Origin of the sequence: Mucilaginibacter sp., assembly GCF_965277465.1 — a bacterium.
GTDB lineage: Bacteria > Bacteroidota > Bacteroidia > Sphingobacteriales > Sphingobacteriaceae > Mucilaginibacter.
Map to the genome: position 1 here is coordinate 1,557,132 of NZ_CBDICW010000002.1, position 57,671 is coordinate 1,614,802.

A 57,671-nucleotide genomic window follows, 5' to 3' on the forward strand; every position below is an offset into this window, starting at 1 on the left:
TTACTTCCAGTAATTCCCTTGAAAGTGCCTGATGAAGTTTAAAATGAACAGAAAGTGAATTAATAAATGCTTTTACAAAATCGTCTTGCTCTATGGTAAAGTAGGCTTTTTGTGTATCCACACCTTTTATCGGCGGGCTGATCAATTCCTTTTTTAATAACAGGTTGGTGAGTTTCGCTTTGGAGAAAAAAATCAGGATACTCTTATAATCTTCAGAACCGTAGCCCTTTTCCGTCATAAGGTAATTACCCTGCGCTATCATAAGGGCTTTGGTATTATCCAGCTGGATGGCAGAATCGGCAAAATTAATAACCTTTTGCCCCTGTATCAAAAAACTAATCACGTATTGATTAATAGTCACCTTGCTGCGGTTCATGATATCTTTAATATCATAGTTGTATACCGAGAGGTCGCCGGCATCTTCACCGAATAGATTTTGTGGCAATTTCGTCATTGGACTAAATACGTAATTTGTACAAATATAGTAAACCACACTAATGGTTTATTTATATACTTCGGTTTGGCAGCCTACAGCAATTTTTAACTTGTCAATTTTTCACATGTGATTTTGATAAGGTAAAATTGATCAAAAATTCAAAAAAGGTTAAGGATCTTATAATCCCTCATTTTCTTGTTTTTTTTGATTTATCCATACTTTTTATGAGCGGCATAAAACCACTTGTATTATTTAAAATTAGCCAACACTTTTCTTTTGATCTGCATAAAGCGTATGGTAAAGTTTATTAGGCTTAAGATAAATTATATTTTTCTGAAAGTCCAGCACAGTATTAAATCGTTTTAAGACATCTGTTCCTAAAAAATGGATATTCGCACCCCGGAGCGGTTTGTTCTGCCCGATAAGTTGTGCCGGAATATTATACAGTTTAAATTTACCAAGTGTCAACTTTTCCAGGTTTGCAGTAACCACGGGAATTTCATTGCCTTTAGTCCCGTGCATAATCACTTTTTTGATAACTTTCATATCCGAAACCGGAAATTGTGATGCCTTCAGCAGGTCGTTATCTAACATGGCTGTTCTTTGATAACCCAAATCAAAAAGAAACCAATTCTTAACTTTGCTGTTGCTTTGCGATATTTCTCCCTGGATGAATGGTTTGTTTTTAATATACCGAATCTTGAATTTTGAATACGCATGGTCGTGTAATATCTGCTTAGGTATTTTAGAATGAATTATCATCCTGTTATGGTCGTAATCAAGTTCCACAATCATTCCATCAAAATTATCCCATCCTACCAGTCCGTCCGTTTCGTTCCCTGCAAGCCGGATGTCATAAATTTTGCTTTTATACATCCGGGCTCCGATCTTTAAATTATAAAAAGTGCTGTAGAGCTTGGGATTAGACTTGATTTTTTCCTTAAGCGCATCTTCTGTAAACGATACTTCTGTCGCTCCGGTATCAAAATTCATACTAAGTGTATCTGTATTGTTGAAAAAGACCGGAAAAAAGTTGGTGTTGTATTTATTAACAAAGAAAGGGATGGTATCATGTATTTTTGCTACCAAATGACTGAAGTTTTTTACCTCCGGGCTTTGGATACGTGTAAGGCAGGTGTCTTTGCCATTCAGTAAAACAATAAAATCTTTATGCTGTCCAGGTTTAAGTTTGAAGCTAATGGAATCAAGATTGGTTTTAAATTTTATTAATGAAGTTTTGACAAGTTTTTCTGTAATGTGAACATCCACTTTTATTTGGGGGTTTATCGTCCAATTGTACGCCGGATCTTCCTGTTCATAAATCTTTGCTTGTGTGGAGGAAGCATTGATAACAGGCATTTTGTTTTGGGCATTACTTTGTATTATATTTAAAATTAAAATTAGCGTGAATAAGCGTTTCATGTCAGGTGTTTCAAATCTGGATTTGTAAAGGTAATATCAAGAGTGCTTATTGTGCCATCTGTAGAAGATTGTTTTTAATCAAAAAGCTTAGGAGAAAAACATTTAGGTTAGGCTAACTTCTTCATAAATAAGGGCCTTGGATTTTCTGCACAAGTAATGCACAATGTCATCAAGAAAAAATGCAATTATTTAATATGGAATTTAATGCCTAATCAAACGGCTATCAAATACTATTATAACAAAAAAGCCTCATACATTTTGTACAAGGCTTTCGTTGCTTTTGGGTTGCGGAGAGCTAGGGATTCGAACCCCAGGAACCTTTCACAGTTCAACAGTTTTCAAGACTGCCGCAATCGACCACTCTGCCAGCTCTCCGGGGACAAAAGTACAAAAGCTGGCCTAATTGGCAAATTTGATGTTAAACTTTTTTTATTATTTAGTTAAGCAATTGATTGCTTGCTGATTGTAATTGATAAAACAAGCTTTTTTTAATAAAAATAGGTTGTTTTTGCTTCTTTTTACCTTGATTTGGTTAGTTGAGCAGCTAAAAATCTGCGTAAAAACGCAGATTTTTGTTAATTTATTGTGTTTTGGCGGAAGGAATTAAACATTGGCTTTACAATTTTGATATTCCTTTTTGAATAATCAATGCTTGCGTTAAGTTCAAAGCCTATCAGCAGGATTAGTGAGTTTAAATAAAGCCATAGCATTAATATAATAAGTGTGCCTATGGAGCCGTAAACTTTATTGTATGACGAAAAGTGATTAATATAATAGCTAAAGCCCATCGATGTTAAAATAGCAAGGATAGTTGCCATAATAGAACCGGTACTTAAAAAACTCCATTTTTGCTTGTTTGCAGGCCCGTAGCGGTATAATAAAGATATGGTTACAAAGAATATGGCAATTACAATTATCCAGCGCGAAAAGGCTATCATATAGATCCAGAAGTTACTCTTGCCATCAATATGTGATTTCAGGAAGCCGATCAGTGATTCACCGGCCGTCATGATGGTTAGTGCGATCAGTAAAGAGGTACTGATTACCAGGGTTAATATCAGCGCTATGCCGCGCCTTTTTAGCCAGGTTCTTTTTTCTATCACTAATGATGACCGGTTAAAGGCCTGCATCAGGTTGCTGATACCGTTTGTGGCAAAGTATAATGCCGATACAAATCCGATAGATAATAACTTACCGTTCTGGTGCCTTACTATATCCTCAATAGTAGCCTGGAAGGCCATATAAGCGTTGTAGGGTAATATGGTTGACAGTATGTTGAGCAATTGGCCCTGAAAGTTTTTTATGTGGATATAGGGGATAAGCGTAAATAAAAAAATAGTCCCCGGAAAAAAGGCCAGCATAAAATTAAATGCCAGCGATGAAGCCCTGTTTAACAATGTGCGCTGCTGAATTTCGTGCGCAAAAAAAGCGATGACGTTAAATAGCGGCAGGGGATCAAAACCCGGCAGGATATATGATTTTGACCAGGTAATAAAACTTTGGTAAAACTTAAAACGAAGTAAAAAACGATGTGTCCAGGTCATTTGAGTCAAAATTACTCAAAATATGGTTTTAATTTATCACGAAACTCTTGCGATGGCAGGCAGGGGCGGTTAGTTTTCATATTAATAAACACCAATAAGGTTTCCCCGGTGTTTATAAGTTCCTGTTTTTCATTGTAAAGCTCATACTTGAAATGGATCTTTATCCGCGGCATTTCTTCCATAATAACCCTGATAGTTATTTCCTCGTCGTAAAGTGCAGGTTTCAGGTATTTACAGTTCAGCTCCAAAACAGGCATCATAATACCTGATGCCTCCATGCCACTATAGGTAAGCCCAAGGCTCCGTAGCATCTCTACACGGCCAACCTCATAAAACTGGGCATAATTACCATAGTACATATAGCCCATTTGGTCGGTTTCACCATAGCGTACCCTTAACTTGGTGGAGTGCTCAAACATTATCTTTTAATGTTTCGTTCGTTAAGCGCCTGTTGAAATTTATGCGCATTTATTAAATGGTCGGCCATATTGGTAGCAAAAGCATGGTTTCCCGAAAAATCGGCTTTGGCACACATATATAGATAATCACTCTTTTGGTAATCCAATACGGCATTTACCGCGTTTACAGATGGCATCATGATTGGGCCCGGAGGCAAACCTGTATGCAGGTAAGTATTATACGGCGAATTGATAGAGAGATATTTATTCAATACCCTTTTTATGGTATAATCATTCTCAGCAAAAATAATAGTTGGGTCAGCTTCTAACTTCATACCTTTTTTTAGGCGGTTAAGATACAAGCCTGCAATTGCGGGCATCTCTTCATCATGCAGGGCTTCCGCATCAACTATTGATGCCAGGATAGATACTTTAATAGGATCAAGATTAAGAGCTTCTGCTTTTTGCTTACGCTCAGGCGTCCAGAATTTTTCGTAATTGGCATACATCCGCTTAAAAAGTTTTTCGGGCGATGTGTTCCAGTACATCTGGTAGGAGTTAGGCATAAACATGGTGTAAACATTGTCTGTTGTAAAACCATATTGCTGTACATAACTGGCAGAATCAAGCAGGCGGATAATGGAAGTTGAATCAGGCTCTAATTTTTTTGCAACAAAACCCGCAAACTGCTCCTTTAACCTTAAATTATGAAATGCAAGTGTAACTGGCGCCTGTGTACCTGATGCCAGCATGTTAATGAGCTTGCGGTTACTCATTCCTTCGTGCAGGTGATAACGCCCCGGTTTTACACGCGTGGTGTAATTCATATTTTGAGCGGCCCAATAAAATGTTGAAGTATCTTTTACTATACCCTCATCCTGAATGGTTTTATACACATCCTCAAACTTAGCGCCGGTGTGTATATATAAATATTCCTGCTTGCCGGTAACATTGGCACTGAAATATTTGAGGTAATAGTTTAAGCCTGTAAATCCAAGTGCTATAATAATTATGATCACCAGGGCTACTATAAACTTTTTTAAAGTTCCGCCTGATGATTTTTTCTCTGTTGTCATTTCTTATAATATTTTATCGTTTCAGTTTTTGCAGGGCCAATAGCCCGCCCTTTAAATTAAGCACTTGCTGGTATCCGTTTTCAATCAATAAGGTTTGCGCCGTTTCACTTCTTAATCCGGCTTTGCATACAACAATAATTTCGTCGGTTTTGTTATACCCTAATGCTGCAATGCTTTCCTTCAGTTTTGGTAATGGTATGTTTTTACCGCCAATGTTATAGGTATGATATTCTATCAGTTCCCTAACGTCCAGCAAATTTAAGTTTTCTCCATTATTTAAACGGGTTAATAATTCCTGGCCGTTAATTGTTGGGTACATCTGTTTTTTTACCTTGTGAAACCGTAAGGTTTATGCGTGTGCCATTGCTGGTTTTTGATAGCGAGTCGGTTTTCATGGGTGATTGTGCCACTACCACCATACTTGTTGAATCGGTAATTTGTCCCTGGTAAGTTATGGTACCCAAGGTGAGCCCGCCATTTTTAATCACGAATTTAGCAGCATCAAGATCCTGGTTAACCAGATCCGGAATTTCAACCTCGCTGGCACCTTCGCCATTTCCCAATACCAGATCAATACGTGATCCCTGCGGAATCTTGGTTCCGGCTTTAATAGGTTGCCCGGCAAAGCGCATTTCAAGTATGCGGTCGCGCGCTATATCTGATTTATAAGTAGTATCGCCAACCTTTAAGCCGAAGTTTGAAAGTGTTGCAACTGCTTCGCGGTAAGTATAAGGTTCAAGATCAGGAAGGGCAACGGGTGGCGCAAGCCGGGTAATTACTGTTAAATATATCGTCCTGTTTTCTTTTACATTAGTTCCGGCATCAGGATCCTGCTCAACTACCGAGCCCGGTGGCTGGTCAAGCACATAAACAGAATCAATTTTATATTCAAAGCCCTGATCTTTCAAAATACTCATGGCTTTTTCAACCGAAAGTCCTTTTAATTGCGGTACGGGGATACCTTCGCCGTGCCTGGTATAAAAACCTAAACTAAAAAAAACGATCAGCACAACAATAATAATTGAGCCGATGGCCAGTATTGCATTGAGGCGGAACTGTTTAGTTTTTAAATAAGCCCAAAATTTACTCATTTGTATTTATAAGGATATTCATAGTGAAATAGTAATCAAACATAGGGAAAATTTCGGATTTCATATATTATACCTGTCCCATTTAGCTCAACATTCAATAACGGTGTACAAACCCATTTATTTGATAAGTTGTTTTATCCGTACTCTTTCTGTACCTGTTTTTTATGTATCCCGGCATCATATTATAGCAACGAATATTTGATAAATGATAACCTTGCGTTAATAATTCAATCAATTATCATCGCCATAAAATTAAAATTGTTTGAATTTTACAAGTATTGGTTTGAAGTTTACAACCGCTTGCCTCCTTTTATGAAGCATCTTTGTATTACAAACCAATAAATGAAAAGCATGAAAAAAGTATGGTACGTAACCGGTGCATCAAAAGGCTTAGGCCTGGCACTGGTAAAAAAGTTACTGAGCGAGGGGTATAGGGTGGCAGCAACTTCACGATCTGCCGAAACATTGAAAAAACAAGTAGGGCCTTATAATGAAGACCTGTTTTTACCACTCGAGGTTGATCTGACAAGCAATGAATCTATTGAACGTTCAATACAGCAGGCCAACAGTGTATTTGGTGGTATTGATGTAGTGGTTAACAATGCAGGTTATGGTATAGGCGGCACTGTTGAAGAACTATCTGAAAAAGAAATTAATGATAGCTTTAATATCAACGTTTTTGCAACCATCAACGTGATCAGGAACGTTTTACCTTTAATGCGCGCAAAAAGATCAGGCTATATCATCAACATAGCATCTATTGCGGGTTTTGCTCCGGCTACCGGCTGGGCCATGTATGGTGCTACCAAGTTTGCAGTAGTAGGCCTTTCAGAAGTTTTGGCCGGGGATGTAAAGGATTTAGGTATTAAAGTAACGGTGGTTGCCCCGGGAGCTTTCCGTACTGAATTTTTATCTCACGATTCGCTGGTGCTGCCTGAGAATAAAATTGAAGATTATAAATCAGTAAGGGTATCACATGCCAGGTATTTAACCATGAACGGGCAGCAGGCCGGCGATCCGGAAAGGGCGGCAGAGATTTTTATCCATTTAGCTGAAATTCCTGAACCACCCGTGCGTTTATTTATGGGTACAGATGCTTACAACAGGGCAAAAGCAAAAATTGATGCACTTGATGATGAGTTAGAGAAGTGGAAGGACCTTTCGTTCATCACTGATTTTTCCGGATAATAAGCAGGCTTTAAAAGTTCAAGCTTGTATTATGCAGATGGGCTAAATTGTGGCTCCATCTTTACAATATAATAGTTATATGTTTTAATTTTACAATATGGCTGATATAGAATCGATAGAGGATTTTTATAAACAGAAGTTTAACTGGATGCCCAATGATCTGCAAAAGGATATTGGCCATTTTAATGTTTTTAATACCGAGGAGTATACCGTTACCGGTAAAGCACCTATTAAATACAGTAGGCGCGACTTTTACAAAGTATCATTGATACGCGGCGAGCATTTGCTTCATTATGCTGATAAAAGCTTTGAAATTTCGGGTACAACACTGTTGTTCTTTAACCCATTGGTGCCCTATAAATTTGAGCATGTTTGCGAAACACATTCGGGCTATTTCTGTATTTTTAAGGAAGCCTTTTTTACTGATCATATCCGTACCAATATCAGGGATCTGCCTATGTTCGGGGCTGGTGGAAAAGCTGCATTTCAGCTTGATGATGCTTCAGATAAGCAGGTTAGCGATATTTTTAAAAAAATGCAGCAGGAGATTGCAACTGATTATCCCTTTAAGTACGATCTGATCCGCAGTTACCTGATGGAAATTGTGCACCATGCGCTAAAAATGCAGCCATCAGAAAGTTTGTACCAGTATGCTGATGCCAACGCCCGCATAACAGCCGTATTTACTGATCTGCTGGAAAGGCAGTTTCCCATTGAATCAGTAAGCCAGCAATTTAAATTACGGTCTGCCAGGGATTTTGCCGATCGGCTGAGCGTGCATGTAAATCACCTCAACCGTGCTATCAGGCTAACTACAGGAAAAACAACCACCAGTTTAATATTTGAGCGCCTGGTAAGCGAAGCTAAAGCCTTGTTAAAGCATACCAACTGGAACATTGCCGAAATAAGTTATTGCCTTGGCTTTGAAGAGCCTGGTCACTTTAATCATTTCTTTAAAAAGCAAACTAATACCACGCCATCATCATTCAGGCTGCCAACAGGGGCAAGGTAGGCGCTGTGCCCTACATATTGTAACAAATTACGCAGCACGGTATCTAAACCAAAACCTTCCTGATGCTGCATTTTGTAGAATTTAAGAAATTTTATGGCGATTACCCGGCCGTAACAATTGATAACCTAACAGTTGAGCCTGGTATTTACTGGATAAAAGGTGTAAACGGATCGGGGAAAAGTACCTTGCTTAAATCCATAGCCGGGATATTGGCCTTTAAAGGCGATATTTTATTAAACGACACTATCAGCATAAAAAAACAACCGGTGGCCTACCGTAAGCTGGTTAATTTTGCCGAGGCTGAGCCGTTATTCCCTGAATTTTTAACCGGCAAGGAAATGATCAGCCTGTTTGCATCAGCCAAGGATGCCGGGTCAGGGCAGGAGCAGTACTTTATTGAAAGCATGAAAATGCAAAGCTTTGTGGATAGGCCTATAGGAACCTATTCGAGCGGGATGCTTAAAAAGCTTTCGCTGGTATTGGCTTTTATGGGTAACCCTAAACTGATCCTGCTTGATGAACCGCTGATCACAATTGATACTGAATCGCTCAAAATTTTATACAGCTGGATAAGACAGCAGCACAGCGAAAAAGGCGTAAGCTTTATGCTCTCATCCCACCAGTCGCTTGATCCCGACGAGATATTGGGCGCCGGCGAACTGTTGGTAGCTAACCAAACGCTTCAATTTAATAGTTAATGCAGCAAGCGCTGACCAATATATTGGTAAAGGTATTTGCCCGGGGCTTTTATAAAGTGCATTCGGGCTTGCTTATATTTCTGTTTGTGATACTTATCGGCTATTGTTTTTTTATCAATACCGCCGGGGATGTAAAACTTTTAGCGCCGGGTAAAGAAACCTATTTCCATTTTATTATCCTGCTTAATTTTGTGAGTAGCCCCGGTTTAATGATCCTGTTTTTTATAGCTTGGCTCATTTACACCATAAAAAGCTGGTACTACGTATCCGCACAGCTATCGATTGCCGATAACCAGTTTTTGTATTACAGCAGCACAGCATCGGGTAGGGCTAAACAGTTTAAAAGCTGGTTTTATATGCAGCTGATAATCAGCTTACCTTTTGTATGTTATGCTTTGCTGGCATCAGTAATCGGGTTGTTTTTTCAGCATTATATAATGATAACATGTATTTTGCTGTTTGCTTTGCTGCTGATAGCCATAAGCGCCCTGTTATATGTGAAACTGATCAATAACCTCGTGAAGAATAAGGGCAGAGGGTGGGTTTTAGTCATTAGCGCTTATTGGCGCAAACCTTATTTCAGCCTGTTTATTTATTACATGTTTGATAAGCTGAAGATCACTTACCTTTTATCTAAATTCTTGTCATATGTAATCATTATCGGGGTAGTGTTTTCTTTTGCAGATGTGCGTACCGACATAAGGGTTGCCGCGCTAACTGTTTTAGGAATAGTAATGGCCCACGCAATACTCATCTATCAGCAGCATAAATTTGAACTTACTTATTTGGGTATTTCGCGTAACCTACCTTATGGCATTGGGCGTATTTATAGGCAACATGTGCTTACTTATTTGTTATTATTACTTCCGGAGGGCATTTGGCTCTTTGCTGATTTTAATCCGCTAAAGGCTGCTGGCTTATTGATTTTGGCTTTAAGTATAATCATGCTGTTCCATTGTCTGTTTTACTATATTGGTTTGGCCATGAATAAATACCTGCCCTGGATCTTTGTATTGTTTTTTGCTTTGTCGCTTACTATTCTTTTTGGACTGATGTGGCTGCTGATCCCGGTATGCTTAGTCGCATCATTCAGTGTGTTTTATTTAAATTATTATAAAGCCGAATTAAGTTTATCCTGATCAGGTTACTTATATGAAGCCATCACCATTCACACATATCCTGATAAAAATATTTGCCAACGGTTTTTACCGTGCGCATGCAGGCCTCTTTTTATTTTTTGGATTGGTAATGGTTGGCGCTGTGCCGCCAGATAAATTATGGATGTATGAGAAAACCCTGATGTTAGCATTTATAACCGGGCCGGTTATGATGTTAGTGGTTTTTGCACTTTGGGCTGTTTATACCATAAAAACAATTCACTACACATCAGGGCAGGTTTTGGCGGTTAACCAGCAGTTTCTGTTTTATAGCAGTAACTCAATAAGCAAAATACCGCAGTTTAAAAGCTGGTTTTTTATGCAGGTAGTTGTTTTGCTGCCACTTATTAGTTACGGACTTATAGCTATTTGCGTGGGTTTATATAATCAATATTATTTAGCCTCGGTTACCATATTGCTTTACCTGTTATTGTTAACAGCAGGCAGCGCCTGGTTATATGTAAGGTTAGTAAACAAATTAATAGATGGCAGTAAACAATCAATACTGTTAAAGTTAAGCGGCAAATGGCACAAGCCCCTTTTTAGCTTGTTTGTTTATAATGTGTTTGATAAAATGAAGGTGACTTATATAATTACCAAAGCATTATCATGGCTGATAGTTACCGGTGTGTTTTATTTATTTGCCGATGTACAATACGATGTGCGGGTGGCGGGCATAGCCATGCTTGCTATCATAATGGCGCATGCTAATCTCATTTACCAGGAACATATTTTTGAGGAAACTTACCTAAGTTTTAGCCGCAATTTGCCTTATAGTTACGCAAGTCGCTTTTTAAATTATTTGAAAACCTATTTTACATTACTGGTACCCGAGGTTATCTGGATGTTTATCCGCTTTAGTCCGCCGATAGCTTTTGAGTTGTTGTTATTCGGATTAAGCACTTGTATGCTGCTGCATTGCCTTATCTATTGGCTGGGCGTTAATATGGATAAGTATATACAATGGCTGCTGGGTTTATTTGTGGTTGTATTTTGGGTGATATTATTTAAGCTGACATGGTTACTGATACCATTTAATTTAGGTGTTGCCTATTTAATATTCCGTAAAAGGTATGATAGGCCTCACCTAAATCCTCTCCAAAGGAGAGGACTTTAAAAGCATGATGGATAAACCCTACCTCCCCTTCCCCAGGGAAGGAATCGCACAGGCCAGTGCTTTTAAAAGCCTCGCCTAAACTATACAAATCAAAAAGCAGGCAAGGGCCTGTCAGAAAAGCGGGCCTGGGTGTATGGCCTGCAGCGGGGAAGGTTTTTGTGACTTGATCTTTGGTTAATTCCATCTAAGGGAAAGTAACTAAGCCCCCGCGGCTATGAGCGGGACAGTTATATTATTTACCTCTAAATACCTTCAAACGCATAGAACCCTACCTCCACCTTCCCAAAGGAAGGAATCACACGGGCAGTGCTTTGAAAAAGTGTTTAGGCAAGGGACAAGTTGAGGCATTCTAAACCAAATAATGCTGAATAATATCCTCCGGGATCTTGGCACCTCTTCCGGTAGCCATATCAATCATTACATAATCAAACCAGCCATCGCAGCATACTTTTTTAGTAGCTTTATTAGTTATGGTGAATGCAACGCGGCAGCCTTTTTCATCAATTGATTCTATGCCTGTTTTAACAATGAAATAATCGGCCATGGTCAGTGCACGTTTATAATCTACATGTGCGGTACGTACTACCCAGCCAAAGCCGCGCTCCATAAATTTCTCCATCGGCATTCCATAGCAGCGTTCCATCTGGTCGTAACGGGCGGCAAGCACATAGTCAAAGTATTTACTGTTATGCACATGGTGAAACATATCAATATCATCGGGCCTTACACGAAACTCGGTTTCAAAAGTAGCGTAGATGGGATTTTCCATTCAGCAAAAATGGCAATAAACATCTGCTAAAAAAGGCTGAATGTTAAAAAAAGATAAAATTGTGCCCATGTTTAGCCGGGTTATTTATATTTACCTCAACTTATCATAACCCTTAATGAAACACCTGAAACCAATATTATTAATCGTATTCCTGCTAAGCTTCGGTTCGCTTTCGGCCCAGGTTAAGTTTAATGGCGGTATGGAACTTTTAAGTGCCGATAAAAAACAAGCTGTCGGCTGGTTAACCTATTTCCAAAAAGAGCAGTTGTCGGCCTACCCGGTTAAGGTGGATAGTGTTGTAAAACAAGAAGGCAAGTATTCATTATCTATTCAAAAAGTAAACGACGACAGTAATTTTGGCGTGATAGATTTTGTTATCCCTAAAACATTTAAAGGCGATAGGGTAGAACTTAGGGGATACCTTAAAACCGAAAATGTTGCCAACGGTTATGCCGGGCTTTGGTTGCGGATAGATGGCACCCCAGCATTTGATAACATGCAGAGCCGGGGTGTTACCGGCAATACAGACTGGAAAGAATATTCCATCGAGCTGCCTTATGATTCGGCAAAGGCTATCAACATACATGCCGGGGCATTATTATCAGGAGATGGTAAGCTTTGGGCCGATAATTTCAGGCTGTATATAAACGGTAAGCCAATAGAGCAAGTCACCGTTAAAGAAATAGTATTAACTAAGGCCGAAAAGGATACATCATTCAGTTTAGCATCAAAAATTGATACTGTTTTATTGGGTAAACAGCAGCTTATCAATCTCACTGCATTGGGCCAGGTTTGGGGCTTTTTAAAATATCATCACCCTGCCGTAGCAAGCGGAAATATTAATTGGGATGCAGAACTTTTCAGGATTATGCCATTGGTAATTAAAACTACTGATAATGTATCCCTGAGTAACGTAATTGAAAAATGGGTTGATGGTTTAGGTGTACCTCCGGTATGTAAGGATTGTGAGGCAATAGGAAAAGACGTTGTTATAAAGCTTAAACCCAATTATGGTATACTGTTTACCAATACAGTGCTGTCGCCCTCGCTCACAAAAAAACTCACTTACATTTTAAATAACCGCAACAATAGGGCAGGTTATTATATTACGATGATGCCAAACGGCAATCCATCTTTTATACACGAAAATACCTACAGCAAATTTACTTATCCCGATGCAGGCTATCGTTTATTATGCCTGTACAGGTACTGGAATATGATCAACTATTTTTACCCGTACAGGTATTTGATAGGAGAGGATTGGAATAATGTTTTGGTTAACAGTATCCCCAAATTTGTATTAGCAGCCAACGGGCAGGATTATGCTTTAAATACGCTGGCCTTAATTGGCAGCATCCACGATACACATGCCAATATTTATAGCTATAATAAAGCATTATCAAACTACAAGGGTAAATATGGTGCGCCTTTCCAGGCCAACTTTGTTGAAGACAGATTAGTAGTTACAGGTTATTATGATACCACAGCTACTTTAGAGGCTTTGGTTAAACCGGGCGATATTATTGATCGCATTAACGGGCAGGCAGTAAGCAGCCTTATCAAAAAATACCTGCCTTACACCCCGGCATCAAACTATGCCACCCAGTTAAGGGATATGCCTAAAGCGTATTTATTAAGGACAAACGAACCTGATTTTATACTGGATATTATACGTGATGGCAAGCACCAGTTAGTTACGGTTAAAGGCCAGCCTTTTTCTAAAATTGATTATGGCATAGATCGTGATCCAGCCCCAAAAGCACCTGGGTTTTATTTGATAAATAAGGATATTGGTTACTTATACCCGGGTAAATACCACAATAAAGATCTGGAGGCAATAAAAACAATGTTCAACAGTACAAAGGGTATTATTATTGATATGCGCTGTTATCCATCGGAGTTTATGCCTTTTACATTTGGTCCTTATATAAAAACCAATAGCGCGCCATTTGTGAAATTTTCAAAGGGCACTTATCATTTCCCAGGATTTTTTACCATAACGCCTGCTATTAATGTTATTCCCGGCGATGAATATAAAGGCAAGATTGTAGTTATAGTAAATGAACATTCGCAAAGCCAGGCAGAGTATACCACAATGGCTTTTCAAAGTTCGCCAAATGTTAAAGTAATTGGCAGTACAACAGCAGGAGCCGATGGGGATGTATCACCAATTTTATTACCCGGCGGAATATCAACCATGATTTCGGGCCTTGGTGTTTATTATCCTGAAGGTGATGAAACACAGCGTAAAGGTGTTAAAATTGATATAACCATAAAGCCAACCATAGCCGGAATAAAAGCCGGCCGTGACGAGTTGCTTGAAAAGGCAAAGGCAACGATTTTAGATAAGTAAATGGTGACAATATTTAAGGGATAATGCACGCCGAATTAAGTATAAATGGCTCACTTTATCCATTAAGCTATTAACTAAAACAAAGTGTTGTTAATTACCTAAAATACCGTTACCTTTGCGCTCAATTAATCAAATTATTTACGCTTTAATATTATTCAAGTGATATATTTAAGTTCAGAAGCAAAGGCAGAGATCTTTGCAAAACATGGTAAAAGCGCTGCCGATACAGGTACAGCCGAAGGTCAGGTGGCATTATTCACTTACCGTATTGCACATTTAACAGGACATTTGAAAAAGAACAAACATGATTTTTCAACCCAGTTATCACTGCAAAAATTAGTAGGTAAACGCCGTGCATTGCTTGCTTACCTATTTAAAAAGGACATTGAAAGATATCGTGCTATCATCAAGGCTTTACAGCTAAGGGATATCATCAAATAACTTTTCTTATTTTTTTTCAAAAAGCCGTCCGATTTATCTGGATGGCTTTTTTACTTTTCAAACAACATACACACACATAAAAAACCGATGCGCTCCGAAAGATGAAAAGCGCATCAAAACAAAAAAAAGATGAGTTTAAACGTAATCAAAAAGGTTATTGATTTAGGTGATGGCCGCACCATTGAGATCGAAACCGGAAAACTGGCCAAACAAGCCGATGGCTCTGTAGTAATTAAAATGGGTGATACCATGTTATTAGCTACCGTAGTATCATCGCATGATGCAAAAGAAGGTGTTGATTTTTTACCACTTTCTGTTGACTATCAGGAAAAATATGCTGCCACTGGTCGTATACCGGGTGGTTTTTTACGCCGCGAGGCACGTTTATCAGACTATGAGGTTTTAATCTCGCGTTTGGTTGACCGTGCTTTACGCCCAATGTTCCCTGAAGATTATCACGCTGATACACAAGTGATGATCTCTTTGATCTCTGCAGATAAAGATATTATGCCTGATTGTCTTGCTGGTTTAGCAGCATCAGCAGCATTATCAGTTTCTGATATTCCTTTTAACGGTCCTATCTCTGAAGTACGTGTTGCTAAGGTTGATGGTCAGTTAATTATCAACCCAACGTTAAGCCAGTTAGCTAACGCTACTTTAGAGTTTATTGTAGCCGGTTCTGAGCACGACATCAACATGGTTGAAGGTGAATCAAAAGAAATTCAGGAAGCTGAACTTGTTGAAGCTATTAAATTTGCACACACTGCTATTAAATTACAGTGTTTAGCTCAAAAAGAATTAACTGAAGAAGTTGGTAAAACCGTTAAACGCGTTTACAGCCACGAACACAGTAACGAAGATTTAAAGAAAGCTATCTACGCAGCTACTTATGATCAGGTTTATGCTATCGCATCATCTGCATCAGGTAAAGATGAGCGTACAGCTAAATTTAAAGAAGTACGTGATACTTACATCGCTACTTTAGGCGAGATTGATGACATCACTAAGTTTCTTGCTAAAAAATACTATCATGATGTGGAGTACGATGCTATCCGTAACCTTGTATTAGATGAAGGTAAACGTTTAGACGGCCGTACAACTACACAAATACGCCCAATATGGAGTGAAGTTGGTTATTTACCATCTGCTCACGGTTCGGCAGTATTTACACGTGGCGAAACGCAATCATTAACCACCGTTACTTTAGGTGCTAAGGATGATGAGCAAATGATTGATGGTGCATTCATCAATGGTTACCAGAAATTCCTTTTACACTATAATTTCCCTGGTTTCTCAACTGGCGAGGTTCGTCCTAACAGGGGAGCTGGTCGTCGCGAAATTGGTCACGGTAACCTGGCAATGCGTTCTTTAAAGCAAGTATTGCCTGCTGAGGATGCAAACCCTTATACTATCCGTATCGTTTCTGATATTTTAGAATCAAACGGATCATCATCAATGGCTACGGTTTGTGCCGGTACATTGGCGTTGATGGATGCTGGTATCAAAATCAAATCGCCGGTATCAGGTATCGCGATGGGTTTGATCACCAACGAAATGGGAACCAAGTATGCTATCCTGTCTGATATTTTAGGTGATGAAGATCACTTAGGTGATATGGACTTTAAAGTAACCGGTACTCAAAATGGTATTGTTGCTGTGCAAATGGACCTTAAGATAAACGGTTTATCATACGAAGTTTTAACCAATGCGTTAAACCAGGCTAAAGATGGTCGTTTACATATCTTGGGCGAAATGGCTAAAATACTTGAGCAACCTCGCGAAGATTACAAACCACATGCTCCTCGTATCATTACCATCCGTATTGATAAAGAATTTATCGGTGCCGTAATTGGTCCCGGTGGAAAGATCATCCAGGAAATGCAGCGTGAAACCGGTGCTACTATCTCAATAGAAGAAGTGGGCAACCAGGGCGTTGTTCAGATATTTGCCGATAACAAAGAAGCTATTGATAAAGCAGTATCACGTATAAAAGCAATTGCTTCAAAACCTGAAGTAGGCGAAATATACGAAGGTAAAGTAAAATCAATTATGCCATTTGGTGCATTTGTTGAAATTATGCCGGGTAAAGACGGTTTACTGCACATATCAGAAATTGATCACCGCAGAATTGAAACAATGGACGGTATATTTGAAATTGGCGACGAAGTACGTGTTAAACTACTTGACGTTGATAAGCAAGGTAAATTAAAGCTATCAAGAAAAGCTTTATTGCCGCGTCCGGAAAGTGCAAAATAAGTAATATAGATTATTATTTAAACAGTAAAACCCTCTAAATGAGGGTTTTACTGTTTTTGTTTATTTTTTTTAAATTATTTAAAACAAATTCTGTTTTTTTGACTTTCATTTTTATTAAAGTTAGCTGATGAACCCTTTAGTCCGATCCCTTTATAATAATGGCGTCTACCAATAACGATCCTTTAGATTTTATTAATAATAGTGCTGCGGGGGTTCAGTCTGGTTCACCAACAGACCTTGTCCAGCTATTATTATATGAAATTATAAGGGTTAAAGAATTAATTACCTATTACGATTCTATCCCCAACGGTGGAGGGCAACTCGGATCATCCATCCTTAATGAGCTTGTTACCGAAGCTTATAACTCTTTGGTTAACTACGATACTGTTTTAATGCAGAAATATTATGATCTGCTGCTTAACTGTGATTGATCTTCCGGTCTGAAATATCCTGCCCCGCTTCCTTTTTAAAATCTTCATCCATTGTTCACTCACGAACAGCTGTTGCATCAAAAGCGAACGCTTTAATTGACTGTTTAATACATAATTAATTGATTTATAGTTAATTAAGAATATGGCATTGTGTTGGATTGTTACTGATAATATTATAAGTTTATATTACAATCTGCCTTATGTTTAAAAACTACTTTAAAATAGCATTCCGGAATCTTTGGAGAAACAAAGGATTTTCGGCCATCAATATATTCGGACTTGCCATAGGTTTAGCGGTATGCCTGCTGATCACACTATTTGTTATTGACGAATTAAGTTACGATAAGTATAACCGGAATGCCGACCGCATATACCGCGTTAACGCTGATTTTAAGGTAAACGGAAGCGTGTTTAATACGCGCTTAACGCCCGCAGCCATGGCTGCCACCATGATGAAGGATTACCCGCAGATTGAGCAGGCCACCAGCTTAAGGGATGAGGGCAAAGCTTTAGTAAAAAGCGGTGATAAAACCATATTTGAGCCAAACTGTATGTTTGCCGATGCTAATCTGTTTAATGTTTTTACCTTACAGATGATTGCCGGTGATACTAAAACAGCGTTGGTGCAGCCACATTCGTTAGTGGTATCTGAATATATCGCTAAGAAATATTTTAACTCACTTGATGTTATTGGCAAAACATTAAGGCTTAATAATACCGACGATTATAAAATAACAGGGGTTATAAAAAATATGCCGGTACTATCGCACCTGCATTTTAACCTGATAATGGCCATGTCTGGTAATCCGGATAGCCACAACACCAATTGGATAAACGTTAATTACTTAACTTATGTATTGGCCCGCAAAGGAACAACCCAGCAGGATGTTGACGGTTATTTAAAAGATGCCACAAAGAAATATGCCGAACCATTACTGCAAAACTTTATTCATACCTCCATCGCTGATCTGGATAATAAAGGCGATCATTTTAGATATGTAACCATCCCGTTAACAAAAATACACTTATACTCTACCTTAACAGACGAGCAGGAGCCCTCAGGTAATATCCAGTACGTTTATATGTTTATTATTATTGCTGTATTTATACTGCTTATTGCCTGTGTAAATTTCATGAACCTGTCTACAGCACGTTCGGCGGGTCGGTCAAAAGAGGTTGGGATCCGTAAGGTTTTAGGCTCAAACCGGGGTACACTTATATACCAGTTTTTAATAGAATCAACCCTTACCAGTTTTATAGCATTAATTATAGCGCTTTTTGTTGCGGCATTGCTGTTGCCGTATTTTAACCAGTTATCGGGCAAACAAATAACGCTCAATCTGTTGTCTAATGTTTTAGTGCTGCCTTGTTTATTGATGGTCACTTTATTAATAGGCTTAATGGCGGGTCTATATCCTGCTTTCTTTATGTCGGCATTTCAACCTATTGCCGTATTAAAAGGTAAACTGGCATCGGGCTTTAAAGGCAGCTGGCTGCGCAACAGCCTGGTAGTATTTCAGTTTGCCACGGTAATCATACTCATAGTAGGCACTTTGGTGATCTATAGTCAGCTAAGTTATATCCGCAATAAAGATCTTGGTTATAAACGGGAGCAGGTTTTGGTTTTACAAAATACCTATTCGTTGTTTTTACATGCCAAGTCGTTTAAGCAGGATGTATTGAAATTAGCTGGGGTAAAATCAGGTACCGTAACGCCTTATCTCCCTACTTCACGAAACGGTAATACCGAAGTTTATGGTAAAGATGCAACCATGAGCCCCGGGCAATCAACAGCTTTAGCAACCTGGTATATTGATGAAGACTATATTTCAACCCTGGGGATGAAAATGATGGCCGGCAGGAATTTTACTAAAGGAACACTAACAGATTCAACAGCGATTATCATTAACGAAACTGCAGCAAGGATGTTAGGTTTTAACAACGAGCCGCTAAATAAAAAAATATTCAGAAGCGGAGGCGTACCCATGAATGTTATTGGTGTGGTAAAGGATTTTAACGCAGGTTCATTACGCACTAAAATTGAACCCCTTATTTTTAGGTTGGGTACAGACCGAGGCGGCATGGCTTTCAGGATAGAAACAAAAAATATCACGGCGCTTATAGCACAGATTCAAAACCTATATCACTCGGCTGATGCTAATATGGCAGGGCAGCCCTTTACTTATTCGTTTTTAGATGATGATTTTAATCACCTCTATCAGTCAGAACAAAGTACCGGGAGGATCTTTGTATCCTTTGCATTTTTTGCCATACTGATTGCCTGCCTTGGTTTATTCGGCTTGGTTACCTATGCTGCCGAGCAACGCACCAAAGAGATCGGGATCCGGAAGGTACTGGGTGCAAGTGTAAGCAGTATTGTAGGTATGTTATCAAACGATTTTTTAAAGTTGGTAGCCATAGCAGCTGTTATTGCCTGCCCTTTAGCTTATTGGGGCATGACCCGCTGGCTACAGGATTTTGCCTACCGCACCACCATTGGCTGGTGGATATTTGCCGTAGCCGGATTATTGGCTGTGGTAATAACCATTGCAACGGTTAGCTTCAGAGCTATTAAGGCAGCATTGATGAATCCCGTAACCAGCTTAAGGGCGGAGTAATCCCTGATGTTTTTGATAGTTCAGATAAAAGCAAAGTGCTGATATGTTAAACATACCAGCACTTTGCTTTATAAGTCTTTCTAAACTCATTTTTGCCATCTGAGTTTACACACTCTTCCTTCTTTCGCACTAAAAAGTACTATATTTGAGGCCATGAAGCACCTTGTAGCGCCATCAATTTTAGCTGCCGATTTTGCCAATTTACAGCGCGATATTGAAATGATAAACAACAGCCAGGCTGATTGGATCCATGTTGATATAATGGATGGTGTTTTTGTGCCGAATATATCATTTGGTTTTCCGGTTACCAGTGCGGTTAAAAAACATGCACTTAAGCCACTGGATGTACACCTGATGATTGTTGAGCCCGATCGTTATTTAAAGAATTTTAAAGATGCAGGTGCATCAGGTATTACAGTGCATTATGAGGTTTGCCCCAATTTACACCGTACCGTTCAATATATTAAAGAATTAGGTTGCCGTGCAGGTGTGGCCTTAAATCCGCATACCCCCGTAGCTGCATTGGACGATATTATAGGCGATCTTGATATGGTGCTAATTATGTCTGTTAACCCGGGCTTTGGCGGCCAGCGGTTTATTGAAAATACTTACAAAAAACTAAGGGACATTAAAGAACTAAGCAGCCGTAAAAACCCAAACCTTTTTATTGAGGTTGATGGCGGGGTTGATGCGCACAATATCAATGCTTTAATTGAAGCAGGGGCCAATGTTTTTGTAGCAGGCAGCTCTGTTTTCTCATCTCCTGATCCAACTGCAGCTATTGCAGGATTAAAGGATCCAAAACCTTTTCCACGATCGTGATACAACCCTGCTAATAAATGCCCTGAATTTTTTGAATATTTAAAATTCTATACAGCATTTGTATGTTAATTGTATCATTTTTCAAAAAAAGCAAATAATGTCTATAAACTTTGTCAAATTAATTAACTTCGGCCCATCTAAATACGAAGTTGTTAATTAGCTTATATTTAACAAAACCAATTATTAAATCAAATGAAACACAATTTTGGCGCCGGACCAGGCATTTTACCACATGAAGTTTTAAAACAGGCAGCATCAGCAGTTGTTGATTTTAACGGGATCGGTTTATCCATTCTTGAAATTTCGCATCGCTCTGCTGAGTTTGAAGGCGTTTTGGAAGAAGCGGTGAAACTGGTAAAGGAGTTATTCAGCGTGCCGGAAGGGTACTCTGTATTGTTTTTACAAGGCGGCGCCAGCACCCAGTTTGCTTTAGCTCCTTATAATTTACTGCCCGATGGTGGTAAAGCTGCTTACCTTGAAACAGGTGTATGGGCAAACAAAGCATTAAAAGAAGCAAAGTTTTTTGGTGAAGTACAGGTTGTAGCCTCATCAAAAGATAAAAACTTTAACTACATACCTAAGGATTTTGAAATACCTGCCGATGCAGCTTATTTCCACATGACCTCAAACAATACCATTTACGGTACACAGTCACAAAGCTTCCCTAAATCACCTGTACCGTTGGTTTGTGATATGTCGTCAGATATATTCAGCCGCAAAATAAACGTTGCTGATTTTGGTTTGATCTATGCTGGTGCACAGAAAAATATGGGTCCTGCAGGTGTTACCTTAGTAATCATAAAGGATGATATATTAGGCAAAACAGGGCGTAAAATTCCTGCAATGTTTAACTATCAAACACAGATTGAAGGTGGTTCAATGTATAACACGCCTCCGGTTTTTGCTATATATGTTTCAATGCTTACCCTTAACTGGTTAAAATCAAAAGGCGGTGTTGAAGCTATCGAAAAAGAAAATATAGCCAAATCACGTGTATTGTACGAAGAGATTGACCGCAACCCTTTATTTAAAGGTGTTTGTGAAATTGAAGACCGCTCGCACATGAATGTTTGCTTTGTGATGGAAAATCCTGAGCACGAAAAACCATTCCTTAAACTTTGCGACGATAAAGGCATTATCGGCATAAAAGGCCATAGAAGTGTTGGTGGTTTCAGAGCTTCAATCTATAACGCATTGCCTATTACCAGTGTTTATGTGCTGATAGATGCCATGCAAGAGTTTACAGAAAAGAATAAATAATTTATAGTCATTAGCCGCTGGTCATTTTAAATAATGTTAATGCCAAATGACTAATGACCAATATTCAAAATATGATAAAGATATTAGCTAATGACGGTATTGATCCGGTAGGTAAAAAACTTTTAGAAGACGCCGGTTTTTTTATTGATACCAATAACATACCACAGGATGAACTTCCAACAAGGTTACAGGAATACGATGGTATAACTGTGCGTAGTGCTACAAAAGTACGCAAGGCATTAATTGATGCCTGCCCAAATCTCAAACTGATTGGCAGGGGCGGCGTAGGCGTTGATAATATCGATGTTGATTATGCTAAAGAAAAAGGAATAGGCGTTTATAATACACCTGCATCCTCATCGTTATCTGTTGCCGAACTTGTATTTGGTCATTTATTTACCGGTGTTCGCTTTTTGCAGGATAGTAACCGTAAAATGCCAGTTGAAGGTGCTACCAAGTTTAACGATCTTAAAAAGGCTTACGCTAAAGGGATTGAGTTAGGTGGCAAAACAATAGGTATTTTAGGCTTTGGCCGTATCGGCCGCGAAGTAGCTAAAATTGCTATTGGTGTTGGTATGGATGTTTTAGCTTATGATCTTTTCCCTTTTAACCCCGAAGTTGAACTTACTTTAGGCGGTGGTACCAAGGTTAAAGTAACCGTTAATACAGCAACTAAAGAAGAGATTATTGCAAATGCTGATTTTATTACCCTGCACACACCATTTGTTGACAAAGCATTAATTGGCGCAGAAGAATTAGCTCAAGTTAAAAAAGGTGTAGGCTTGGTTAACTGCTCACGTGGTGGTTTAATTGATGAACTGGCTTTGATAGCCGCTTTAGATAGTGGTAAAGTATCATTTGCAGCATTAGATGTTTATGATAACGAACCTACACCGCGCGAAGAGATATTAAAACACCCTAAAATTTCATTAACACCGCACATAGGTGCAGCTACCAATGAAGCACAGGAACGTATAGGTGTTGAATTGGCTAACCTGATTATCGGTCACTTCAAAAAATAATAGCGCAAAAATACGCTGATCATATTAAAAGGCACGAACTCGATTATCCGGGTTCGTGCCTTTTTTGATTTTAAAGGTTATAGTTTACGCCTAACTCAGGTATTACAACCGGATAACCTTCATCCTCCAGCGAATCGGCAAATGCCTGCATGCTGGATAGTTCGCCGTGTACCAGGAAAACGTTTTTAAGTTTTGCTTTATCCTGTTGCCTAACAGTATCCATTAAATCGTCGTGGTCGCCGTGAGCGCTTAAAACATCAGTTTTTTTAATGGTTGCATAAACAGACAGATCGCGGTCTTTTATATGAACGATAGGATCGCCCCTTAATAAACGGAAGCCTAAGGTGCCTTTGGCACAATAACCTATAAACAATATGGTACAGTAGTAATTCTGGATATTATGGAACAAATGATCCTGGATCCGGCCTCCATCAAGCATCCCTGCCGATGAAATTATGATGCAGGGCTCAAAGTAATTGGATACCTGCCGGCTGTCTTTCAGCGTTTCAACATAGGTAAGGTTATCGAACTCAAATTCGTTGCCGCGCTTTTGGTAAAACTCCTGCGCTTCCTGGTTTACCAGATTATGATATTTCCTGAAAACCTCGGTTGACCGTGTGGCCAGCGGACTATCAACAAATACTTTAACAGCAGGTAACAAACCACTGGTAAAGATCTTGTTTAACGAGTAAACTAATGATTGTGTACGCCCGATACTGAACGCCGGGATAATCAAGCGTCCCTGTTCTTTGATACAGGCCCGTTCAATATGTTCAATGAGCGCCTGCTCAACGGTCATGTCCTTGGTATGAAAACGACCGCCATAGGTTGATTCTGTTACTAAAAAATCTACCGGGGGTAAGGGTTGCGGATCATCCAATACCGGGTAATTTTTACGGCCTATATCGCCTGTAAAGGCAATCGTTTTTTCTTCGCCGTTATCGTTTACCTTAAAAGTTGCGGCTGCCGCACCCAATAAGTGCCCAATTGGCGTAAACGTAAGCTCAATATCATCATTAATGCGGAACGGCCTGTTATATCCTATGGTTATAAACCGGTCTACCGTATCCATTACGTGTTTTTGCAGGTACAGTGGCTGCGCACCTGTGTTAAATTTTCCTTTGCGGTGTTTACGCCCCCGGTCGGCCTTGCGCATAAAAATATTTACCGAATCGAGTAGCAATAGCTCTGTTAGGTCTGCTGTTGGTGGGGTGCACAATATCTGCCCGTCAAAACCTAAACGCATCAGCGTTGGTAAATTGCCCGAATGGTCAATATGTGCGTGGGTTAAAATAACCACATTGATCTCGGCAGGGTTAAAAGGAAAATTCTCGTTTGATTGTATGCTGCGGTCCTTTTCATAATCCAACCCGCAATCCACTAATATCTTAAATCGGTCAACCTCCAGCAAATGCATGCTGCCGGTAACCTGACGGGCCGCCCCGTATATCGTTAATTTCATCATGTCAGTTAATTAGTTCATTGCCTCAATTGTTCTCATTATTGGCGCCGGTTATAGGTGTTAAAACAATACACAGGTTAACCAATAAACTAATGAACAATTGGATTAAATGAACTACTTACAAACTTATTATTATTGTTGTAAGATTTTGTATAGAAATGCCAATGCAGGCAAAGTTTTTGTGTACTAAAATTTGGTACTTATTTCACAAGTAAAATTAACCTATTTTTGTAGTAATTAGATCATTAGGCATGATAAACAAAGTAAGCTATGACCTGCAAACGGCAGATGGGCCTTTGCACCTCACTATTTCACCTGTTAATAACCTGTTGCCAGGCGGCGATTTTTATTCAACCGGCATTTATAAACTGAGCAATGGTACTGTTGGGATGGGGGATATTGTTTTTGATGAGGATATGAATAATTGGACCTACGATGGCATGGACGAACTTACCTACGATGAAGCCGCCGAGGTTGCCGGATTTATTAAAAATTATAAAGACCCGGCAGGAGCCGATCCCGATTTACTGCAATAATACCAGCAATAAAACATTCATTTTAAAACTTTAAGCTGATTTTACGATTATGTTTAATCAGCATTGATAATACATGGAAGAAATAGAAGATTTTTCGGAAAAGATACATGAACAAAGTGATGAGCATGCACACCATATTTTGGCAGAAGGCAAGGAAAAATGGGTATTGTATGTGGCGTTAACTACGGCTGTTATTGCGGTTTTAGCAGCTATAACCGGGCTTTTGGCTGGTGACCATGCTGATGAAGCTATGCTGTCGCAGATTCGCTCTTCAGATAAATGGGCGTTTTACCAGGCAAAAAGTATCAAAACAGAATTGATCAACTCATCCAACAAAATATTGATCGCTATAGGCAAAGCTCCGGCCGCGCAGGATACTGCAAAAATAGCAGCCAATAAAAGCGAGCAGGCTAAAATTATGGAAGAAGCCAAAGAGGCACAAAAGGAATCAGACGAGCATGTGGCCAGGCATAAAATATTAGCCAGGGGTGTAACTTTATTCCAGGTAGCCATTGCCATTGGCGCTATATCCATTATTACCAAACGAAAGGCCTTGTGGATAGTAAGCGTAGGTTTTGCTTTTGTGGGGATCTTCTTTTTGCTGCAAGGCACGCTGTTCTAAGTAAACGCATCCCGAAGGTTTAAAGGATGATCAAGCCGCAGGCAGTAAAGAGGGCAATAAAACGTATCTTTGTACCCTCATGATAAAAAAAGCGCTCGAAAACCTGAAGATCACTGCATTGAACCAAATGCAAAACGCTGCGCTCGAAGCTGCAAAAAAAGGCGATGTAGTATTACTTTCGCCAACAGGTTCAGGTAAAACATTAGGTTTTTTGTTGCCTCTTTTATCAATTTTAGATCCGGCTATACCAACGGTTCAGGTACTGATCCTGGTTCCTTCACGCGAACTGGCTATCCAGATTGAGCAGGTTTTTAAGGCTATTGCAAGTGGTTTTAAAGTAAATGTTTGCTATGGCGGGCACCCGGTAAAAATAGAACGTAACAATTTATCACAGCCACCGGCGGTTTTAATTGGTACCCCTGGACGTATAGGTCACCACCTTCGCCGCGAAAGTTTTAGCACCGATACTATCCACACGCTGATTTTGGATGAGTTTGATAAAGCACTTGAGTTTGGTTTTCAGGAGGATATGACTTATATCATCAGGCAGTTGCCAAATCTTAAAAAGCGGATCCTTACTTCGGCTACAAAAATGACGGAGATTCCTTCTTTTACAGGTATATCGCACCCCATAGAAGTTGATTTCCTTCAAAATAAAACCAATACGCCCGATCTTAAATTAAAAGCAGTTATTTCTGATGCTGCCGATAAGCTGGACACCTTGTTTTCATTACTTTGCAAAATAGGGGATAAGGCCACACTGGTTTTCTGTAATCACCGTGATGCTGTAGAGCGCATCAGCGACCTGTTATGGGACAGGGGCATAGTACATGATATTTTCCACGGAAAGATGGAGCAGGAAGATCGCGAACGCGCCTTGCTTAAATTCAGGAATGGAAGTCACCATTTACTGATCACTACTGATCTTGCCTCAAGGGGACTGGATATTCCGGAGATTGAATACGTGGTGCATTACCAATTACCGCATAACGAGGAAACCTTTTTGCACCGTAATGGCCGTACCGCCCGGATGAATGCTAAAGGAACATCATACCTGATATTATCCGAGGACGAAAAATTACCCTGGTTAAAAGATAGCCCTGAGATTGAAGAATTACCCGAGGATCTGACGCTGCCAAAGCCATCCCCATGGGCAACTTTATACATTGCAGCAGGTAAAAAAGATAAGATCAACAAGGTGGATATAGTGGGTTTATTGCTGCAAAAGGGCGAACTTGCTAAAGAGGACCTGGGCCTGATCGAGGTGCTTGACCATTCATCATACGCAGCCGTAAAACGTAACCGTATTGAACAACTGGTTAATTTGCTCAAGGCCGAAAAGATCAAGAACAAAAAAGTTAAAATTGAAATTTCAAGATAGTAATATCCAATAATACATACTATGAGCAATAATGATATTATGAAGAAGTTGCGCGTAGCACTTCATTTTACCGACGATGACATTATCGAAGTTTTAGACCTGGTTAACTTCCGAATCACCAAGACCGAACTTGGCGCAATATTCCGCAAAGAAGATCATCCTAATTTTAAACCTTGCGGCGACCAGATATTGCGCAACTTTTTAAACGGACTGATCATTTATAAACGCGGCCCTAAGGCTTCAGAATAATATAAGTGCAATGGGCATCATTCTTTCCGGATGATGCTGTTGCTCACTACAATCTCATTCATCAGCCCGGTAGAATATTTGGTACTGCTTTTATATTGATTGTTATTGCCTGATTCAGACATTTTAATAATGTCCGAATTGGTTTGATTAAGCTGCCTGATCAGGCTGTTGATCTCCTTCAGGTGCGAATTAAAAATCTTAACCTTATTGTTATAAGCATCAGCCATCCCGTTTTTGTTAGCGGCAATAGCTTGTTTTGAAGTATCCGGCGCCATATAGGCATAAGGGCTAACATCGCCAACAGTAGTTATTACCGGCATCAGCGTGGCTGTGGTATCTTTATCATTAAGCTTTGATAAATTAAGCTTTACAGGGTCGGGATTGTAATCAACCAGGTTTCTATATTCACCAATTATCCCGGCAGCTAAATTATGCTGTGTATGGTATGCCTCCTCAATCAGCTTGGCCTTTACGCTGTTTTTAAAACCGTTAAACAGCAATGGTGTAAAATCATAAGCCTTTGTACGTAAAACAGAGTTTTGTACCGAATAATAATTGCTCAATGTTTTGTTCTTGGTATAAAGCACGCCCAGGTTGGTGCTCAACAAAGCAAAGCCCGGCTGGCCGCTCATTACCGAAACATCGGCTTCATTGCCAAAATTATAGAACTGTTTGCCATAGATCTCCAGGTCATCAATCCGCTCATACGATGAAAGGAAGTATAACCGGTAGCGTTGGTATTGGGTATCCGGGTTGTCAATCTGATCGTAACAGTTCTGCAAAAATGCTTCGAATGATTTATCGTTGATGATCTGGTAGATGTTAGCATTTGCACTCGGTTTCCAGCGGATTAAAGATAGCTTACCTTTAAATTCAAGCTCTTCGGTATTGTTTACCCTTAATGAATCAAAAAGCTTGGCAATAAACGCAACCTGCGCACCACCTTGTACCTGGTGGTTGTTATTTACCATGGCGTATAAGCTATCCTGTATGGCAAAATAGGTTTCGCTATTGTTCCAAAAAGAAGGTTCCAGCGGGGGCAGCAGCAAGCGGTTTGTTTTGGTATCCACAAAAATGAACGTGCCCAGCGGGTAAACATTTTGAAAGTTATTCTCCAATAACGACAGGCTCGTCATTGATGATGAATCCATCTTCATTAAAAAATTCAATACTTTATTATGCTCTAACTTCAAGCCTAAATTTTCTAAGGACTCAAAATTTGCACTTTCTTTTTCGGGGATCACCATCGGGATATAATAAACCTCGTCCTTTTGCTGGCTCAGGGTTTTAAAATCCTTGCGCACAATGGCCGAAGTTTCGTCCTCTGCATTTTGCCCGTAAAAAGAAACCGTATCACCTTTACTCACAGAAACTTCTTTTATCTTTTCTTCGGATGGCTTTAACTTTACCAATGTACGCACCTTAAAATCCCCCGACTTTTTACTGATCTTATAAAATACCGTGAGCTCATTTTTGGTAGTGTTCTTTATTTTAAACTTAAACCCTTCGGCATTAGCTAAAAACGGAACCATCAAGACAAACAGTAATATGGCCTTAAAAAAATTTGTGTGTATTAATTTATTTAAGCCGGTGATGTTTTGGTTGTGTTTGGCAGGTTGTGCAGATGAAAAAAACATAGGTATCTATTTTAGTAATACCCTTCTAAAAGGCTACTCCGCTTTTTAAAAGAGTTATATCAGCAACAAAGAATTGGTCTTTTTGTGTAGCTGGTATACTATAAAAACTTTAAATAGTGGCTTTTAGTGTGTTTTGAAGATTATGGTACTATACTATTCATAATTTCTTCATCAAAATAAAGGCTGTTATTGCTTCTCTATCAGGCGATATTTGCCGCTTCTTAATAGTTTTTGCTGATCTGCCGAAAAGGTTTCCCTTCCCCCAAAGTCCTGAACCCAGTAATGGTTATATACAGCAATACCAACCTCTTTAAAGCCGGGGTTCATCAGGTTTTTACAATGGCCCTCGCTTTTAAACCATCCCTGCATCACTTCGGCAATACTTTGCTGGCCCTCGGCAATGTTTTCGCCTATCATAAAGCTTTTAAAACCTTTAAATGTATAGCCGGCGGTGGCAATACGCTTTTCCATCGTACGGCCGTCTTTGCTGGTATGGCTAAAGTAGTTTTCGTCGGCCATGTCAAAAGCGTGGCCAATAGCTGCAGTTTCTAACTGCTCGTTCCAAATAAGGGGAGGCGCAGGCGGCATATAGGTAGTGCCACAGGTACATCCTTTTTGCCGTGTACGGTTAATGTTATCTAAAAACTCGCGCCTGAATTTTGAGTTACTCTCTTTTTGCTGCCCATAAACATTTATTGCCAAAAATGTTATAAGTAGGATAAACAAGGCCTTTATTGAAACTTTCATATTTGTTTGACGATCAAAACACTGGGTAGTTTAGTATCAGTAACAAAAAACTAAACTAATGTTTAGCAGCGAGAAGAATTAATGTTTTTTTCTGCGGATCACATACCGCCAGTTGCCTGTTCTTTTTCTTCTAAGAAGTATAAATATAAACAAAGCTATCAGGGCGATGCAAATGATCAGAATTATAATGAAGCCATTTTTTTGGCGGAGCTGACTTTGTAAAGTTTTTTGATATTGGAGGTATAAACTTTTTTTTTGGTTTGAACAGAGTCTGTTTTTCTTTTTTCGGTCGAGTCTTTTAAATTAAGGCTTGCCATTAATCGGGCTTCTTCATCTTTTCGGATACTATCCTCTAACGAGTCGCGTTTTTTCAGCACAATAGCTTCCTTATCATAGTTTTTTAGCCTGCTGTACAATAAGGCAAAATTCTTTAATACGTTTAATTCTATTTTAGGATAATGATTGTTTTCCGAAAGCTGTAAGGCCTCATTCAAATCACGCATGGCCAGCGTATAATCATTCTGCTCACTTTTTATGGCCGAGAGCGTAACTAATGATGCTATGATATTTACAACATCCCTTTTAGCCCTCGAAAGCGTATTTGATTGTAAAATGAACCATTTGGCCTGGCTATACTTCTTTTGAGCCATATAAACCCGGGCCAGGTAATCAAAACAAGTACGCAAGCCTACCGTATCATTATAATAGGAGTAATGATGCAGTGCTTTCATAGTATAACTTAAAGCTTCTGTTTGGTATGATAACCTGATCCTTTTGTTGCTGATTGTATCGTAATCTAAATAGCGGGTAGCAATTTCAGCATAAATAGGGCCTTTAAATACATCGTTTTTTGCAAAGCCTAACTGACCCTTAAGCGAATCTACCGTCATCCCTTTAAGATCCCGGCGAACGCTGTCAACCGTGTGTTTGTATTGCGCCCATCTTAAACTATCAAGGCTTTTTAGTTTTACCTGTTGTTTCAAACTGTCAGAAAACCGAACGGCCTCTAAAACATTCAGGCTATCTGCCTGCCGGGTTAGTGCAAACAGGTTTAAGCTATCTAATTTAAATAATAAGGCTTGATTGTTTGTACTGTCTTTGTGTTTAACAGTGTAACCCAGGCCCAAATTATATACGTAAGGCATTACTTTGGTTGGTTCTTTTTGCGGGGCTGGCGCTGTGAAAATACCGGTGCTATCTGTAGCAACTGCCAATATCACACTGTCTTTACGGATTGAAGGATTAGAACGTACGCTGTCTTTCAGATTTATAGCAGCTAATAATTTACCGGTATCCACATAATGACTGGTATCCTTTAGTTTTATAGTGTCTTTTGCAGGGGGTGTGTTTGTTTTTGATGTATCAGAAGATATTACAGGAACAATTAACTTAAGTATATCAGTATGTGTTACATAAGCTGATAGCTTTAAGCAAGCAAGTAAAAAAAATAATAGCGTTAAATTTTTTTTCATAAGCTATTAAGCGCAAGGGCTTTAAATATACTTATATGTATTCAAAAAGCATGCCTTAAAGTACTATTTGAAGTAATTATCTCAATTTTCAAACAGATTTTATGCCAAAACGGATGGATACCTGCGCTTTTAACGATTAAAATCATTGCCCGCTATGAACATTAGTAAAACAGTAATTATAAGTAAGGTTTGTAAATGGTTGTAATGCAGGTTATTGATCAGATAGCTACCTGATCAGTTTTTCGTACCGGTCAATAAACTGGCGGAAAGGTGTTGCCCGGTTTAACAAAGTGTTAAATATAATGATACCAACAGTAGCCGAAGTGATACCTGCTATAACATCCAGTACATAATGATGGCTTGCGTATACAGCAGTGAACCAAATACCAAGCATTACTATAGCAAACACAACGTTCATAAAGCCCAAACGGTTTTTGATACCGTAGTACAATACAATTACCGGGTATGATGAATGTAAAGATGGCATAGCCGCAAACACGTTTGATCCCTTTGCGTATATTGATTTAAATATGCCTGCGTTAAAGTATTTATCAAATTTAGCTAAGCCGGCAGTATTACCCGGTGTAGCCGCATGAAAAACAAAACCATGATACTGTACATACCAGGGCGGGGCCGCTGGATAAAGATAATAAACTATAAAGCCTATAAAGTTTACCAATACAAAGGTTAGCGAAAAGAAAAGGAATTGTTTCCTGTTCCTGAAAAACATGAATGCTGCAAAAGCAAGGGGTACAGGGATCCAGCACAAGTAAAATATACCAGCTGCTATATCAATCCAGGTTTTTCCGTTTACGCGCCAATATTCGTTGGGGGTTAACAGCTTTCCGTTAAAGTTTATTCCGAAAAGGTGTTTTTCAAGATTGTATAGATCGGCAATGTGAACTGTGTTGTAGTTATAGTTTGGGAAAGCCTTCATATAATCGAAGATGATCCAGTAAACTATAAATATGGAGAAGCCTAAAATGAATTTGCGGGTAATTGACGACAGGAAAAAGCAGCCGTTGAATATAGCCATCAATACCAGCTGGTCGGTTTTAAAGCCCACCAGTGCTATAGATAACAACAAATAAAACAGTGATATTGCTAAAACAATAATAACAGATCGTAAATTGATCTTCACGCCATCATTAACAGCATTGATCATGCTACTTTTTTAAGAAATCTGAACGGAAAATTTTGTCCCAAAGAGGAGAGCTTACGCCGTAACCTTTATCCGGATCCTGGTAATGGTGCAGCATGTGGTGTTGTTTTATTTTTTTCCAGATACCGCCCTTAAAGTTAAAGTGATGCATAGCGTAGTGCGATATATCATAAAACAAATAACCTAATATAAAGCCGGGAAAAAAGCCCCAGATATCATTAGCCGGTAGTATAGCATTAAATAATAAGTAAAAGCCGGTAGCTAAAGGGATGCTTAAAGATGGCGGCAATACCAAACGCATGGCGTCACTTGGATAATCGTGGTGTACGCCGTGAAATATAAAGTGCAGCCTTTGTGCCCAGGGTTTGTCTGATGGTACATAGTGAAACACAAAGCGGTGCATAATGTACTCAACCAAAGTCCATACAAAAAGACCCAGAAAAAACAGTTCAAAAAATGAAATGATCCCTATTGTTAAGGCAAATGATTTATAAATGCAGAAAGCAATAACCGGGATAAAAATAAATAAAGGCACTGTAAAGTGAACCTTAGATAAACCCTCTAACAGATCACTTTTAAACATTCTCACAGATTCCTGTGAATTGGATACGTATTTCTTTTTCATGTCTGGTCAGGGTTTAAAATGTTTAACTATTTCTCTGCCTGTAAAATGAATTTTTAATTTTTTGATTTCACCTAAAATAGGCTGCAAGTGAAATTTATATCAATTTTAATAAAGATTTTCGGACTTGTAAACTATTTTGCTTTATTGTTACGAAGATATGATATTTCTGAGGCTTTTCTCTATCATAAATACACTGCACGCAAAGTTTTGGAGCTGATACTTAATTGTTCTGTTCTTCTAAAAGTGATTTTTTTGCATCCATCAGCCTTTTAAAGGCAGTTATGTTTGTTAAAATGGCAACTATTGCAATGGGTATAGTAAATATAGACATGGTTTCAAAGATATGAAACCTGATACCCGGAACGTATACTTTGTAATCACCGCCTATAACCAATGAGCTTAAGCCGCAAATAACAGCGCATAAACCGATAGTTATAACACGCTCAGGCCTTTGCATTAAGCCACCTTTACATTCAATACCCAAACCTTCGGCACGGGCACGTACGTAGCTTACCATCATAGAGCCAATAAGTGCTATAAAGGCAAATATCGAGCTTAAAAAGTAGTGGTGGCCAACCAGGTAATAGCAGATGCCTAAAAACATAATAAGCTCGCTGTAACGGTCAAGTACTGAATCATAAAGCGCACCAAAGGTTGATTTCATGTTGCCAAGGCGTGCAACCTGCCCGTCAAGCATATCAAAAAGGCCTGCAAACAATATCAGGCCACCGGCCCATCCTACATATGTTAAATCACCACGGTTACCTTCTTCGGCGCCAATAATAAAAATAACGGCCACGCCTACATTCAGTACAAAACCAATGGAGGTTACAGCGTTAGGCGTTAGCCCTAATTTTATTAAAACTTTAACAAAAGGATCTATCACTTTATAGATGCCCAATTGAAGGTTTGTACGTACAGATGTTTGTTGTTCCATAAGGTCTTGTTTTTTAGAAATCAAATTTTACCATTGTACGGATACCGAATTTTGATACATCGGGATGATCCAGGTAGGTGAATCGTCTAACCAAATCAATCCGCACAAATTTAAAAATATTTTCGATCCCCACACTACCCTCAACATAAGGCGTTTTGCCTAATGCATAGGTAATTGGCTGCCCTAAAGCAGTTACGGGGTATTGGTATAATGATGGATGTAATGCAGGGTTGTTGTTATCACTCACGCCACCATAAATGGCTTTAAATGATGCAACTTCTCTCCATTTTAATTTTTTGAATAATGGGATCTTGTTAAAAAAGAACCCACTGAAATGCTGGTCAATATTTATGCTTTCATAATGGTCACTTACAAACTCTAAAAAGTTCATTAAGTTATATGAGTACAGATCATAAGCATAGGTTTGGTTAGCGCGGAATATATTTAGCAGGGGATAAGGCACCTGCCCAAATATCTTCCCGGCTTCAACCGTAACATCGGCATAGCCTAAATAGGATAGATAAACACGCTTGTCTATCCTGCCATGCAGGTTTTGAAAGTTATACTGGCTGCCAAAAATATTTTTGAAACCGCCATCATAGTCAATCGAAAATACAGGGTATTTGCTTGGTATCGGTGTGCGGTATATTTTACCCTGGTAAAACTGCTCGTGCGGTGCATAACGCAGGCCTACAGTAAGTTCTGTTGAAGTTAATGAGCTGATATTATGCACCAAACCATTAGCATCTGTATTTAAAAAATACAAGGAGCCTGCCGGAGTTTGTTTCAGGTTTTTAAGGCCGATACTGTACGAAAAATGGTTCTCAAATTCCTGTACATAATCCAGGCGATAATTTTGGTCGTACAGGTATTTGTCGTTATTACCGCGCTTAAACGAAAGCAGGAAGTTATCCTCCTGAACAAACTGCAGGTTTGCACCCGGGATGTGCGTATCGCTTTGTACACTTGCCCTTATATAGCTTTGCGGAAACTTGTAGATGGATTTATCATTAAGCGAGTACGTAGCACTCAAAAAGTACTTGAATTTTTCATCCTTAAATCCGTAAGCCCCATAAGTTTCAAAGTAGTAACGTTTGCTAAGTTCAGGAGTTGTACGACCGCCTACCCTTAATTTAAAGCCCTCAACCGGGTTAAAGCTGTAAAAGGTATTTGCCGGGCCAAGTTCAAACCAGTTAAAGTTTTTGTAACCAGCCAGTAGTAGTGTAGCAATATCCATTGTACGCCTAAAGGATGGCATATTACGCAAACTATCAACGTTTTTGTAAACTTTTGATTCTGCCGTGGTAAGCGTATCTAAACGGTTTTGTGCCCAAAACTGATCGCTGCGATGCTTTACCTCGTCTGATTCTGCTATCTGCTGATTTTGATAAGTGGTATCGGGCTGCGGCTTATTTACCGCGTAGTTTTTATAGGTAATGGTACGGATGCCAAATAAGCCGCCTTTTTTGTTTTTTGTGATGCCGAAATCGGCAAGGGTGGTGCTTTTACTTAAGTGCCAGCGGCCATCAGGATTTTGTTCAAACTCCTGGTTAACATCCATCGAGCGTACAAAGTTCAGGTTGATGTTTTTGTTGATCCCCAGATCAGCCTTTTGAACAGCGTAGTTGCCATCAAGCGTTATATATATTTTACCTACAAACAGCATATCAGCCGTATTGCGGGGCGTAAAACTCAGTTCAACCAATTTGGTATTGTTTACCATAACCGTATCGGTTATAAAAAACTTATAAAATGTTGGGGCCGAGTTTGCTATAGGGCTCAAAAAGTTATTGGTCATTAAAAAGATGGTATTATCATAAATATCCACCTTATAATACATGTGCTTAAAGTAGGCGCCCAATCCTTCGGCATCAACAGAGCCGCCAAAGTTTACCGTTTTGTCGCCCAATACAGTTGTTTTTTCCTTTTCAGGATTTTTGCGGTAATAGTATTGCGAAAGTTTTTCGTTTAGAAATATGGGAAGCAATGATTTTCCCGGTACAGTTGTACTATCGCGGTTATTGATCACGAATGCATACTTACGGAAGAATTTTTTATCGGCCAGTGTAGGTGATACATTGCTTAATGAGAACTGCATTTTATCGTATTCCTTATACTCTACATACGAATAACTTTCAGGACGGTTTTTTTCTTTGTTCTCAATTACTTTGCGGATAAGCTCCACAGCCGGGTTATCCTTATTGCGGTACTTAGGTTTTTTGCCCGATTTTACTACAACCTCATTCAACTGGTTTGATGATGGAAACAGCCGTACGTTTATATTTTGTTTAGCACCAGGTACAATGCTAAAAGTGGCATCCTTATAACCTAAGAAGCTAACTTTAATTTGTTTTACTGGCTTATCAGAGCTTATTGAAAATTTACCGTCATTATCGGTGGCTATGCCAATGGTTGTGCCGGTAAATGAAACGGTTACAAAGGGTAAAGGCTGTTTGTTGGAGGCATCAGTAACAGTTCCGCTTACAACGGTGCTTTGGGCAAGCAGCAATGTTGCTGGCAATAAAAAAAGACCAAGAAGAAATAACTTTTTAAATAAGCTTTTACAATTCATGTAATGTATGCAGTCCCAGTTAATACTACCTATCTGTAGTAATGTTTAAGAAGGTGTATTATGAGATAATCTATTTTTTAATAATTATGTTAGTTTGTCAGCAATAAATACTCCAAAGATTTATCAGGCCAAACTAATCTTTAACAGGCGGGTTTTAAACCTATTTGCTTTTGCGCATCTATAATGCGATATACTTAAGCAAAAACTACATTGATCTCAGCAGGGGGTCTTGGAAGTAATGTAACCTGGCAACAAAGTTAGAAAAAAACCTTATAGACTAATGTGGTCAAAAAGTCAAATATTGTTTCAGTGAAAGTGAAGTGGTTTTTAAGGTTGAAAGTTGTCATTAAAATATTTTAAACCATACAACGATGGATAGCAGTATGTTAGTATAAACACCTGCAAGCACATCATCAAACATAATGCCCCATCCGCCGCGTAATGACTCCATTTTACGAATGAAAAAGGGCTTTACTATATCAAAAAAGCGAAATAAAATAAGTGCACATAACACATATGTTACGTTAACGGGCAAAAATAAAAGCCCTATGCACATACCAGATACCTCATCAATAACTACTTTGCTTGGATCTTTGCCCCAAATGCGCTCAACAATACCTGACGACCATACACCTGCCAAAGTAATTACAGCAGTAATTAAAATTGATAGTAAAAGGGGAGGAGTACTACCAGCCCAGGCCAGGTACCAGCAAAGGCAGGTAACAATTGCAGCATAGGTACCACCGCCTTTTAAATAGCCTATACCCAGGGTTGAAGTAAATAGTTTATGAAATAACATTTGGTAAATTGTTGATCAAATAAAATCTGTTTAAAACAAAATGATCAGGTAAAAGATCTATAACAATCTCTTACCTGATCACTAAGTTAATTTAATTAATAATTACAATACATCAACAAGTTCCTGGTAGTAATCCAGGCCAAGGTGTGTAATTAAATCTTCGCCCATTAAGTGGCGCAGGGTGTTTTGTAATTTGATTAATTGTTTAAATATGTCGTTTTCAGGGTGTAAACCTTCGGCAGTTTGCGGAGATTTAAGATAGAATGATAACCATTCCTGTATACCGCTCATGTTTGCTCTTTTAGCTAAATCGCTAAATAAGGCAAGGTCTAAAGCAATAGGAGCAGCTAAGATTGAATCACGACAAAGGAAGTTGATCTTGATCTGCATTTTGTAGCCTAACCAGCCAAAAATGTCAATATTGTCCCAACTTTCTTTGTTATCGCCATGCGGCGGATAGTAATCAATACGGATCTTGTGGTAAAGATCGCCGTAAAGTTCAGGGTTATCTTCTGGTCTTAAAATATCTTCAAGTACACCAAGTTTTGAAACTTCCTTAGTTTTAAAGTTATCCGGATCATCAAGTACCAAACCATCGCGGTTACCTAATATATTGGTCGAGAACCAGCCTTTAACACCTAATGAACGGGCAGCTAAACCAGGCGCTAAAATGGTTTTCATTAAAGTTTGGCCTGTTTTAAAGTCTTTACCGGCAATTGGGGTTTCTGTTAATTTAGCAAGCTCAATCATAGCCGGTATATCAACAGTTAAGTTTGGTGCACCGTTTGCAAATGGGATACCCATTTTTAATGCTGCATAAGCATAGATCATACTTGGCGATATGCGTTTATCATCGTCAAGTAAAGCCTGCTCAAATTTTGCAACCGTTTGGTGAATATCAGATGCTTCGTAATATATTTCTGTTGATCCGCACCAGATCAGAACTATACGGTCGCAACCGTTCTTTTCTTTAAAGGTGGTAATGTCATTCATTACTTCCTGTGCCATTTCATACCTTGTACCAGTTTTAATGTGGGTACCTATCAGGTTTTTAGCATAGTTTTTATCAAACGCTGCTTTCATTGGCACAACTACTTCAAGCTCTGCCTTTACTGATTTCAATAAATCAGCTTCAAGTACTTTAGCTTTTGATGCTGCTTCATATACGTTATCAGCATATACATCCCATCCACCAAAAACAATATCTTCTAACTTAGCCAATGGAACAAAATCCTTAACTTTAGGGAAACGGTTTTCAGTTCTTTTTCCTAAACGGATATTTCCCATTTGTGTAAGGGAACCTATTGGCTGTGATATTCCTTTTTTTACGGCTTCAACACCGGCGATCATGGTGGTAGCTACTGCCCCTAATCCCGGAATTAAAATACCTAATTTACCATTAGCTGGTGTAATGTTGGTTTTCATATTTATTTATTGTTGTGTAATACTTGTTATAGCCAATTGTTGGCTTTATACCATTTAAGTGTTTCAGTAACTCCAGATCTTAAATTATGCAGGGGGTTAAATCCAAGGTCAGTTTTTGCAGGCTCAATATCGCAATACCAGTTTATGGCCATAAGCTCATTTAACTTTTCAATATTGAGTACTGCGGCTTTATTGCTCAAAGAACTAAATTTTTCGGCTATGTTGGCAATTAATTTTACAAAGATTACAGGCAAATGAATTTTTATAGTCTTTCGCCCCAATACTTCTTTGCTGATATTGCCTATTTCATAGCGACTGTAATAGTTACCGTCACTTAAAATATAGGCTTTTTTATTGCCCGCATATAATGCCTTTACAGCTGCTGTTGCCAAATCGGTAACGTAAATTAAGCTTAATTTTTGCTCAATGTTACCAATATATGGCTCAATTCCTTTACTAATTTGTTTAAACAGAATAAATATATCCTTATCCCGAGGGCCATATACGCCAGTGGGCCTTAAAATTGTATAGTTTAACGATGAAAAGCTTTTTAAATTCTCTTCGCCAAGTAATTTACTTCTTCCATAAGCAGTAACCGGGTTAGGGGATGTAGCTTCGTTAATTATTCCATTTAAGCTGTTTAAGGGGCCAATAGCCGCCAGGCTGCTTATCAGCACAAACTTTTTTAAAGCTACTCCACTATCAACTACGGCTTGCGCCAGGTTGCTGGTGTAAGCAGCATTGATATGATTATATTCATGTTGCGAACGCGCGCGGGTAACCCCGGCTGCATGAATAATATAATCATATTTATTTTCAAGTATCTCGGCTTTTAATGCTTGCACATTGATAAAATCCGGATACGTATACTTTATATCAAACACCTTTAAGTGGTCGGTTTTACTGCTTTTTCTCACAGCTGCAAACACTTCCAGGTTATTTTTTATGGCTTCGCTGATAAGATGAAAGCCTACAAACCCACTGGCACCGGTTATTAAAACCCGCTCCTTCATATTGCCTTTTCATAGAGCCTGTATGTTTTATACGGATCTCCTTTAATTGCAATAATAGCTTCGTTAATTAAAACGTTATTCTCTAAAGTCCATCCGGCTTCGGCATGTTCAAATCCTTTTCTTTTATATTCCTTTATTATAGTACCATATATACAGGCTTCAATTCCCATTTTACGGTAGCCATCAATAACGCCCAATGCATATATACGGATGCTTTTTATTTTCTTTTTATTCAGCAATAACTTAAATATACCTGTAGGTAATAAACGGCCGCGTTTAATTGTTTTGAATATCTCGTTATAATTAGGCAATGCCAATCCAAAGCCTACTAATTTTCCTTCCTGCTCGGCTACCAAAACAAAATCAGGGTCAAGTATCAGTTTAAGGTCTTTAGCTAAATGATTAAATTCATCATCGGTTAGGGGCACAAAGCCACTGTTTTGATCCCACGCCGAATTATACACTTCGCGCAATTTTACTACTTCCTCTTTAAAGTTTTTTAAATTAACTCTTCTGATAGTAATATTGTTACGTTTTAAACGCTGTTGCAAAGCATCTAATAACCTTACCGATCTGTCGTCGTACGATTCGCCGTCCCAATGCCAGGCAATCAGGTCCATTTGTTTTACATAGCCGGCTTTTTCAATAAGTTCAGCGTAATATGGATAATTGTAGGTCATCATTAGCATCGGCGGGCTGTCAAAGCCTTTTATCAAAAGCCCGGAAGCCTCATTGGTAGAAAAATTTACCGGGCCTATTATATTTTGATCAACTCCTTTACCCTTTAACCATTTGGCTGCTACATCAAAAAGCATGTTGGCCGTTTCCTGGTCATTTATACAATCAAAAAAACCAAAGAAACCATCGTTCCTGTTGTTGTAACTATTATGATTATTGTTCAGTATGGCAGCAATACGGCCAACTACCTTGTCGTCATCATAAGCCAGAAACATTTGCAGTTCAGAGTGTTTATGAAACGGATGCGTTGTTAGAATGTCCTTTTGTGCGATAAACAATTCCGGAACATAGTTGGCATCGTCCTTATACAGATCATGGGGGAAATCAATAAACGTTCCAAGCTGTTTTTTAGGATCAACCGTTACTATTTTTTTCATTTAGGATTTGGATGTAGATATTTAATGCATTTCAGATTAAACAAACATTGCGGGTATTTAGTACCCGCAATGTTTGTTTAATCTGTTAATTTATTGCTTATGCTGATGGGCAAAAGCAGGTTTATATGTTTTCTTTAACTGATGTTACACCAATATCTTTAAATGCTTTCGCAATTTTATCAACTGCTTCATCAATTTGTGCAAATGTATGGGTAGCCATTAATGAGAAACGTAATAAAGATGAATCAGAAGGCACCGCCGGCGAAACGACCGGGTTAACAAAGATACCCGAATCCTGAAGATGCTTGGTAACAAGGAAAGTTTTCTCGTTATCTCTTACATATATAGGTAGTATAGGGCTTTCTGTAGGGCCAAGGTCAAAACCTTCGTCCAGTAAAAGTTTCATTGCGTAATTTGTATTATCCCAAAGCTTGGCAATACGCTCAGGCTCTGATTCAATAATATCAAGGGCTGCAATAACGCTTGCTACTGATGATGGCGGCATACTTGCGCTAAACATTAGTGCACGTGCGCGGTGTTTAAGATAATCAATGGTAGCAGCATCGCTGGCTATAAAACCACCTAATGATGCGAGTGATTTACTAAAAGTACCCATTATGAGGTCAACCTCATCGGTAAGGCCAAAGTGCGATGAGGTACCTGCACCATTATGCCCAATTACACCCAGGCTGTGGGCATCATCAACCATTATGTTAGTACCAAACTCGTCTGCAATCTGTACAATTTCCGGAAGTTTAACAATGTCACCTTCCATACTGAAAATACCGTCTACTGCAATTAACTTAACTGCTTCCTCCGGCAGGATGCTCAGCTTGCGCCTCAGATCATCCATATCATTGTGTGCATATTTAATCACTTTTGAAAATGATAAACGGCTTCCGTCAATCAATGAAGCGTGATCATATTCATCCAGTATCAAGTAATCATTACGCCCCGTAATGCTTGAAAGCACCCCAAGATTTACCTGGAAACCTGTGCTGAATAAAACGGCAGCTTCCTTATTTACATAATTAGCTAACCTTTTTTCTAACTCGATATGAATATCGAGCGTTCCGTTTAAGAACCTTGACCCTGCACAACCCGTTCCGTATTTATCAGTAGCTTTTTTAGAAGCTTCTTTGATCTTAGGGTGATTTGTTAGCCCCAGGTATGAATTGGAACCAAACATTAATACACGTTTGCCATCGATAATAACTTCAGTATCCTGACCAGACTCGATCGGCCTGAAATATGGATATAGCCCCATTTCCCTGATGATATTAGCATCCTGGAACTGAGCGATCTTCGCATGTAATTTTTTAACCATGTATATTAACCCTGCTTAAATTTTTTGTAAAAGTACCATGAATTAGGCTATTTCTTATATTTTGTGTGTAATTTTTTTTCTACATGCAAAAAAGCAAACTCGCTTCCATCCGGCAAATTAATTAAAATTTTTATTTATTTGGTGACACAATTTTGTATTTTTTTCCAAATCAGTCAAAAAGTACACCTATTTGTGCTTTTTTGACATAAGAGCGTCAAAATTTTCTTCATATCGTAATATGATGTGTAAATTGTGACATATTAGCAATGTGGTATAAGTTTCTAAAATTATTTACAACAAACTGTATTTAATTTGTTATATCAAGCACTACCTGCTGCCTATGAAAAAAATTACACTACCATTAATATTAAGCTTAATATTAATCTCCCCGGCATTTGTTTTTGCCCAAACCAGTACAGACACGGTTGTAACATTAAAGCAATGTGTTGAATTTGCATTACGAAATCAGCCGGCGGTAAAGCAAGCCTCAATTGATCAGCAGATCAATGAAAAGGATATCCGCATCGGTCTTTCTGCATGGTTACCGCAGGTTACCTCCGCTGGCGAATACGATCATTACTTTAAAGGAAGCCCGGCTGCAAGCGCCGCATTAGCAGGTAGCGGCACTACCACAAGTGTAAAGGAATTTTCTTCTTTAGGGCTGCAAGCCAGCCAGGTTATTTATAATAATGATGTATTGCAGGCAGCAAAGGCCGCCAAATATTCGCGCCTTTATTATAAGGAGAATATAGTAAGCAGCCAGATCAATGTAGTATCGGATGTAAGCAAGGCATTTTTTGATGTGCTGCTATCCCAAAAACAGCTTGATATTTTAAATGAAGATATAGCCCGCCTGCAAAGAAGCCTGAAAGATGCCTATAACAGGTATTCTGCAGGGGTATCTGACAAAATTGATTACAAACAGGCTACTATATCCTTAAATAATTCACTGGCATCGCGGAAACAAACAGCCGAAGCTATAAAAAGTAAGATCGCGTATCTAAAACAGATCATGGGCATATCGGCCAATAACAACCTGATCCTGTCTTATGACTCTACCCATTACGAGCAGGAAGCATATATTGATACCAATCAAAAATTAGATGTTAATAACCGTATTGAATACCGTTTGCTGCAAACTACAAAAGGTCTGCAAAATGTAAATGTTAATTATTACAAATACGGTTTTTTACCATCAATATCTGCAGTAGGTAGCTATAGCTGGCTCTACCTTAGCGATAAGTTTTCAAATCTGTATAATCAATCATACCCAAATGCCTATGCCGGGCTTTCTTTATCGCTCCCTATTTTTCAGGGGACTAAGCGTTTGCAAAATTTAAGCAAGGCCAGGTTACAGGTTGACCGTACCGATCTGGATATTGTCAATTCGGCCAATACTATCAATACTGAATATGTGCAGGCGCTTGCCGGGTATAAAAGCAACTATACCAGCTGGCAATACATTAAGCAAAATGTTGATTTAGCCAAAGATGTATATAAGGTGGTGAGCCTGCAATACCGGGAGGGTATTAAAACCTATCTTGATGTTATTGTGGCACAATCAGACCTTAGAACTGCCGAACTGAATTATTACAATGCACTTTTCCAGCTGCTATCTACCAAAATTGATCTGGAAAAATCTTTAGGAATACTATCTGTCCAATAAAATGACTATGAAAACAAAAAATACACTTTTGATACTGCCGGTTTGTATGTTAATATGGTCGTCGTGCCAAAAAAAAGCCAAACCATCTACCGAAATGCCGCCAACCCCGGTAAGCGTTGCCGAAGCTAAAAAAGCCGAAGCCGTTTATTATGATAATTACCAGGGAACAGTAGTTGCATTAAACTCTGTTGAATTGCGCAGCCAGGTTACAGGTTTTATAACCGGGATATTTTTTAAAGAGGGTGAGGTAGTACAAAAAGGTAAAGCATTATATGAGATTGACAGGCGCAAGTTTTTAGACGCTTATGAGCAAGCCCAGGCAAATTTAATGAGTGCCAATGCCAACCTGGTAAAAGCACAAAAAGATATTGACAGGTATACCATGCTGTTGAAAAATGATGCGGTTGCCAGCCAAACGGTTGACCAGGCACAGGCTGCATTTGAAACCAGCAAAAGCCAGGTGGCGGTTGCAAAGGCAGCAGTAGCATCTGCAAAAACAGATCTATCTTACGCAACTATCAGCGCGCCATTTACCGGCCGTATAGGTATCTCGCAGGTAAAGTTGGGTCAGCAGGTTTCGCCGGGAAGTACCTTATTAAATACTATTTCGAGCGAAAATCTGATTGCTGTTGATGTGGTAATTAATGAGCAGGATATAAACAGGTTTTATGATCTGCAAAAAAACAGCAGCGACTCAACCTTCAAACTTCAGCTATCAGACGGTACAACCACTTATAACAAACCCGGTAAAGTATTAGCTATTGACAGGGGCGTAAATAATCAAACCGGTACTATAAAGGTAAGGGTACAATTCCCTAACGGCGATGATATACTTAAGGATGGCATGAGCTGTGTGCTGAATGTGCTGAACAGTGCATCGGGCGAGCGTGTGCAGGTACCTTACAAAGCAGTATCTGAAAACATGGGCGAGTTTTTTGTATTTGTTTCGCAGGATACCATTGCCAAACAGCTTAAGGTAAAATTAGGCCCGCGTATAGGTACAGATGTGGTAGTTATGTCTGGCATAAAAGCAGGCGATAAAGTGATAACAGATGGCTTTCAGCGTTTGCGCGATGGCGGTAAGATAACACTTGGTGCCCCGGCACAGCAAGGCCCTGCTAAAGCAGCCAAACAATAATAACAACTGCTTAATAAGTGGTACAAGAAAATAGTCTGAATTTTTTCTAAAAGTAAAACGAATGATCGCAGATACCTTTATACGAAGACCGGTTACCGCAATTGTAATTTCAATTGTAATAGTAGTAGTCGGAATCTTAGCCATAAATAGCCTGGCCATAGGCCAGTACCCAGAAATAACACCACCAACCGTACAGGTTACCGGTACATATAGTGGCGCAGATGCGCTTACAGTTGAACAAACTGTAGCTACCCCGATTGAAGTACAGGTTAACGGTACCCCCGGCATGACCTACCTGCAAAGTAATAGTACCAGCAATGGCCAGATGACCATGACGGCCAACTTTGAGGTTGGTACCGATATTGACATTGCCGCGCTTGATGTGCAGAACCGTGTAGGTATAGCTACACCAACCTTACCGCAGGATGTACAGCGTTTAGGCTTAACCGTACGTAAACGTAACCCAAGCATCCTGATGTTGGTTGCCATGTATGCCCCAAAGGGAACACATGATGTTACCTTTATGGATAACTATACCAACGTATTTATTAAGGATGCATTAACACGTACCAAAGGTGTGGGAGATGTTTTTACCCGTGCGGATGACTTTAGTATGCGTGTTTGGTTAAAGCCGGATAAACTGGCAGCCTTGGGTATGACGGCTGCCGATGTAACCAATGCCCTGCAAGAGCAAAATGCACAGGTAGCCGCAGGTACAGTTGGCGCAACCCCGCAAGAAAAAGCACAGCCTTTTGAATACACGGTAATTGTTAAGGGCCGTTTATCAAAACCAGAGGAGTTTGCTGATATAATTGTAAAAACACAGCCCAATAATGGCGCTATTGTACATTTAAAAGATGTTGCCCGCGTTGAATTAGGTAAGTTTAACTATGCTGGTAATTCGTTTGTTGACGGTAAAAGAGCATCATACCTGTTAATATACCAGGCACCTAACAGTAATGCAATTGCTACTGCCGATGCCGTTTATGCTACCATGAATGAGCTTAAAAAAGCATTCCCTGCGGATGTGGATTATGTAGTGCCGTTCGAGTCAATAACAGTGGTAAAGGTGTCATTACATGAGGTTGTTGAAACTCTTATAATTGCATTGGTACTGGTTATCATAGTAGTGTTTTTGTTTTTGCAGAGCTGGCGTACAACGCTTATCCCGGTATTGGCTATCCCGGTATCTATCATAGGTACATTTATATTCTTCATTCCGCTTAATTTTACCATTAACACATTAACCCTGTTCGGGTTTGTATTAGCTATTGGTATTGTGGTGGATGATGCCATTGTGGTGGTTGAAGCCGTACAGCATTATATGGATGAAGAAGGGATGTCGCCCAAGGATGCAACCATACATGCCATGCAAGATATATCGGCCCCGGTAATAGCTATTGCCTTGATATTAGCTGCGGTATTTGTGCCGGTAGGGTTTATACCCGGTATTGTGGGCAGGTTGTACCAGCAGTTTGCAATTACCATCGCTATATCTGTATTGATCTCGGCATTTGTGGCATTGTCATTAACACCTGCTTTATGTACGCTGATACTGCGCCCGCATAAAATTGACGATAAATCAAAAGGGTTAAATAAGTTTTTCTTTAAGTTTAATACCTGGTTTGATAAGTTAACAGGTAAATACCGAAACGCGGTTGATAAGGGTATAAAGAACTCTAAATTTATCATCATCCTGTTAGTTTGTATCATAATAGGCACCATTCTTTTATTTAAAGGAAAACCAAGCGGATTTATCCCATTGGAAGATGATGGCCGTATTTATGTAACCTACGATTTGCCCGAAGCTTCATCAACTCAAAGAACAGTTACTGTTTTGCATGAAATGATGAAATCAATAGACAGTATTCCCGGTATTTTGCATTATGCAGCATTGGGTGGGTTAAATGCGGTGAGTTTCGCCAGTAAATCAAACAGTGCAACCATATTTGTGCAGTTGAAGCCCTGGGACGAAAGAACATCTGATGATTTGCAGATAGGGGCCATAGTAGGTAACCTGCAAAAAAAATTAGCCCGTTTTAAAGAAGCCAATGTAGTAGTTATTCAGCCACCGGCTATCCCCGGTTTAGGTAATACCGGCGGTTTCTCCTTTATATTAGAGGAAAAAGAAGCAGGCGGCGATATTAAGGATTTTGAAAAAACACTTAAAGCATTTGTGGGCGAAGTAAATAAACAGCCCGAAATTGGTAAGGCCTTTACTTTCTTTACCGCAAGTACACCAGCTTACCAGTTAAATATAGACCGCGAAAAAGCGAAAAAGTTAGGTGTTGCTATAAGCGATATTAACGCTGCCCTGCAAACCTATATGGGTAGTTTATTTGTGAACGACTTTACCATTTATGGCCGTAACTTTCACGTAGTTGCCCAAGCTGATACCAATTACCGCACTAACATTCAAAACATAGGGCAGTATTTTGTACGTAACCAGGCCGGCGGAATGGTGCCATTAAGTACCCTTACATCCTACAAGGTAATTGAAAATGCACCTTTAATATCTCACTATAACCTTTTCCGGTCTGCTGAGATTGATGGTGGGCCTAAACCGGGCTTTAGTAGCGGGGATGCTTTAACTGCACTTAAGCGTGTGGCGGATAGTACATTGCCGCAAGGTTATGGCTATGAGTTTTCGGGCCTAAGCCGCGAGGAGTTATTATCAGGCTCAAAAACCATTTACATATTTATGTTGTCAATTGGGTTTGTGTTCCTGTTCCTGGCCGCATTGTACGAGAGCTGGTCGGTACCTTTCTCCGTATTGCTTGCTGTACCTTTAGGTGCATTTGGAGCAATCCTGTTCCTTACGTTAAATAAGCATTTGGATAATAACGTATATGCGCAAATTGGATTAATAACATTGATTGGTTTGGCCGCCAAGAATGCCATTTTGATTGTAGAGTTTGCCAAAGAGCGTGTAGACCGAGGCATGGAGCTTGAAAAAGCCACCCTTGAAGCCGTAAGGTTACGTTTAAGACCAATCATCATGACGTCAATGGCATTTATATTGGGTGTATTGCCATTGGTTTTTGCATCAGGTGCAGGAGCCCAATCAAGGCGTACTATTGGATGGACAGTATTTGGCGGGATGCTTTCGGCTACTTCGTTAGCTATCTTTATAGTACCCGTATTGTATTATACTATAACCAAACTTGCCTATGGTAAGGAAAAGCTTGCCGAAATGGAAAAGAACTACAAGCCCGATCCGGCACATGATAAAGAAGTTTAGCAAAAAGGCTCCTAATCGGGAGCCTTTTTTATGAACGGATCTTTATTTAAATGCAATTTTGGCCTTTTTTAAGTGCAAAAGTGTCGTGATATGTCACAGTTTCACTTTAAACATAAAATTTTGACAGGTTATGACACTGGAAATTGTTAAACTGACTTAAGCTGGAAAAAAGTCGAAAAAGCTAACTGATAATCAGTGAATAAGCAATTAACAATTGTTTAAAACCTTTGTTAATTATTGTGTTTACAGTGTAATTATATCAATTTAACACTAAAACCGGCAGGTGTGGCAAAGTATTTGTTAACCCCGAATGTATACTATTATACATTATTCACTCAAAATGAAAAACACAACAATGAAAAATTCAACCAAATGGATAGCTACAGTAGCAACTGCAGTAGCTATATTTTTTTCGGCAAATGTTAAGGCTCAAACAACTCCGGTTAGCGCATGGCGCTTAGGTTTTGGTATTGAAGGCGGTATACCTACAGGTAGCATCAGCGACTATTCAAAATTTGAATTAGGCGGAACTGCACGTTTACAATATGGTTTAGAAAAAAACTTAGCTTTAACCTTTACATCAGGTTACTACAACTTTTTTGCTGATCAGGCTGCTAAAGATGTAGGTGGCAAAAGCATTGGTATAGTACCGGTTAAAGTTGGTATCAAAGCATTTTTTGCACAAAATATTTATTTTGGTGCAGAAGTAGGTGCTGGTTTTGAAACCAAATATGACAAAAACACTAAATTGCTTTTATCTCCAGGAATTGGTTATGCAAACAAATCATGGGATGTAGGCGTACGTTACGAAAGCTTATCAGGCCAGAGTGATAGCTACGGTACTGTAGCTTTACGTGTAGCTTACGGATTTGCTTTGTAAGCATCATTACATAAAACTAAAAAACCCCATTATCCGCTTTGGATAATGGGGTTTTTTGTTTTTCAACAGGACACAAATTAAATAATGATGTCCCTGTTCATATTATTTCAATTTACCTAAAGCTTCTTTAATGCGTTTTACAGCTTCAATCAGTTTATCTTCGGCAGCAGCGTAAGAGATACGGATTGATTTGGCATCACCAAATGAATCACCACCTACAGTTGCAACGTGTGCTTCTTCTAATAGGTAAATGCTCAATTCGTCAGCATCGTTAATTACTTTGCCATTGTAGCTTTTACCAAAAAATGAAGTAACATCAGGGAAGAAGTAAAATGCGCCCTCGGGCAGGTTAACCTTTACACCTTCAACTTCTTTTAATAAAGCATAAACTATATCGCGGCGTTTTTTAAATGCATCACGCATCTCTAAAACAGAGGCTAAGCCACCTTCGTAGGCAGCAACACCAGCCCTTTGGGTAATAGAGCAGGTTCCTGAAGTTATCTGGCCTTGATATTTATCGCAGGCAGCAGCAATCTCTTTGTTTGATGCGGTGTAGCCAATGCGCCATCCGGTCATGGCAAATGCTTTCGAAAATCCGTTGATGATGATCACACGGTCTTTTATATAATCAAACTGCGCTATTGATTCATGTTTGTCAACAAAGTTAATGTGCTCATAAATCTCGTCAGACAGGATATAAATATTCGGATGTTTTTCAAACACCTTTGCCAGGCCTTCTAATTCGCTTTTGCTGTATACACTACCTGTAGGGTTACAAGGTGATGAAAACATGAACAACTTTGTTTTAGGGGTGATGGCAGCTTCTAACTGTTCAGGAGTAATTTTAAATTCCTGCTCAACAGGTGCATCAATAAAAACACTTATACCTTCGGTTAATTTAACAACCTCAGAGTATGATACCCAGTAAGGAGTAGGGATAATTACTTCATCGCCCGGGTTAACCACGCACATTAATGCATTTGCAATAGCTTGCTTGGCACCTGTAGATACAACTATTTGGCTGGCATCATAATCAAGGCCATTCTCGTTCTTAAGCTTTGCAGAAATAGCTTTTCTCAGTTCTGGATAACCTGCTACTGGTGTGTAATAGGTATAGTTCTGATCCATTGCCTGCTTGGCAGCATCCTTTATATGCTCAGGTGTATGAAAATCAGGCTCGCCAAAGCTAAGGCTGATCACATCAACGCCTTTAGCGGCAAGTTCACGGCCTAATTTGGCCATTTTAATTGTTGCGGATTCTGACAGGTTATTAATCCTGTTACTTAATGCACTCATATAGTTTTGTTTATTGCGCGGCAAATATAGGAAAAGTAGCAACGCATTAGCCCTAAGTATTAGGTCATTTTTGTTTTTTTTGGAAGTATGGCTAAACACTATCGGCTTAGGCCTTAGTCAATAACACAATTTATAGCCACACAAACCCATACATACGGTTGTTATTTATAAATTTGCGGCAAATAAAGTAGTTTTGAAAGAGCATAAAAGGATCATACTAATTTCACTGATAACAGGTTTAGTCCTGATGCTTGCAAAATTCGGCGCCTACCTTATCACGGCCTCAAACTTTGTACTAACCGATGCTGCCGAAAGCATTGTAAACGTATTTGCCAGCTCATTTGCTTTTTTTAGTATCTACCTGGCATCTCAGCCTCGCGATGAAAATCACCCTTATGGCCACGGTAAAGTTGAATACTTCTCTGTTTTTATCGAAGGTTCACTAATAGGTATTGCAGCCATTGTTATCATTGTGAAATCGGTTTACGGAATTTTTTATCCAAACGCCATTCACGATCTTTTAACGGGAGCTATTATAATTGGTACTACCGGCGCAATTAATGGTGCGTTAGGGTATTATATGATAGGCAAAGGTAAATCGCTGCCTTCTATAACTATAGAGGCTGATGGCAGGCACCTGCTGGCTGATATGGTTACCAGTATAGGGCTGGTAATAGGTTTATTGCTTATTCAGTTTACCAAAATATTATGGCTTGATAGCGCACTATCCATATTAGTGGGTTTGTATATATTATTCAGCGGCTACAAATTAGTTCGCAGATCGGTTTCGGGTTTAATGGATGAAGCCGATTTTGGGGTGGTTGAAGAAGTGTTAAAGGTTTTGAACGAGAAGCGCAGGGTTGAGTGGATTGATATTCACAATTTCCGCGCTCAAAAATATGGTAACGAACTACATATTGATTGCCATGTTACCTTGCCAAACTATTTCAACCTGACAAAGGTGCATGAGGAGGTATCATTGATTGATAAGCTGATTAACCAGGAAGTTACTAAAACGGAACTGTTTATACACAGCGATCCGTGCCTGCCCGAATGTTGTCATTACTGCAGCATGCCCAATTGTCCCATTCGGTCGGAGCCTAAAAACGAAGATATAATTTGGACGATGGATAAGATTATCCGCAACAAAAAACACTTTGAATAATGTATCCATTTAATGTACGTGTTTACGGGCTGCTTATAAATGCTGATAATGAAATATTGATCAGCGATGAGCAGGAGTATGGGATTCGTTTTACCAAATTCCCCGGTGGGGGTTTAGAGCTTGGCGAAGGCCTTATTGATGGCCTGAAACGCGAGTTTGTTGAAGAGTGCAATGCCGAGGTTGAAATAACAGACCACTTTTACACTACGGATTTTTATGTGAAATCAGCCTTTAACGACTCGCAGATCATCAGCGTATATTACCGGGTAAAAAATATAACCCCTTTAAATCTGGTATTTAAAACAGCAGTTTTTGATTTTGACGGTGAAGGTGATGTTTTACAGGCTTTTCGCTGGGTAAAGTTAACAGACCTTAAAGAAGTCGATTTTGTTTTCCCTACCGATAAACAGGTGGTAAAGCTTTTAATAAATAGTTTATGAGTTTAGTTGAGCGCGATTTAAAAGTAATATGGCATCCTTATACCCAAATGCAAACGGCGCAACCTCCAATCCCGATAGTAAGGGGAGAGGGTACCTGCCTGTTTGATGAGGATGGAAAAAAATATATTGATGCGGTATCATCATGGTGGGTAACTATTCACGGTCATTCTCATCCTTACATAGCAAAAAAAGTTGCTGAACAATTGAACAAACTGGAGCACGCTATTTTTGCTGGCTTTACCCACGAAGGTGCGGTTCAGTTAGCCGAGCGTTTACTTAAGTTACTGCCGGCCAATCAGCAAAAGGCATTTTATTCAGATAATGGTTCAACCGCGGTTGAGGTAGCCATAAAAATGTGCCTGCAATACTGGCATAACAATGGCGGCGCCCGTACTAAAATACTGGCTTTCAAAAACGCCTATCATGGGGATACCTTTGGCGCTATGGCTGTAAGCGGGCGGAGTGCATTTACCGCCGCCTTTGATCAGCTTTTGTTTGAAGTAGAATTTATTGATACACCTGATGAGGGCAATTTAGAAACGCTTAAAGCGCAGATCACCAAACTTAAATCAGAATTAGCCTGTTTTATATTTGAGCCCCTGGTACAGGGTGCAGGCGGTATGCTGATGTATGAAGCCAAGCACCTGGATGGGTTAATGGCTCATTGCAAAAAAGAAGGTGTCTTACTAATTGCCGATGAGATATTTACTGGCTTTGGCCGTACGGGTAAATCATTTGCCTGTTACCATGTAAATGAGCAGCCGGATATTATGTGTTTCTCGAAAGGTTTAACCGGGGGCACAATGGCTTTGGGACTTACCACCTGTACACAGCACATCTATAATGCCTTTTTGTCGGACGATAAAATGAAGACCTTGTTTCATGGGCATTCGTTTACTGCAAACCCAATAGCATGTGCATCGGCATTGGCAAGCATGGATCTTTTTGTGGAACCGGGAACAGCCGCAAATATTCAGCAGATTGTTGAAAGACATGTCGCGTTTAAGAATAAAATAAAAGATCATCCAAAAATTAAAGCTATAAGGCAAACAGGTACCATTTTAGCTATGGACTGGGAAACAGGTGGTGATACATCGTACTTTAATTCGCTGCGCGATACCTTGTATCAGTATTTTTTAGATGCCGGCATTATAATGCGCCCACTTGGTAATACCATTTACATTTTGCCGCCTTATTGCATTACTGATGAAGAGCTTACCTATGTTTATGCTAAGGTAGAGCAGGCCTTAAATGAGCTTTGATCTTAACGGTTAACAGATTAATACCAACAAAAAAGGCTTCCTGAATATTCAGGAAGCCTTTATATTTTAATACGTGTTAGAATTAGTTACCGCCGCTCATTGCTTTAAGGTCATCCATAGTGATCTTGTCAAAATCAGGAGCTATTGAAAATGTTCCGGCGGGAGCTTTTGTATCAGCAACCGAAGACACAGTTACACTTGTTGACTGGCCCTGGCTAAATGAAGTGTATTGCACAGGGAAGCCACCTGCACCTGCATAATATTCTGCAAAAGCACTTGCCGGTAGTTTAACATCATTAGTTACCCAAACATCATATTTAGTTCCTTTAGCATCAGTAGCCACAACTTTTTTACAGTTAAAGCCTGAGATTTGTTTCGCTTCGGTAGTTTGCGTAAAAGTAAATTTAGGCTCAGAACTAACTATCTGCTCAATTTCGGCAGGTGATGCAATAGCTGCTTTTTTCATAGAAGCAACAGGCACATCTACCAAAATTGCCATAAATTTATTCTTGGCATCCTTTAATATCTTTATGGTGGCAGGTCCTGCAGTAAATGATAATGATAATGAATCTGTAGTAAAATAAGTTTTTGCTTCTACAGCTTGTCCCTGCATGGTAGTGCTAATGTTAATTACGCCTTGTGTGTAAGTTTTTTGTGCACTGGCACTAATGGTAGTTGCAGTAAGCACTATGCCCAGGGCAACGTTAAAAAATTTAATGTTCATATGGTGGTTTTAATTATTCCAATTTAGATGTTAATTAATTCAGATACAAATTTTATTGCTTTTTGTAATTAGATAACCAAACATACGAATTGTTACGCTTTAATATTCTATAATCTGTTTTACCGTTTATAGCAGCTGCTTTAATTTCATCAATCATTTGGTTACTGTTGCTGCCATCTGCAATTATAGTTCTATAATCAAAATTGGCGGCTATGTTATTGAACTCATTATGAGGATTATTAGTTATGTATATATAGTCTGTATTTATTTTTGAAGGCAGCGAATCAATCATCAGCCCGCCGTCACAAACAAATATTCGCTTGTTCATAAACTGTATCAGCTTATCCTTTTTAATCATCCACGGGGTTGTTACGTCCTGATCAACACTTAATAATTTAATGTTGTTTACCTGGCAACTATCTAAATAAGGCTGTATGGAATATTGCCATGTTTTATCGGTAGTGTTAATATCTGTCAATACAGCGGCATTGTTTCCATGTATAAAAATAATGGCTTTGTGTTTATTAAGATTCAAAAAAGCCATGCTATTTGTGGCTGCTTTATAAACGCGTTTAATGCTCAAACTAATGCAAAGCAGTAAAATGCAAACTAAGCTCAACTTAATGAGCCAAAGTTTTTTATCATACAAAAAGTAAAACAGGCAAATAATGATGATGTATAGTAATAGATATTCAGAAGTGTTTAGCCAGATCTTGCCAATGCTGGCGTAAGGTATATGCTCAACAATTGTTAAAAATTTATTCATCAGCAAAATGGTTTGCTCTAATATATAAGCGATCCATTTAGAAATAATAGGCATCTGCGGCAGCAGCAAATAGGCCATGCCCGAATACATAATAATAGCCGAAGGAATAATAATAAACAGGTTGCTGATTAAAAAATATACCGGGAACTGGTGAAAGTAATAGGCACTTAACGGAAAAGTTATTACCTGTGCCGCTATGGATACCGAGCAAAGCGCCCAAAGTTTATCGGCCCATTTGTTTTTAAAAACCAACCACTTATAAACCACTGGCTGAAATATGATTAATCCAAACACGGCAAGGTAGGAGAGCTGGAAACCTACATCAGTAATGTAAAATGGATCGTAGATCAATAATACAAAGGCCGAAAAAGCTAATATATTGAGGGTATTGATGTACCTGCTGTAAGTTTTACCAATAACAGCCATGCTGATCATTACCGCAGCCCGGCAAACAGCCGGAGAAAAGCCCGTAAGCAAAGCGTAATACCCTATTAATAAAATGATGATAACCGCTTTTAAAAGCCTGCCGTATTTAAACCTGTTTAAAAAGCTGAGAGCCAAATTAAGCAGTATATAAAATATGGCCACATGTGCTCCGGATACTGAAAGTACATGCACTGTTCCTGTTTTGGAGTAGGCTTGTAAAATGTCATTACTCAAATCGGCTTTGTAACCCAATATCAGGGTTGATGCTACGGCAATAGCATTGGTATCGCGCATGTTTTGTTTAAATTTTTCAACAAAATGCTGCCTTAATCTTAACGAATAACTGATGATGGGATTACCCATGTCAGTTTCCAATACCACAAATTGCTTTGAATATAAAAATGCCTGGTAGTGAATATTCTGGTTAGCCAGGTATTTTTTATAGTTAAACTCGGCAGGGTTAAATGGTGGGTTAATGGCATTATATTTTGCCGGGATCAGTAATTCATCGCCATAATAAAGCTTATTTGCGGCACTGTCTTTTATAGAAATCAGCAATGTGCCGTTTGTGTTTAACTTTTTAGTTCCGTTAATACTTTGTTCAACATTAGCAGTAAACCGCAAAATTCCGTTTTTGAGGTTTGGCTCATTGCTGATTTTTACAACCAAAAACTGTGCAGGTGTTTTTGCAAAATGCTGATCGTTATTTAGTTCAGTATATTTAATGATATGGATACAACCGAAAAGAAATAATATGAAGGTAATCAACGCCCCGCCTAACCAGCGGTTTTTATAAATATTAAGCTTTTTGTAAAACAGGTTAAGGGCTATAAATAAACCACCTAAGCAAATAAATACAACAATTAACGCATTTAAAAAATTGATATTCAAAAAGTTAAATGCAAATACTAAACCAGCTAAAAAAGGCAGCAATAGTATAAATAAGGGTATTTCTCCTTTGTGATTTGCAAGCATAGGTTATATGAATTGCTATTGCAAATTGAATAAAAAATAGCTTAAAGCTTATTTATACTCACCAATATATTCATCGCAATAACAATAATAACAATAAAGATAGTTTTTCGGCAGTAGTTTACAACTGATCGCGTACCTCGAGCAGGAATTTTTTAAGATTTTCAAGCGCGCTGATCACACTGTGGCTGTCTTTACTGTCGGCCATGTTATTTTTCAGGTATTCTTTGGCACCGTTCAGGGTATAGCCTTTGTCTCTTATCAGGTGAAAGATGATCTTTAGGTTCTCAATATCTTCGGGCGTAAAGTAGCGGTTACCTTTTTTGTTCTTTTTGGGTTGCAGAACATCAAACTCTTTTTCGTAAAACCTTATCATAGATTGGTTTACATCAAATAGGATAGCTACCTCACCCATGGTGTAGTACATCTTGCTGATTTCCCGTTCTTTATATGGCATGTGCAAATGTAATTGTTTAATTGGAACTTGAAAAGTTTGAAAGCCTTAAAGTCGAAAAAATGATTAAATTTCTCTGATTTATAATACCTGTAACCTTGTCAAATTTTCAGCCTTTCGGCCTTTCCGACTTTCGGACTAATAATTACCTTTGCAACTATGACAGCTACTCAAATTCGTCAGGCTTTTCTTGATTTTTTTGCTGCTAAGGGACATGTGATTGTACCATCGGCACCTATCGTAATAAAAAACGACCCTACACTGATGTTTACCAATGCGGGAATGAACCAGTTTAAATCGCTGTTTTTGGGCGAGGAGCCCGCCAAATTTCCACGTGTGGCTGATACGCAACGCTGCTTACGTGTATCGGGCAAGCATAACGACCTGGAAGAGGTTGGGATTGATACCTACCACCATACCATGTTTGAAATGTTGGGCAACTGGAGCTTTGGCGATTACTTTAAAAAGGAAGCCATTGCCTGGAGCTGGGAATTACTGACCGAAGTTTATAAAATTGATAAAGACCGCCTTTATGTTACCTATTTTGAGGGTGATGAAAAAGAAGGTTTGGCAAAGGATACTGAAACCTATAATTTTTGGAAAGCATTTGTTAAGGAATCAAATGTGCTCCCTGGGAATAAAAAAGATAACTTTTGGGAGATGGGCGAAACAGGCCCCTGCGGACCGAGCTCTGAAATTCATTACGATAACCGCCCGGATAGCGAGCGTTCCCTAGTTGATGGTGCAACTCTTGTAAATGGCGATCATGACCAGGTAATTGAGATCTGGAATAATGTGTTTATGCAATTTAACAGGCTGAAAGACGGATCATTACAGCCTTTACCTGCCCAACATGTTGATACAGGCATGGGTTATGAACGTTTGGTAAGGGTACTGCAAGGTAAGAACTCAAATTATGATACCGACGTTTTTCAGCCGATGATTCAGTTCATTGCTGAGAAAAGCGGGAAGGCCTATAATAGCAAAGCAAAACCCGGCGAAGATGGTTGGAACGATGCCGTTGCCATGCGTGTAATGGCCGATCATAT

50 protein-coding genes and 1 tRNA gene (2 of these 51 cut by a window edge) are annotated in these 57,671 nt (G+C 39.1%); 25 read left to right on the plus strand and 26 right to left on the minus strand.

Annotated elements, in window-relative coordinates; translation table 11 throughout:
* The 8 genes from ACQY4U_RS19200 to ACQY4U_RS19235 form a co-directional block, all read right to left on the minus strand.
* Positions 1–454 carry the 5' portion of a helix-turn-helix domain-containing protein gene (locus ACQY4U_RS19200; RefSeq protein ID WP_428331074.1) on the minus strand. 389 nt of this gene lie to the left of the window's left edge, so the window shows 454 of its 843 coding nt (coding positions 1–454); its start codon is at positions 452–454; its stop codon lies off the left edge, out of view.
* Positions 455–694: 240 nt separating this feature from the next.
* On the minus strand, positions 695–1,858 hold the full coding sequence (locus ACQY4U_RS19205) for a hypothetical protein (protein ID WP_428331075.1): 1,164 nt from the start codon (positions 1,856–1,858) through the stop codon (positions 695–697).
* 288 nt (positions 1,859–2,146) lie between these two features.
* Positions 2,147–2,233 (minus strand) — tRNA-Ser (locus ACQY4U_RS19210).
* Between the two features lie 200 nt (positions 2,234–2,433).
* On the minus strand, positions 2,434–3,402 hold the full coding sequence (locus tag ACQY4U_RS19215; protein WP_428331076.1) for a YihY/virulence factor BrkB family protein: 969 nt from the start codon (positions 3,400–3,402) through the stop codon (positions 2,434–2,436).
* An 11-nt stretch (positions 3,403–3,413) separates the two neighbouring features.
* On the minus strand, positions 3,414–3,821 hold the full coding sequence (locus ACQY4U_RS19220; RefSeq protein ID WP_428331077.1) for an acyl-CoA thioesterase: 408 nt from the start codon (positions 3,819–3,821) through the stop codon (positions 3,414–3,416).
* Positions 3,821–4,876: an endolytic transglycosylase MltG gene (gene mltG, locus ACQY4U_RS19225; RefSeq protein WP_428331078.1), complete on the minus strand. Its 1,056-nt coding sequence runs from the start codon at positions 4,874–4,876 to the stop codon at positions 3,821–3,823. The genes ACQY4U_RS19220 and mltG overlap by 1 nt, the downstream gene beginning before the upstream one ends.
* A gap of 13 nt (positions 4,877–4,889) precedes the next feature.
* Positions 4,890–5,195 (minus strand): rhodanese-like domain-containing protein, encoded by a 306-nt coding sequence (locus ACQY4U_RS19230; protein ID WP_428331079.1) that lies wholly within the window; start codon positions 5,193–5,195, stop codon positions 4,890–4,892.
* Positions 5,179–5,967: a PASTA domain-containing protein gene (locus ACQY4U_RS19235; RefSeq protein ID WP_428331080.1), complete on the minus strand. Its 789-nt coding sequence runs from the start codon at positions 5,965–5,967 to the stop codon at positions 5,179–5,181. The genes ACQY4U_RS19230 and ACQY4U_RS19235 overlap by 17 nt, the downstream gene beginning before the upstream one ends.
* A gap of 342 nt (positions 5,968–6,309) precedes the next feature.
* Here ACQY4U_RS19235 and ACQY4U_RS19240 point away from each other — a divergent pair, with 342 nt between their 5' ends.
* From ACQY4U_RS19240 to ACQY4U_RS19260, 5 genes are all read left to right on the plus strand, one after another.
* Positions 6,310–7,155, plus strand: coding sequence for an SDR family NAD(P)-dependent oxidoreductase (locus ACQY4U_RS19240; RefSeq protein ID WP_428331081.1), 846 nt, complete (start codon positions 6,310–6,312; stop codon positions 7,153–7,155).
* Between the two features lie 97 nt (positions 7,156–7,252).
* Positions 7,253–8,167 carry a helix-turn-helix domain-containing protein gene (locus ACQY4U_RS19245; RefSeq protein ID WP_428331082.1) on the plus strand — a complete coding sequence of 305 codons (915 nt, stop codon included), beginning with the start codon at positions 7,253–7,255 and terminating at the stop codon, positions 8,165–8,167.
* A 62-nt stretch (positions 8,168–8,229) separates the two neighbouring features.
* A complete protein-coding gene (locus tag ACQY4U_RS19250) occupies positions 8,230–8,865 on the plus strand; it encodes an ABC transporter ATP-binding protein (protein WP_428331083.1) in 636 nt (211 codons plus the stop codon).
* The gene (locus ACQY4U_RS19255) at positions 8,865–10,004 is read left to right on the plus strand and encodes a hypothetical protein (RefSeq protein WP_428331084.1); all 1,140 of its coding nucleotides are present in this window, start codon (positions 8,865–8,867) and stop codon (positions 10,002–10,004) included. The genes ACQY4U_RS19250 and ACQY4U_RS19255 overlap by 1 nt, the downstream gene beginning before the upstream one ends.
* Before the next feature lie 13 nt (positions 10,005–10,017).
* Positions 10,018–11,139 (plus strand): hypothetical protein, encoded by a 1,122-nt coding sequence (locus ACQY4U_RS19260; RefSeq protein ID WP_428331085.1) that lies wholly within the window; start codon positions 10,018–10,020, stop codon positions 11,137–11,139.
* Positions 11,140–11,488: 349 nt separating this feature from the next.
* Here the strand turns inward: ACQY4U_RS19260 and ACQY4U_RS19265 are convergent, their stop codons facing one another.
* Positions 11,489–11,908, minus strand: a complete 420-nt coding sequence (locus tag ACQY4U_RS19265; RefSeq protein WP_428331086.1) for an acyl-CoA thioesterase — start codon at positions 11,906–11,908, stop codon at positions 11,489–11,491.
* Between the two features lie 115 nt (positions 11,909–12,023).
* Between ACQY4U_RS19265 and ACQY4U_RS19270 the strand changes: the two genes are divergently transcribed.
* The 8 genes from ACQY4U_RS19270 to ACQY4U_RS19305 all read left to right on the plus strand — a co-directional run bounded on the left by ACQY4U_RS19270 (position 12,024) and on the right by ACQY4U_RS19305 (position 23,111).
* Positions 12,024–14,261, plus strand: a complete 2,238-nt coding sequence (locus ACQY4U_RS19270) for a S41 family peptidase (protein ID WP_428331087.1) — start codon at positions 12,024–12,026, stop codon at positions 14,259–14,261.
* A 162-nt stretch (positions 14,262–14,423) separates the two neighbouring features.
* Positions 14,424–14,702: a 30S ribosomal protein S15 gene (rpsO, locus tag ACQY4U_RS19275; protein WP_073400969.1), complete on the plus strand. Its 279-nt coding sequence runs from the start codon at positions 14,424–14,426 to the stop codon at positions 14,700–14,702.
* 129 nt (positions 14,703–14,831) lie between these two features.
* Entirely contained in the window at positions 14,832–16,958 is a 2,127-nt protein-coding gene (pnp, locus tag ACQY4U_RS19280; protein WP_428331088.1) for a polyribonucleotide nucleotidyltransferase, read from the plus strand.
* Between the two features lie 158 nt (positions 16,959–17,116).
* Positions 17,117–17,389, plus strand: coding sequence for a hypothetical protein (locus ACQY4U_RS19285; protein ID WP_428331089.1), 273 nt, complete (start codon positions 17,117–17,119; stop codon positions 17,387–17,389).
* Positions 17,390–17,589: 200 nt separating this feature from the next.
* The gene (locus tag ACQY4U_RS19290) at positions 17,590–20,007 is read left to right on the plus strand and encodes an ABC transporter permease (protein ID WP_428331090.1); all 2,418 of its coding nucleotides are present in this window, start codon (positions 17,590–17,592) and stop codon (positions 20,005–20,007) included.
* 153 nt (positions 20,008–20,160) lie between these two features.
* Positions 20,161–20,829: a ribulose-phosphate 3-epimerase gene (rpe, locus tag ACQY4U_RS19295; RefSeq protein ID WP_428331091.1), complete on the plus strand. Its 669-nt coding sequence runs from the start codon at positions 20,161–20,163 to the stop codon at positions 20,827–20,829.
* A gap of 192 nt (positions 20,830–21,021) precedes the next feature.
* Positions 21,022–22,089 carry a 3-phosphoserine/phosphohydroxythreonine transaminase gene (serC, locus tag ACQY4U_RS19300; protein WP_428331092.1) on the plus strand — a complete coding sequence of 356 codons (1,068 nt, stop codon included), beginning with the start codon at positions 21,022–21,024 and terminating at the stop codon, positions 22,087–22,089.
* A 71-nt stretch (positions 22,090–22,160) separates the two neighbouring features.
* Positions 22,161–23,111: a D-2-hydroxyacid dehydrogenase gene (locus tag ACQY4U_RS19305; protein WP_428331093.1), complete on the plus strand. Its 951-nt coding sequence runs from the start codon at positions 22,161–22,163 to the stop codon at positions 23,109–23,111.
* 70 nt (positions 23,112–23,181) lie between these two features.
* Here ACQY4U_RS19305 and ACQY4U_RS19310 read toward each other — a convergent pair whose 3' ends face one another.
* Positions 23,182–24,573, minus strand: a complete 1,392-nt coding sequence (locus tag ACQY4U_RS19310) for an MBL fold metallo-hydrolase RNA specificity domain-containing protein (RefSeq protein ID WP_428331761.1) — start codon at positions 24,571–24,573, stop codon at positions 23,182–23,184.
* Positions 24,574–24,824: 251 nt separating this feature from the next.
* On the opposite strand from ACQY4U_RS19310, the gene ACQY4U_RS19315 reads away from it, so the two are divergent.
* The 4 genes from ACQY4U_RS19315 (at position 24,825) to ACQY4U_RS19330 (ending at position 27,361) form a co-directional block, all read left to right on the plus strand.
* A complete protein-coding gene (locus ACQY4U_RS19315; protein ID WP_428331094.1) occupies positions 24,825–25,109 on the plus strand; it encodes a hypothetical protein in 285 nt (94 codons plus the stop codon).
* Between the two features lie 73 nt (positions 25,110–25,182).
* On the plus strand, positions 25,183–25,731 hold the full coding sequence (locus tag ACQY4U_RS19320) for a DUF4337 domain-containing protein (protein WP_428331095.1): 549 nt from the start codon (positions 25,183–25,185) through the stop codon (positions 25,729–25,731).
* A gap of 79 nt (positions 25,732–25,810) precedes the next feature.
* Positions 25,811–27,112: a DEAD/DEAH box helicase gene (locus tag ACQY4U_RS19325; protein ID WP_428331096.1), complete on the plus strand. Its 1,302-nt coding sequence runs from the start codon at positions 25,811–25,813 to the stop codon at positions 27,110–27,112.
* A 21-nt stretch (positions 27,113–27,133) separates the two neighbouring features.
* The gene (locus ACQY4U_RS19330; RefSeq protein WP_428331097.1) at positions 27,134–27,361 is read left to right on the plus strand and encodes a DUF1456 family protein; all 228 of its coding nucleotides are present in this window, start codon (positions 27,134–27,136) and stop codon (positions 27,359–27,361) included.
* Positions 27,362–27,378: 17 nt separating this feature from the next.
* Here ACQY4U_RS19330 and ACQY4U_RS19335 read toward each other — a convergent pair whose 3' ends face one another.
* The 12 genes from ACQY4U_RS19335 to spt all read right to left on the minus strand — a co-directional run bounded on the left by ACQY4U_RS19335 (position 27,379) and on the right by spt (position 42,192).
* Complete coding sequence (locus ACQY4U_RS19335; RefSeq protein ID WP_428331098.1) at positions 27,379–28,998, minus strand: hypothetical protein; 1,620 nt, start codon at positions 28,996–28,998, stop codon at positions 27,379–27,381.
* Positions 28,999–29,184: 186 nt separating this feature from the next.
* Positions 29,185–29,745: a CAP domain-containing protein gene (locus tag ACQY4U_RS19340; protein ID WP_428331099.1), complete on the minus strand. Its 561-nt coding sequence runs from the start codon at positions 29,743–29,745 to the stop codon at positions 29,185–29,187.
* 182 nt (positions 29,746–29,927) lie between these two features.
* Complete coding sequence (locus ACQY4U_RS19345) at positions 29,928–31,217, minus strand: hypothetical protein (protein WP_428331100.1); 1,290 nt, start codon at positions 31,215–31,217, stop codon at positions 29,928–29,930.
* A 226-nt stretch (positions 31,218–31,443) separates the two neighbouring features.
* On the minus strand, positions 31,444–32,382 hold the full coding sequence (locus tag ACQY4U_RS19350) for a phosphatase PAP2 family protein (RefSeq protein WP_428331101.1): 939 nt from the start codon (positions 32,380–32,382) through the stop codon (positions 31,444–31,446).
* A 1-nt stretch (position 32,383) separates the two neighbouring features.
* On the minus strand, positions 32,384–33,004 hold the full coding sequence (locus ACQY4U_RS19355; protein WP_428331102.1) for a sterol desaturase family protein: 621 nt from the start codon (positions 33,002–33,004) through the stop codon (positions 32,384–32,386).
* A 220-nt stretch (positions 33,005–33,224) separates the two neighbouring features.
* Positions 33,225–33,941, minus strand: a complete 717-nt coding sequence (locus ACQY4U_RS19360; protein WP_428331103.1) for a CDP-alcohol phosphatidyltransferase family protein — start codon at positions 33,939–33,941, stop codon at positions 33,225–33,227.
* A 13-nt stretch (positions 33,942–33,954) separates the two neighbouring features.
* On the minus strand, positions 33,955–36,462 hold the full coding sequence (locus ACQY4U_RS19365) for a DUF5686 family protein (RefSeq protein ID WP_428331104.1): 2,508 nt from the start codon (positions 36,460–36,462) through the stop codon (positions 33,955–33,957).
* Between the two features lie 397 nt (positions 36,463–36,859).
* The gene (locus ACQY4U_RS19370; RefSeq protein WP_428331105.1) at positions 36,860–37,312 is read right to left on the minus strand and encodes a phosphatidylglycerophosphatase A family protein; all 453 of its coding nucleotides are present in this window, start codon (positions 37,310–37,312) and stop codon (positions 36,860–36,862) included.
* A 102-nt stretch (positions 37,313–37,414) separates the two neighbouring features.
* Entirely contained in the window at positions 37,415–38,737 is a 1,323-nt protein-coding gene (locus ACQY4U_RS19375; protein WP_428331106.1) for an inositol-3-phosphate synthase, read from the minus strand.
* A gap of 26 nt (positions 38,738–38,763) precedes the next feature.
* Entirely contained in the window at positions 38,764–39,750 is a 987-nt protein-coding gene (locus tag ACQY4U_RS19380; protein WP_428331107.1) for an NAD-dependent epimerase/dehydratase family protein, read from the minus strand.
* Positions 39,747–40,865: a hypothetical protein gene (locus ACQY4U_RS19385; RefSeq protein WP_428331108.1), complete on the minus strand. Its 1,119-nt coding sequence runs from the start codon at positions 40,863–40,865 to the stop codon at positions 39,747–39,749. The genes ACQY4U_RS19380 and ACQY4U_RS19385 overlap by 4 nt, the downstream gene beginning before the upstream one ends.
* A 121-nt stretch (positions 40,866–40,986) precedes the next feature.
* Positions 40,987–42,192: a serine palmitoyltransferase gene (gene spt, locus ACQY4U_RS19390; RefSeq protein ID WP_428331109.1), complete on the minus strand. Its 1,206-nt coding sequence runs from the start codon at positions 42,190–42,192 to the stop codon at positions 40,987–40,989.
* 340 nt (positions 42,193–42,532) lie between these two features.
* Here spt and ACQY4U_RS19395 point away from each other — a divergent pair, with 340 nt between their 5' ends.
* The 4 genes from ACQY4U_RS19395 (at position 42,533) to ACQY4U_RS19410 (ending at position 49,117) form a co-directional block, all read left to right on the plus strand.
* Entirely contained in the window at positions 42,533–43,858 is a 1,326-nt protein-coding gene (locus tag ACQY4U_RS19395; protein ID WP_428331110.1) for a TolC family protein, read from the plus strand.
* Positions 43,859–43,865: 7 nt separating this feature from the next.
* The gene (locus tag ACQY4U_RS19400; RefSeq protein ID WP_428331111.1) at positions 43,866–44,996 is read left to right on the plus strand and encodes an efflux RND transporter periplasmic adaptor subunit; all 1,131 of its coding nucleotides are present in this window, start codon (positions 43,866–43,868) and stop codon (positions 44,994–44,996) included.
* Positions 44,997–45,057: 61 nt separating this feature from the next.
* Positions 45,058–48,237 (plus strand): efflux RND transporter permease subunit, encoded by a 3,180-nt coding sequence (locus tag ACQY4U_RS19405; protein ID WP_428331112.1) that lies wholly within the window; start codon positions 45,058–45,060, stop codon positions 48,235–48,237.
* A gap of 340 nt (positions 48,238–48,577) precedes the next feature.
* Positions 48,578–49,117 (plus strand): hypothetical protein, encoded by a 540-nt coding sequence (locus tag ACQY4U_RS19410; RefSeq protein WP_428331113.1) that lies wholly within the window; start codon positions 48,578–48,580, stop codon positions 49,115–49,117.
* 102 nt (positions 49,118–49,219) lie between these two features.
* Here ACQY4U_RS19410 and ACQY4U_RS19415 read toward each other — a convergent pair whose 3' ends face one another.
* Positions 49,220–50,413: a pyridoxal phosphate-dependent aminotransferase gene (locus tag ACQY4U_RS19415; RefSeq protein WP_428331114.1), complete on the minus strand. Its 1,194-nt coding sequence runs from the start codon at positions 50,411–50,413 to the stop codon at positions 49,220–49,222.
* 193 nt (positions 50,414–50,606) lie between these two features.
* Between ACQY4U_RS19415 and ACQY4U_RS19420 the strand changes: the two genes are divergently transcribed.
* From ACQY4U_RS19420 to bioA, 3 genes are read left to right on the plus strand one after another with little or no spacing between them, the layout of a single operon-like run.
* Entirely contained in the window at positions 50,607–51,578 is a 972-nt protein-coding gene (locus ACQY4U_RS19420; RefSeq protein ID WP_428331115.1) for a cation diffusion facilitator family transporter, read from the plus strand.
* Positions 51,578–52,018 (plus strand): NUDIX domain-containing protein, encoded by a 441-nt coding sequence (locus tag ACQY4U_RS19425; RefSeq protein ID WP_428331116.1) that lies wholly within the window; start codon positions 51,578–51,580, stop codon positions 52,016–52,018. Before ACQY4U_RS19420 ends, ACQY4U_RS19425 begins: the two co-directional genes overlap by 1 nt.
* Positions 52,015–53,280, plus strand: coding sequence for an adenosylmethionine--8-amino-7-oxononanoate transaminase (bioA, locus tag ACQY4U_RS19430; protein WP_428331117.1), 1,266 nt, complete (start codon positions 52,015–52,017; stop codon positions 53,278–53,280). The genes ACQY4U_RS19425 and bioA overlap by 4 nt, the downstream gene beginning before the upstream one ends.
* A gap of 82 nt (positions 53,281–53,362) precedes the next feature.
* Here bioA and ACQY4U_RS19435 read toward each other — a convergent pair whose 3' ends face one another.
* The 3 genes from ACQY4U_RS19435 to ACQY4U_RS19445 form a co-directional block, all read right to left on the minus strand.
* Positions 53,363–54,004: a DUF4412 domain-containing protein gene (locus tag ACQY4U_RS19435; RefSeq protein ID WP_428331118.1), complete on the minus strand. Its 642-nt coding sequence runs from the start codon at positions 54,002–54,004 to the stop codon at positions 53,363–53,365.
* Between the two features lie 52 nt (positions 54,005–54,056).
* A complete protein-coding gene (locus tag ACQY4U_RS19440) occupies positions 54,057–56,171 on the minus strand; it encodes a ComEC/Rec2 family competence protein (protein WP_428331119.1) in 2,115 nt (704 codons plus the stop codon).
* Positions 56,172–56,289: 118 nt separating this feature from the next.
* On the minus strand, positions 56,290–56,625 hold the full coding sequence (locus tag ACQY4U_RS19445; protein WP_428331120.1) for a MerR family transcriptional regulator: 336 nt from the start codon (positions 56,623–56,625) through the stop codon (positions 56,290–56,292).
* Positions 56,626–56,781: 156 nt separating this feature from the next.
* On the opposite strand from ACQY4U_RS19445, the gene alaS reads away from it, so the two are divergent.
* Positions 56,782–57,671, plus strand: partial view of an alanine--tRNA ligase gene (gene alaS / locus ACQY4U_RS19450; RefSeq protein WP_428331121.1) — the 5' portion only. 1,873 nt of this gene lie beyond the right edge of the window; 890 of the gene's 2,763 nt are visible here — the first part of the coding sequence; the start codon lies at positions 56,782–56,784; the stop codon falls past the right edge of the window.

Coding starts and splice junctions, on each gene's coding strand:
- ACQY4U_RS19290 (WP_428331090.1), top strand. CDS start 17,590: ATGTTTAAAAACTACTTTAAAATAGCATTCCGGAATCTTTGGAGAAAC.
- ACQY4U_RS19325 (WP_428331096.1), top strand. CDS start 25,811: ATGATAAAAAAAGCGCTCGAAAACCTGAAGATCACTGCATTGAACCAA.
- ACQY4U_RS19205 (WP_428331075.1), bottom strand. CDS start 1,858: ATGAAACGCTTATTCACGCTAATTTTAATTTTAAATATAATACAAAGT.
- ACQY4U_RS19285 (WP_428331089.1), top strand. CDS start 17,117: ATGGCGTCTACCAATAACGATCCTTTAGATTTTATTAATAATAGTGCT.
- ACQY4U_RS19380 (WP_428331107.1), bottom strand. CDS start 39,750: ATGAAGGAGCGGGTTTTAATAACCGGTGCCAGTGGGTTTGTAGGCTTT.
- ACQY4U_RS19425 (WP_428331116.1), top strand. CDS start 51,578: ATGTATCCATTTAATGTACGTGTTTACGGGCTGCTTATAAATGCTGAT.
- ACQY4U_RS19360 (WP_428331103.1), bottom strand. CDS start 33,941: ATGGAACAACAAACATCTGTACGTACAAACCTTCAATTGGGCATCTAT.
- ACQY4U_RS19375 (WP_428331106.1), bottom strand. CDS start 38,737: ATGAAAACCAACATTACACCAGCTAATGGTAAATTAGGTATTTTAATT.
- ACQY4U_RS19270 (WP_428331087.1), top strand. CDS start 12,024: ATGAAACACCTGAAACCAATATTATTAATCGTATTCCTGCTAAGCTTC.
- ACQY4U_RS19340 (WP_428331099.1), bottom strand. CDS start 29,745: ATGAAAGTTTCAATAAAGGCCTTGTTTATCCTACTTATAACATTTTTG.
- ACQY4U_RS19350 (WP_428331101.1), bottom strand. CDS start 32,382: ATGATCAATGCTGTTAATGATGGCGTGAAGATCAATTTACGATCTGTT.
- spt (WP_428331109.1), bottom strand. CDS start 42,192: ATGGTTAAAAAATTACATGCGAAGATCGCTCAGTTCCAGGATGCTAAT.
- ACQY4U_RS19385 (WP_428331108.1), bottom strand. CDS start 40,865: ATGAAAAAAATAGTAACGGTTGATCCTAAAAAACAGCTTGGAACGTTT.
- ACQY4U_RS19235 (WP_428331080.1), bottom strand. CDS start 5,967: ATGAGTAAATTTTGGGCTTATTTAAAAACTAAACAGTTCCGCCTCAAT.
- ACQY4U_RS19435 (WP_428331118.1), bottom strand. CDS start 54,004: ATGAACATTAAATTTTTTAACGTTGCCCTGGGCATAGTGCTTACTGCA.
- ACQY4U_RS19315 (WP_428331094.1), top strand. CDS start 24,825: ATGATAAACAAAGTAAGCTATGACCTGCAAACGGCAGATGGGCCTTTG.
- ACQY4U_RS19345 (WP_428331100.1), bottom strand. CDS start 31,217: ATGAAAAAAAATTTAACGCTATTATTTTTTTTACTTGCTTGCTTAAAG.
- ACQY4U_RS19335 (WP_428331098.1), bottom strand. CDS start 28,998: ATGTTTTTTTCATCTGCACAACCTGCCAAACACAACCAAAACATCACC.
- ACQY4U_RS19255 (WP_428331084.1), top strand. CDS start 8,865: ATGCAGCAAGCGCTGACCAATATATTGGTAAAGGTATTTGCCCGGGGC.
- ACQY4U_RS19320 (WP_428331095.1), top strand. CDS start 25,183: ATGGAAGAAATAGAAGATTTTTCGGAAAAGATACATGAACAAAGTGAT.
- ACQY4U_RS19355 (WP_428331102.1), bottom strand. CDS start 33,004: ATGAAAAAGAAATACGTATCCAATTCACAGGAATCTGTGAGAATGTTT.
- serC (WP_428331092.1), top strand. CDS start 21,022: ATGAAACACAATTTTGGCGCCGGACCAGGCATTTTACCACATGAAGTT.
- ACQY4U_RS19230 (WP_428331079.1), bottom strand. CDS start 5,195: ATGTACCCAACAATTAACGGCCAGGAATTATTAACCCGTTTAAATAAT.
- ACQY4U_RS19440 (WP_428331119.1), bottom strand. CDS start 56,171: ATGCTTGCAAATCACAAAGGAGAAATACCCTTATTTATACTATTGCTG.
- ACQY4U_RS19305 (WP_428331093.1), top strand. CDS start 22,161: ATGATAAAGATATTAGCTAATGACGGTATTGATCCGGTAGGTAAAAAA.
- ACQY4U_RS19220 (WP_428331077.1), bottom strand. CDS start 3,821: ATGTTTGAGCACTCCACCAAGTTAAGGGTACGCTATGGTGAAACCGAC.
- ACQY4U_RS19250 (WP_428331083.1), top strand. CDS start 8,230: ATGCTGCATTTTGTAGAATTTAAGAAATTTTATGGCGATTACCCGGCC.
- ACQY4U_RS19415 (WP_428331114.1), bottom strand. CDS start 50,413: ATGAGTGCATTAAGTAACAGGATTAATAACCTGTCAGAATCCGCAACA.
- ACQY4U_RS19370 (WP_428331105.1), bottom strand. CDS start 37,312: ATGTTATTTCATAAACTATTTACTTCAACCCTGGGTATAGGCTATTTA.
- ACQY4U_RS19395 (WP_428331110.1), top strand. CDS start 42,533: ATGAAAAAAATTACACTACCATTAATATTAAGCTTAATATTAATCTCC.
- ACQY4U_RS19405 (WP_428331112.1), top strand. CDS start 45,058: ATGATCGCAGATACCTTTATACGAAGACCGGTTACCGCAATTGTAATT.
- ACQY4U_RS19265 (WP_428331086.1), bottom strand. CDS start 11,908: ATGGAAAATCCCATCTACGCTACTTTTGAAACCGAGTTTCGTGTAAGG.
- bioA (WP_428331117.1), top strand. CDS start 52,015: ATGAGTTTAGTTGAGCGCGATTTAAAAGTAATATGGCATCCTTATACC.
- ACQY4U_RS19410 (WP_428331113.1), top strand. CDS start 48,578: ATGAAAAACACAACAATGAAAAATTCAACCAAATGGATAGCTACAGTA.
- ACQY4U_RS19400 (WP_428331111.1), top strand. CDS start 43,866: ATGAAAACAAAAAATACACTTTTGATACTGCCGGTTTGTATGTTAATA.
- ACQY4U_RS19330 (WP_428331097.1), top strand. CDS start 27,134: ATGAGCAATAATGATATTATGAAGAAGTTGCGCGTAGCACTTCATTTT.
- ACQY4U_RS19445 (WP_428331120.1), bottom strand. CDS start 56,625: ATGCCATATAAAGAACGGGAAATCAGCAAGATGTACTACACCATGGGT.
- ACQY4U_RS19245 (WP_428331082.1), top strand. CDS start 7,253: ATGGCTGATATAGAATCGATAGAGGATTTTTATAAACAGAAGTTTAAC.
- pnp (WP_428331088.1), top strand. CDS start 14,832: ATGAGTTTAAACGTAATCAAAAAGGTTATTGATTTAGGTGATGGCCGC.
- mltG (WP_428331078.1), bottom strand. CDS start 4,876: ATGACAACAGAGAAAAAATCATCAGGCGGAACTTTAAAAAAGTTTATA.
- ACQY4U_RS19215 (WP_428331076.1), bottom strand. CDS start 3,402: ATGACCTGGACACATCGTTTTTTACTTCGTTTTAAGTTTTACCAAAGT.
- ACQY4U_RS19310 (WP_428331761.1), bottom strand. CDS start 24,573: ATGAAATTAACGATATACGGGGCGGCCCGTCAGGTTACCGGCAGCATG.
- ACQY4U_RS19240 (WP_428331081.1), top strand. CDS start 6,310: ATGAAAAGCATGAAAAAAGTATGGTACGTAACCGGTGCATCAAAAGGC.
- ACQY4U_RS19260 (WP_428331085.1), top strand. CDS start 10,018: ATGAAGCCATCACCATTCACACATATCCTGATAAAAATATTTGCCAAC.
- rpe (WP_428331091.1), top strand. CDS start 20,161: ATGAAGCACCTTGTAGCGCCATCAATTTTAGCTGCCGATTTTGCCAAT.